This is a genomic window from Streptomyces sp. NPDC127108 (assembly GCF_042677545.1).
In the GTDB taxonomy this organism is placed as follows: Bacteria; Actinomycetota; Actinomycetes; order Streptomycetales; family Streptomycetaceae; genus Streptomyces.
The window spans coordinates 1-55,294 of record NZ_JBHXTE010000048.1 but is presented as its reverse complement, the minus strand read 5'-3'; the positions used below and the strand labels follow the sequence as shown (position 1 = coordinate 55,294).

The following is a 55,294-nucleotide window of genomic DNA, read 5'->3' as shown; positions in this document are numbered from 1 at the left end:
AGCCGACCACGTCACCCGCTGCCTCGCCGCCCTCGCGGGGCACGGACTCACCGACGGCGCCTTCCACGTCGAGGTCAAGTACTGGGAGTCGAGGAAGCGCTGGGAGATCATCGAGATCAACCCCCGGATGGGCGGCAGCCTCATCAACCCCAGCGTCCAGGCCGTCACCGGGCAGTCCCTCCTCGACCTGTGGACCGGGTCCCTGCTGCTGCCCGACGCCGAGCGGGACGCCTTCCACGACCGGCTCGCCCAGGCCTCTCAGGTGGAGGCCCTGCGCACCGGCGCGCCCACCCGGGCGACCGTGTTCCTCAGCAAGTACGGGGAGAAGGGGCGGACCGTCGACACGATCCGCTTCGAGCCGCCCACCCGCCCGCCCCGGATCCTGCGCGTCCACGTGGCGGCGGGAACCGAACTCGACGCGTCCGACCGGGGGATCTGCCTGATGGACGCCCTGTGGGACGTGGCGGCCGACCGCCTCGAAGCCGAGACCGACTTCCTCGACCGACACGCGACGGAGCACTTCCACGTCCGCTACCGCTGACCCCGCCACCGCCGACCCCGTAGGACCGATCGTCGACCTTGTGAAGGAGAACCCGATGAACCGCGTGCAGAACACCGGGATCACCCACCCGAAGCCGCTCTACAACGAGGAGCAGAGCCGTCTGAAGAAGGCCGAGCTCGACCGCTACCTGGACAAGAAGATGGCGGAGTGGAAGGCCACCGTCCCCTTCGCGTCCCACCTGAGCGAGCCCGAACTCCACCGGGCGTACTACCGCCGCACCCTCATCGAGCACGTGTGGCGGATCCGCCTCTCCCGGGTCAGCCAGTCCAAGGCCATCCACAAGATCGCCCAGGTCGCGCCCAGGGCCGCTCGCGACTACGCGCAGTACCAGGCCGACGAGATGCTCCACGACCGGCTGTACATCAGCGACGCCGCGGCCGCCGGCGTCACCGAGGAGGAGATCCTCGCCACCGAGCCCTACCTCTCCACCCGCCTCTTCGAGGGCTTCTTCTACTACGCCCTGGAACACGAGTCGGCCCTCGCCCCGGTCGTCTCCAACTACCTGGTGGAGTACACCCAGGTGAAGCTCCAGCCGGCCATCGTCGACAACCTCCAGAAGCGGCTCGGCAAGGAGAACGTGAAGGGGCAGGCCGCCCACCTCCACGTCGACACCTCCGAGGACCACTCCCAGGAGATGTGGGACATCCTCCACCAGCTGATCTTCAGCGAGGAGGACTACCAGAAGGTGTTCAAGTACATCGACGACGTGCAGGAGATCCTCGCGATGTTCTTCCGGGAGATCTACGAGGACACCGTCGCCAAGCACGCCGAGACCGCCGTGTGACCCACACGTCCCGGCCCACGCCACCCAGCAGAGAGGGAACCCCGCGCATGTCCGCACCCGACACGGCCGCGCTCGTCAAGGAGTACCGCGAGAACGGCTTCGCGGTCGTCGAGCGCCTCTTCGACCCGAGTGAAGTGGCCGAGCTCAACACCGCCATCACGGAGATCCTGGACGTCCCCGACATCGGCTCCGTCGCCGAGGTGGAGCCGGGCGACAACGGCATGGCCCGCCGGATCTGGTCGCCCACCAAGCAGCACTCCGCGTTCGAGCGGGCCGCCGCACACCCCGCGCTGCTCGACCACGTCGAGGCACTCATCGGCCCCGACATCCTGTTCCACTACAGCAAGCTCCACCTCAAGGCCCCGCACGTGGGCAGTGTCGTGGAGTGGCACCAGGACTTCGCCTACTACCCCCACACCAACACCGACCTGGTGACGGCCCTCGTCTACCTCGACGACACCACCACCGAGAACGCCGCCCTCCAGGCCGTCCCCGGTTCGCATCGGCGCGGCCTCGCCGACCACTACGTCGACGGCTACTTCCGCGGCAAGGTGGCGGGCGCCGACGCCCCCGGCCCGGAGCTCGCCGTGCCCATCGAGGCGCCCGCCGGCAGCGTGATCTTCATCCACTGCCTGCTCCTGCACTACTCGTCGCCGAACCGCTCCGACCGGTATCGCCGCGCCTACCTGCCCGCCTACCGGGCGGCCGACGCCTACCCGATCCACTTCGGTGCGCACGCCGGCCACAACGAGCCCGGGGTGAAGCTGCTGCGCGGCAGCGTGTCGGACACGGCACGTGTGGAGGCCGGGGTGTGGCGACTCCCGCTCGCGGAGCGCCCCTTCGGCTCGCTCTTCCAGCTCCAGGAGGGCGCCAACACCACCACGACCGCGGCGAGCACGGGGTACGCGACGCTGGAAGAGGCGAAGTGACAGCCCCATGAGCACGCCGAACGTGACGGTCGTCCGCGCCTGCCTGGTGGGGGGAACCGCACGGGTCCTGACGGAGCAAGACCAACGGATTGTGATCGATCGGAAGGTACGAACGTGGACGCCAGCGGCTTGCCAAGCCAACCACAGCCGGGCTCGAACGAGCTGAGAGTGCACTGGAACTCGCCGCTCAGCGGGCAACAGAAGGCGTCGGGGAAATACCGGATCGGCCAGCTCGACTTCGACGGGATCCTCGACTTCGCGCAGGAAGCCGACCGCCTGGGCGTCGACTCGCTCCTCATGGGGATCGGCTTCCACATGCCTGATCCGCTCCCGATGCTCGGCGCCCTGGTCCGCGGGACCGAGCGCGTGAAGTTCCTCCTCGCCTACCGTCCCGGACTGCTCCCACCGACGCTCTTCGCCCAGGTGGTCAACACGGTCTCGTGGATGTCGGACGGGCGGATATCCCTCAACGTGGTCGCCGGTACCTCCCCGGCGGAGCAGGCGTACTACGGAGACTTCCTCGCCCACGACGAGCGCTACGCACGCTCCAACGAGTTCCTGGAGATCCTCCACCGATTCTGGCGCGGCGAGACCCCGCTGTCCTACGAGGGCGAGCACTACCGCATCAAGGACGCGCAGATCGGCCTGGGATACAAGGGCGGAGGACGCCCCGAGATCTACATCAGCGGGGCGTCCGACGTGGCACAGCGGACCGCACTCGACCACGGCGACTGCTGGCTGCGATACGGCGACACCCCCGAGGGACTGGCCGCCGCGGCGAAGCTCGTCCTGACGGAGGGCGGCCGTGTGGGAACGCGCATGCACGTACTGGCGAGGGAAAGCCGTGCGGAGGCGTTGGCGGATCTCGCCGACATGATGCGCGATCCCGACGAAGAACACCGCAATCGGATCGCGGCCGCCGTGGCCTCCTCGGATTCCGTGGCGGTGAACACGTCCTTCCAGCTCGCCGAGTCCACGGAATCCGGCTGGCTCTCTCCGATGCTGTACTCCGGTGCCGTGGCCTATCGGGGCGGGCCGGCCCTGTGTGTGGTGGGCAGCTATGAGGAAGTCGCGGCGTATCTCCACCAGTACAAGGAGGCCGGGATCAGCGAGTTCATCTTCTCCGGCTGGCCGACCCGGGAGGAGATGCGGATCTTCTACACCCGGGTGCTGCCGCTGCTGCGCCAGTACGAACGCGCCGGGCCGCCCGCCGACCGCTCTCAGTGAGCGATCGAGTCGATCAGTTCGCGTGCCCCCTGACGCAGCAGCGTGACCGCCACCGACGTGCCGAGGGTGGCCGGGTCCAGCGGTCCGGCCCACTCGTGGGCGTTCAGGACCGTCTTGCCGTCGGGCGTGAACACCCGGGCGCGCAGGGACAGGTCGCCGCTCGGCTCGCTGCGGGCGTACCCGGCGATCGGCGAGTTGCAGTGCCCCTGGAGCACGTGCAGGAACATCCGCTCGGCGGTGGCCTCCCGCCAGGCGTCGCGGTCACCGAGCCCGCTCACCGCGTCGATCGTCGTCGTGTCGTCCTCACGGCACTGCAGGGCGAGGATCCCGGCGCCGATGGGCGGGCACATCGCCTCGACGGAGAGCACCTCGGAGATGTGCTCCGTCGCGCCGATGCGTTCAAGACCCGACACCGCGAGCAGCAGCGCGTCGGCGTCCCCGGCGGCGAGCTTCGCGAGGCGGCGGCCCGCGTTGCCGCGCATCGGTACGCAGTCCAGATGCGGGTGGGACGCGGAGAGCTGCGCGATGCGGCGCACCGAGGACGTGCCGATGCGGGTGCCGGGAGGCAGCTCGTCGAGCGTCAGGCCCTTGGGGTGGATGAGCGCGTCCCGGATGTCGTCGCGCCGCAGGAACGCCGCGAACGTCGTGCCCGCGGGCAGCGGCCGGTCCGCCGGTACGTCCTTGACGCAGTGCACCGCGAGGTCCGCCTCACCGGCGAGCAGCGCCGCGTCGACCTCCTTGGTGAACGCGCCCTTCCCGCCGAGCTGGGCCAGGTCGCCCATCCACCGGTCCCCGGAGGTGGTCACGGGCAGGACCTCGGTGCGGATGCCCGGGTGGCGGGCGGCGAGTTCGGTGCGTACCCGCTCGACCTGGGCGAGCGCCATGGGGGAGGAGCGGGAGACGATGCGGATCAGCTCGGGAGCGGACATGGCGTCCACCATAGGCCCTGAGCGGCGGCCGCCCCGCATCGGAGCCTGCGCCAACTGGGTTACGCGGCCGAGCTGTTGATGTGCCCGCTGGAGGCTGGGATACTCCGGCGCACGCGCGCCGGTACGGCCGCCGACCTCGGCGTTCGCCGTCGTCAGGCCCGGCCGCACTCACCCGGCTCCAGCGGCGGCGACGTCACCGACATGTTGGCCGTGCAGTGCGGGGTGTTGCCCTCGTCCTCGTGCCAGTCCGCGGGGCGCGGCCGGATGAACGCGAAGGCCGCGGCGGCCGCCAGGACGAACAGACCGGCACAGCCCCAGGCCGCCTTCCCGAACGCGGAGTCGAGGGCGTCGGGGTCGGTGTACGCCGTGCCGGTCAGGCCCACCGCGAGCGGCAGCGCGGCGACCACCAGGAGCTGGGCGATGCGGGCCGCCGTGTTGTTGACCCCGCTGGCGAGCCCGGCGCGGCTCGCGTCCACCGACGCGAGCACCGTCGCCGTGAGCGGGGCCACGAACACGCTCATGCCGAGGCCGAGCACGACCACGGCGGGCAGGACGTCGGCGGCGTAGGAGGCTCCGGGGCCGATCCGCAGCATCAGCAGGACGCCCGCGGCGGCGATCAGCGGGCCCGCGCACAGCGGCAGGCGCGGGCCGATCCGCCGGGCCAGGTCGCCCGCGGGGGCCGAGAGGAGCAGCATCAGGACGGTGATGGGCAGCGTCGCCGTACCGGCCTGGAGGGCGTCGTAGCCGAGCGTCGTCTGCAACTGCACGGGCAGCATGAACAGGATGCCGCCGATGGCCGCGTACAGGCACAGCGTCATGACGTTGGCCGCCGAGAACAGACCGGAGCGGAAGAGTTCCAGGGGCAGCATCGGATCCCGCCGCCGGTGTTCGACCAGCAGGAACGCCGCGCCCGCGGCAAGCCCCACCAGAGCAGGAAGCACCCCCGCCACGAACGAGGAGTCGCCGGACGCGCCGATGAGCGCGAAGCTCACGCCCGCGAGGAACAGCGCCGCGAGCACCGCGCCCGGCACGTCGAAGCGCTGCCCGGCGGCGCTCTCGTCGCGGCTCTCCGGCACGTGCCGCACCGCGAAGAGCACCAGCGCGGCCAGCGGCACATTGATCAGGAAGATCCACCGCCAGCCGGGACCGTCGATCAGCCAGCCGCCGAGGAACGGCCCGACCGCCCCCGCGACCCCGCCGAGCCCCGACCACGCGCCCACCGCCCTGGCCTGGTCCCGCGCCCGGAACGAGGAACGCACCAGCGCCAGCGAGCCCGGTGTGAGCAGCGCGCCGCCCACGCCCTGCAGGGCGCGCGCCGCGATGAGGGTGCCCGCGTCCTGCGCGAGGCCGCACAGCGCGGACGCGAGGGCGAACCACACCACGCCGATGACGAGCGTGCGCCGTCGGCCGATCCGGTCGCCGAGCGCCCCGCCGAGGAGCAGCAGCGCGGACAGCGTCAGCATGTAGGCGTTGACGACCCACTGGAGCGCGGAGATCGACGCGTCGAGGTCACGGCCGAGGGTGGGCAGCGCCACGTTCACGACGGTGCCGTCCAGCATCGCCATGCCGGAGGCGAGGACCGCGCTGGTCAGCACCCAGCGGCCGCGCGCCGACGCCAGGGCCACCCCGCCGTCGCCGGGGGAGGCGCCGGGAGCGTCCCGGGCCCCGGAGGACGATGCCATGGACCCACCGCCCTCCTGGCCGATCTACGCGGACTCCGTGCCGGGACGCGCGGCCTACATGTGGACGACGCCCTCGCCGAGGTGGCTGTCGGCGGGACGCCCCTTGCGGTACAGCACGAACGTAACGAGGAAGCCGACGGCGAAGAAGAGGGCCGACCACCAGTACGCCGTCTCGTAGCTCTGCACCTGGGCCTGGGCCTGCACCTCGGGCGTCGGCCGCTTGCCGACGAGGTAGTTGGTGGCGGCGCTCGTCGCGAGGGTGTTCAGGAGCGCCGTGCCGATCGAACCGCCCACCTGCTGGGTCGTGTTGACCATCGCGGAGGCCACACCCGCGTCGTGCGCGGCCACGCCCGAGGTGGCCATGCTCATCGCCGGGGCGAAGATGAGGCCGAGCCCGAGCCCGAAGACGAGCAGGGGCGGCAGCACGTGCAGGGCGTAGCCGCTGCTGGTGTCGAGCGTCGTCAGCCACACCATCCCGCCAGCCGAGAGCAGCATGCCGAGCGGCACGACGGGTTTCGGCCCGAAGCGCGGTACCAGGACGTTGGTGGTCAGCACGGAGATCACGACCATCACCACGACCATCGGGATGAAGGCGAGGCCCGTCTTGACGGGCGTGTAGCCGAGGATCTGCTGCATGTAGTACGTCAGGAACAGGAACACGCCGAACATGCCCGCGCCGGAGATGAACATCGCGAGGAACGACGCGCCCCGGTCCCGGTCGAGCACCACCCTGAGGGGAAGCAGCGGATGCGCGGCTCGTGTCTGCCACCAGGCGAAGGCCGCCACGAGCACGACGCCGATGACGAGGAACCCCCACGTCAGCGGGTCGCCCCAGTCGTGCGTCTCGGCGTTGGCGAAGCCGTAGACGATGCAGAACAGGCCGGCCGACACCAACAGCGTGCCCGGCACGTCGAGTCTGGGCCGGTCCTCCGGCGCCCCCGGGTGCAGCAGGCGCCAGCCGCCGATCATCGCGGCCACGGCGAAGGCGAGGTTCACGTACAGGCACCAGCGCCAGTCCAGGTACTCCGTGAGCACGCCGCCGAGCAGCAGCCCGACCGCCGCTCCCGAGCCCGCAACGGCGCCGTAGATGCCGAACGCCTTCGCGCGTTCGCGCGGGTCCGTGAACGTGGTGCTGAGCAGGGAGAGCGCGGCGGGCGCGAGGAGCGCGCCGAACAGGCCCTGGAGCGCGCGGGCGACCACCAGCATCCCGAAGCTGGTCGCGGCACCGCCGAGCGCGGAGGCGAGGGCGAACCCGGCGAGACCGGCCAGGAAGACCGCCTTGCGGCCCACCAGGTCCGCGATGCGCCCGCCGAGCAGCAGCAGACTGCCGAAGGCGAGCGCGTACGCGGTGACGACCCACTGCCGGTTGCCGTCGGTGAAACCCAGGTCCTGCTGCGCCGACGGCAGCGCGATGTTCACGATCGTCGCGTCCAGGACCACCATCAGCTGCGCGACGGCGATGACCGCGAGGATCAGCCAGCGGTGCTCGTGCTTGCCGCCGGTGTGGTGGGCCGCGGGCGGCGGAGCCGCAGCATCCGTGACCGGTTGTGACAACGGCTGTGGAATGCCTTCCGGTATGCCCTCGGGGCCGGAGCCGGGCGAGCGGTCCATCGTGACCTCCAGACCCCCCGCGTCAAGAGACACCCCTGTCACACGCTAAGCGCCCGGCCCAGGGCCCGCGACCCGGGCGATCACGGCCCCGCGGGATCGGTGCTCTCGGGGCCCGTCGGGTCGGTCGCGGTGGCGGGTACGGTCTCCAAGGGCTCCGGCACCTCGGACCCACCGGTGTCCCGGCCGGCGTCCTGGCCGGTGTCCCGGCTGGTATCCCGGCGACGGGACAAGCGCCCGGCCAGTGCCGCTGCGGGCTCCGCGTAGCGGGCGGTGAGAGGTCCCACCACGACCAGGATCAGTACGTACGCGGTGGCCAGCGGGCCGAGGCGGGGCTCGATGCCCGCCGTCACCGCGAGCCCCGCGATCACGATGGAGAACTCGCCGCGCGCCACGAGCGCGCCGCCCGCACGCCAGCGGCCCTTGACGGAGATGCCCGCGCGCCGCGCCGCCCAGTACCCGGTGGCGACCTTCGTGCACGCGGTGACCACGGCGAGGGCCAGCGCGGGCAGGAGCACCGGCGGGATGCTCGCCGGATCGGTGTGCAGGCCGAAGAAGACGAAGAACATGGCGGCGAACAGGTCCCGCAGCGGCGCCAGGAGACTGTGCGCGCCCTCCGCGGCCTCGCCCGACAGCGCGATGCCGACGAGGAACGCGCCGACGGCGGCCGACACTTGGAGCTGCTGGGCGATGCCCGCGACCAGGATCGTCAGGCCGAGGACCACGAGCAGGAGCTTCTCCGGGTCGTCGCTCGACACGAACCGGGAGATGATCCGCCCGTAGCGCACCGCGACGAACAGCACCGCGCCCGCCGCGCCGAGCGCGATCGCCAGCGTGAGACCGCCCGCGGCCCAGCCGACGCCCGCGAGGAGCGCGGTGATGATCGGCAGATAGACGGCCATCGCGAGGTCTTCGAGGACGAGGATGCTCAGGATGACCGGGGTCTCCCGGTTGCCGAGCCGTCCCAGGTCGCCGAGGACCTTCGCGATGACGCCGGACGAGGAGATCCAGGTGACGCCGGCGAGGACGACGGCGGCCACCGGACCCCACCCCATCAGGAGCGCGGCGGCCGCGCCCGGCAGCGCGTTGAGGGCGCAGTCCACGATCCCGGCCGGGTACTGGGTCTTGAGGTTGCTGACCAGGTCGCTGGCCGTGTACTCCAGGCCGAGCATGAGCAGCAGCAGGATGACGCCGATCTCGGCGCCGATGGCGACGAACTCCTCGCTGGTGCCGAGCGGCAGCAGCCCGCCGGTGCCGAAGGCGAGTCCGGCGAGGAGGTACAGCGGGATCGGGGAGAACTGGAGGCGGCCGGCGAGGCGGCCGAGCAGCCCGAGCGCGAGGATGATCGCGCCGAACTCGATGAGCAGGACGGCAGAGTGCACGCGATCACTCCCGGCCGAGTATCGCCGCGGCGCTCTCGACGCCTTCCCGGGTGCCGATCACGATGAGGGTGTCGCCGCCCGCGAGCCGGAAGTCCGGTGTGGGGGAGGGGATGGCGTCGGCCCGCCGCAGCACCGCCACGACGGAGGTGCCGGTCTCGGTGCGCAGCCGGGTGTCGCCGAGCACGCGCCCGTTCCAGTGCGAGGTCGCCGCGATCTCGATGCGCTCGGCGAGCAGGCCCAGGTCGGTGGTGTGCAGCAGGTTGGGGCTCTGGTGCGTCGGCAGCAGCGCGTCCACGAGTGCCGCCGCCTCGCCCGCGCTCAGCCGCAGCGAGAGCGCGCACGCGTCCGGGTCGTCGGAGCGGTAGGCGCTGAGCGTCCGGCCCCCGTCCCGGTGCGCCACGACGGACAAGCGCCGCTGTTCGCGGGTGGTGAGGTCGTAGCGCGTACCGATGCCTGGCAGTGGCGTTCGGCTCATACGTGGAGCGGACACAGCTCTCCCCTGGTGCTCATGGGTTACTTCGTGCTCATGCCACCCTATCGTCCAGATTTTACTGATCCTTGGTGGTGCGAACTCGGCGCCGCCGATATCGGTGCCGCAGGCGTTCGCGGAGCGGGACGGGGGGTGCTTCGGGCCGGTGGCGAACGGCTGACGTTGTAAGTGACTGGGCGTCACGGATGCCTGTGGCGGCGGCACTTGGCGCCCGGGCCGGACCGCTCGGTCGGGTTCGGACTGTGCGCGACGCCACAACCCCATCCGATGCCCTGACCGGTAACAATGCGCCCATGAATCTCCCTACACAGCTCTCTCCCGTGCCCGGCGCAGACGGCCTCTACCTGTGGGCTCCCGAGGGCACGGGTCTCTGGGGGTACGCGAACTGCCTGTGGATCATTTCAGGTGCCGACGCGGCGGTGATCGACACTCCTTACGACGGGCCGATGACCGAGGCGATGATCGCTGCCGCTGGACCCTGGCTCGGTGGACGCACCGTACGGACTGTGATCAACACGCATGCGAACGGGGACCACAGCTTCGGGAACCACCTGTTCCCCGGTGCGGAGATAGTCGCCACCGACATCGACCGTCACGATCATCACGAGCCGACTCCGCAGGAAATGCACGCGCTCGTGCACGACTCACCGCCCGACCTTCCGCTGGGCCGCTACCTGCGACGTCATTTCAGTGTCTTCGACTTCACAACGGCTCAGGTGACCGTGCCCACCCTGACGTTCTCCGGACAGCACACCGTCGTCGTGGGCGACAAGGAGGTGGAGCTGTACGAGGTGGGTCCCGCCCACCACGTGAGCGATCTGGTGGCTCGGATCGGGGACGTGGTCTGCACCGGCGACGTCTTCTTCCACGGCGATCACCCCCCGCACTGGGCGGGGCCACTGCAGAACATCATCAACGCGTGCGAACTCGTCCTCAGCTTCAACCCGCGGATCGTCATCCCCGGACACGGGCGGCCGACGGATCAAGCCGGGCTGAAGGACTACCTGGTCTACCTACGCACGGTGCAGCGTGAGGTCCACCGCTGCCACGAAGCCGGTCTGGCCGTGGAGGAGACCATGGAGAAGTTGCTCCAGCGGGACTTCTATCCTCAACTGGGCCTGCCGGAACGGCTGATGATCGTGATCGCGGTGGAGTACAGCCATCTGCGTGGCGGCTCCCCTTCCCCGAGCATCCTCGAGCTCTCCAGCAAGGCGGCTGCCTGGTCGTACCGATAGCGGGGCTCGGCGGGTCCGAGGGCCGCGGAGAAGCGATGGGGTGCCGCCCGCCACGATGGGGTCGGGTGCGGGCGGCACCGGGCCGAACGCGGGAGGGCCGGAGCGCGGCCGGTTCGGCTCCTGATCGCACACGCCCGGGGAAGGGCTCGGCGTGCAGGTGTGAGAAGCAAAGGGCAGCGGCGGTTCGCGGCGCAACGAATCGGAGTCCGGGACTCGTTCAGGTTTCATTGACCGGAATGGCGGCTGTGCCGATTCGGCTCAGTGAAACCCGCGGGCCCGGGTTTGAAGACCAGGAAGAAGAACCGGGCGCCGGGCGTGCCCAGGGGCATGGCCGCGCACATGGTGACATCACCCTCCTGGGAGCGTGCGTGCTCGTCGCAGCAGCGGTCCGGCCGGTCCTGCTCGCCCAGTGGCCCGTACCAGGGGTAACGCATGCGGCGCGTGTCGCCGTTCGGGTGGACGTACGCCACATGATTCGCCCGGTAGATGGGGCCGGACACCGGATCTGCGTCGACCTCCTGGTCGAGTCGTTGCAGATCCGCGTTCTCCGGGTGCTGGGCGACGGCGTTGCGCAACTGGGCGGTGAGCGGGACGGCCCAGTCCGACTCCCAGTTCACCAGGTGGTGTTCGCGGGCCACTTCGTTGAGCAGCATGTAGCGCATGAGATTGCGTTCCGGGACTGCCGGTTCCGCGTCCGGGGCGCGGGGGAACATGCGGACGAAGTCGTCGTTGTAGGCGAGGGCGTTCCAGGCGACGTCGTTGATGTAGCACGGTTGGCCGGTGACCCGGCGTATGGCCTCGTGCCAGGCGGAGTGCACGCTCCGGCCTGCCAGGGGGTCCTGCGGATGGGGTGGCTCATAGCCGAGGGAGTAGACGTAGAGAGCCGTGCGTTCCTGCTCCATCAGGTGCAGAACGCGGGAGACGTTGTCGAGGAAATCGGCTGTGGGGGTTGTCATTTCACCGCGCTCGAATTGCGCGTAGGTGCGCTCCGAGACGTGCAGGAGCTGGGCGACCTGCGCCTGTGACAGGCCCGGTGCGCGGCGGCCGCGACTGCTGCGGTGACGCCAGTTCAGGAGGCCGGGCTGGCTGGCGGGGTCGAGCTGCTGCCGCTTCCACCGTAAGAGTTGACGCAAGGCTGCCTTATTGTCCACCTTCCACCCTTTCGCCGACGGCTCTCTGTGCCGTGAACCCATTTACAGGAAGGCGAATTTCCTGAAATTCGCGCACCGGAAGAAACCGTTCCTGGTGGCGCGGGCGGCGGGGCGGCAACATGGGCTGCCCGGACCTGATCGTGTCGTGGCAGACGCGCGGGTCCTCGACCGCGAGGGGGAGTCCGCGATGTCGCAACATGCTGCCGTCATGACGCCCGGGCAGGCGGGCAGTGCTGTGGGGCGGACGCTCGCCGTGCTGCGCGCGCTCCGTCGGCTCGGGCCGGGTTCGCACCCGCTGGCAGCCATCGCGGCCCAAGCGGCCTTGCCCTCCCCGACCGCTCATCGCTACGTTCAAGCGCTGGTCGACGAGGGTGCGGTGGAGCGGCAAGGTCCCCGCGGCCACTACGCCTTTGTAGAGACACCGCATCTCTTCTCTGACTTCCCCTTAGGTATGTCCGGTCCGCCAACTGGCTTGGCCTCGGCTACTGTTCGCACTGAGCTGATCACTTTACAGTCACGGACCGGTCAAATTGCACTGGCATACGCGGCACTCCTGATCGGCAGGCCGATGCGGGTGCACGCCGAGATGGCGCTCGGGGCACATGCGCAGCAGCTGTACGCCGCTCCTCAAGCTTCGCTTCAGGCCCTGTGGCGGGCTCCGTTGGAGGCCGACGCGCCCGGCTGGGCCATCCTGGCGTGTCTGGGGGACATCGGCGCGGCGAGGCCTTCGCTCCACCGCATTCGTGAGGACGGCTACGCCATCGGCCCTTCTCCCCTGCACGACAAGGACATCATCGCGTCGCCGGTCTGGCGGGGATCGACCGTGGCGGGCGCGGTCAGCCTGCTCGCCTCACACCGGCAGGTGCGCAGCGACGCGGTCCGGAACCGGTTCGCCGTCGCTGTGATGGACGCGGCCGGCGCCATCAGCCGACAGCTCACGCGCACCGGCGCGCGGGCCCTGGCGAACTGATCGCCTCCTCGGCCCGACCCAGTCAATTCCATTGCGCCAAGAAGGGTTTTCCCGTGTCTCGTTCCGTTCTGATAACCGGCGGCAGCCGTGGCATCGGTCTCGCCACCGCGCGGGCTCTGCAAGCGGCAGGTGACCGCGTGGCTGTGACCTACCGCACCGCTGAGCCGCCCGCGGACGTTCTTGCGATCCGATGCGATGTCACCGACGCCGCCCAAGTGGATGCCGCCTTCAAAGAGGCGGAAGAAGCGCATGGCCCTGTCGAGGTCCTGGTGTGCTGTGCGGGCATCACGAAGGATCAGCTGCTCATGCGCATGAGCGAGGACGAGTTCACTTCCGTGCTCGACGCCAACCTCACCGGGACGTTCCGTGCGGTCAAGCGCGCCAGCAAAGGCATGCTCCGCGCCAGGACCGGCCGTGTGGTGCTGGTTTCCTCGGCGGTCGGCCTGCGCGGTGAGGCGGGTCAGTCCAACTATGCGGCGTCCAAGGCCGGGCTTGTCGGGTTCTGCCGGTCCATGGCCCGTGAACTCGGCTCCCGCAACATCACCTTCAACGTGGTCGCTCCCGGGCTCACTGACACCCAGATGGCCGACCAGCTGAACGAGGCGCAGCGGGAGCGTCTGGTCGACCAGATCCCCTTGGGCCGGCTGGGCCTGCCGGAGGAAATCGCGGCAACGATCGCATTCCTCGCGTCACCGCAGGCCGGCTACATCACCGGCGCGGTCGTCCCCGTCGACGGGGGCGTCGGCATGGGGCACTAGGCCTCACGCACGTCTGTCGCCTCGGGGGACCGGGCGCCCGCGGTCTGCCGCAATTCCGCCCTGGCCCCCCAAGGCCCGCACCTGCCGTTGCCTCCGAGTCCGGAGCGGTGAAGCAGGACCGGCTCCCCAGGCGCTGCTCTGCCGTAGATTTGCAGACCTCCCCCTGCGTCGAAGGAGCCCCTGTTCCATGGCCACCGCACTGATCGCGAGACCGCACGTCGAACTCGCCAAGCACGCCGTCTCGATGGACGATCTCACCGCGGACATGGCCCGGCGGCACGCCGACCTCCCCCGGCTCGGCGCCTATCTGAGGACCGCGCGGTCCACAGGGGTGGAGACGCGGTACTTCAGCAGGCCCCTGCGATCAGCGACCGTCTCGGGTGACGCGGCCTTCGAGGAGCGGAACCGGGCCGCCTACGACGACGCACTCGACATGGCCCTGCTCGCGGTGCCACGGGCCCTGGAGAACGCCGGGCTGACCCTCGCGGACATCGACTGCGTCGTCACCAGTCACACCACCTCCTGGACCGCCCCGAGTCTCGACACGGACCTCATCCAGCGCCTGGCGCCGCAAGGACTGCGGCGGGACATAGCGCGCATACCTCTCGGTTCGTACGGCTGTGCCGGGGGAGCCCAGGCCTTGGCCCTGGCGCACGACCACATCGCGGCCCACCCGGGCGCGCACGTCCTGGTCGTCGTCGCGGAATGCCTGAGCGCCGCGACCTACAACCCCGTCGACACCAGCCGCGAGAGCATGATCTACAAGGTTCTGTTCGGCGACAGCGCCGCGGCCTGCGTGGTCTCCGGCATGGACGGCGGTGGGGAGGGCCCTCGGTTCCACATCGACGACACCTGGCAATACGTCCTGCCCAGGAGCCAGAACTTCTACGCGGGCCGGTTCGACTCCTACGGCCTGCACTTCGATTCCACGCGGGAGGCCACCCGCGCCGTCGGCTTCGTCGCACCGGCCCTGTACGAGTGGGTGGACGACCAGGGCACCGCGTTCGTTCCCGACTTCTGCGTGGTGCACGCCGGGGGCCCGGCCATCCTGAGGAACGCGGAGTCGGTGCTCCGCGTCGGTACGGGAGACGGGGAAGCCGCCCGCACGGGCCCGCTGCGCCACTCCTGGGACAGCCTGGAGCAGTGCGGAAACCTCGGCGGCGCGTCCGTCCTGGACGTGCTGCGCCGCTCGTTCGACGAGCCCGCCCCCGGAGACACGGGCCTGCTGCTCGGATTCGGGCCCGGCTTCATCGTCGCCGGCTGCAGGCTGACCCGCGCCTGACAGCGGGACCCCGGCCGCGTCGACTGTGGCGCATCCCGGACACGGATGTCACGCCACCGCCACGACGGCCGGTCACGCTGGCCGCATGACCCACTCGACCACGCAGACTCCGGGCCCGGTGGTGAGCCGGGGCGTCAAGTTGTTCTGGCTGGCGGCGCTGCTCATCGTCGGCGGTTCGATCGTCGTCACGCTGTTCGGGTACAGCGGGCACTCGCGGGTGACCAGGCTGTACCAGAACGGGGTGACCGTCGAGGGCAGGGCCGTCGACGTCAGGACCGACGGGGACGGCCGGACCAGCGGCGTCACCGTGCGCTTCCGCCCGACGGGGAAGGCTCCCGTCACCGTCGACCTGCCCACCACGCCGCCGCTCCCGCGCACTGAGGAAGGGAGCCCCATCGAGGTGATCTACCACGCGGACGACACCTCCGACGTGCTGAGCACCGCGCAGATGCGCGCCCTGGAGCCGGACTGGAACCCGCTGACGGTCGCGGGCTTCACCTTGATGGTCGCCGGGGTGGGCGTGCTGTTCCCGGCGGGGCGCAAGCCCAGGAGCAGCGGAACGGCGCATCCGGCAGTGGCTGACGGTGCGCCGCGAAGCGGTTGACGGTGCGCCGTGAGGCGGCTGACGGTGCGCCCCGGGCCTGCTGACGCCGCACCCCGGTCCTGCTGACGGCCCGCGACGGACCGGCCGACGGGCCCCGGCACCCGCCGAGGGCAATCCCGTCCGTCCCCCCGGCTCTACCCCTCGTACCGCCCCAGCACCGTCTCCACCGTGTCCGCCTCCCGCGCCGTCTTGTCCTCCCGGTACCGCACCACCCGCGCGAACCGCAGCGTCACCCCCGCCGGATAGCGCGTGGAGCGCTGCAGCCCGTCGTAGGCGATCTCCACGACCAGCTCGGGGCGGACCCGGACCGTGAACCCGTCGTCCTCGACGGCCAGTTCGCGCAGGCGCTCGGTCTGCCAGGTCAGCATCACGTCGGTCATGCCCTTGAAGGTCTTGCCGAGCATCGCGTACGTGCCGTCGTCGCGGCGCGCTCCCAGGTGCAGGTTGGACAGCTTCCCGGTGCGTCTGCCGTGGCCCCACTCGGCGGCCAGGACCACGAGGTCAAGGGTGTGCACGGGCTTCACCTTGAGCCAGGCGGCGCCCCGGCGGCCCGCGCTGTAGGGGGTGTCGAGGCCTTTGAGGACGACGCCCTCGTGGCCGCGCTCCAGCGTCTTGGCGAAGAACGCGTCGGCGGCCCGGCGCGCCCCCTCGTCGGCGGGGTCCTCCACGACCGCGCGCCGCACCCGCATCGGCTCCGGCACCAGCCGCGCGAGCCGTGTGTGCCGCTCCCGCAGGGGCAGGTCGAGGAGGTCCTCGCCGTCGACGGACAGGACGTCGAAGAAGACGGCGGACAGGGGCAGCTCGGTGGCCGCGCCGGCCACGTCGAGGCGGGACCCGACCCGGCCCGCGATGTCCTGGAAGGACCGCGGCCGCCCGTCCTCGTCGAGCGCGATCACCTCGCCGTCGAGGATGAAGCTCTCGCCCTTCAACTGGCCCACGGCGGAAGTCAGTTCGGGCAGCCGGTCGGTGATGTCGTCGAGCGTGCGGGTGTACGCCCGGACGCGGGCGCCGTCGCGGTGCACCTGGACGCGGATGCCGTCCAGTTTCTCCTCGACCGCGCACGGGCCGAGCTTGTCGACGCCCTCGCCCACGGACCCCGCCGCGTGCGCCAGCATCGGCTGCACCGGCCGCCCCACGGTCAGCCGGAACTCCGCGAGCGCGTCCGGCCCCCGTGCCAGCAACTCCCGGGCCACGGGGGCCGTCGCCCCGGCCAGCATCACCGCCCGCCGGACCGGCGCGGCGGGCGTTCCCGTCGCCCTGGCGAGGCCCTCCACGGCCAGGGCGTCCAGCGCCCCCTGCCGTACTTCGCCGGTCAGCAGGCCGAAGAGGAAGTGCTGCTCGTCCGGGGTGGCCGCACCCATCAACTCCTGGACTAGCCGCCGCCGTTCGGCCTGCGAGCCCGCGCCCGACACCGCGGCGAGCGCGGTGAGGGCGGCGTCCACGTCCCGGACCGCGAGCGTCGGCTCGGCCGCCGGGGCGACGGGTTCCTTGAGGGCGTTCCAGCCCACCCCGATCCGCCCCTGCGGCAGCCGCCCGGCGAGGTACGGGATGACGAGCGGCACGTCGTCGGGCTCCGCCGCCCGGAACAGCTCGGCCAGCAGCTCGATCTTCCGCGACCGTGCCGATGTCGCGGCCACACCCTTGGACACCTCGGCGACCCGGACGAACAACATGCGGCCATCCTGCAACGCCCCACCCGATCCCGCACGGCACGGGACGCGGCGGCTGGGACACCCGTCCCTCCCGCACCCTCCGGCCGGGCCCGCCCTGGCGCCGCAGGTGGCGCCGTGCCCTGAGCGGCGTGGGTGGGGTGCGTGTGGAGTGTGCCTTGCGCCCGTGCCGCTTTTGGGTGGGTTTGCCTTGGGCTGGTGTGACGCTGCGGGTGGCGCTGTGCCCCGTGCGGCATGGGATGGGGCGCGTGCTGCATCCGCCTCGCCCCCGCACCCTCTCCCGCTCGGCCCGCCCTACGTCGGCACGACACCGCGGACGACGCCGAGCTCCACCAGGTCCTGGGGCCGCAACCGCAGCTCCCCGGCCAGTGCGGGCACGTCCTCGCGCGGGCGCTTGAGGATGGCCGCCGCGGCCTCCGGGGCGATCACCGAGAAGTAACTGTCCGGCGTGGCCCAGGTGTTGGCCGGTGCGGCGAGTGCCAGCGCGCCGCCCGAGCCGCCCTCGCCGACGACGAGGGACGTGAGCGGGACGCGGGCGGCGGCGACGGCCGCGAACACGTCGGCGATCGCCGCGCCCGCGCCCGCGCGCTCCGCCGCCGCGTCATTGGCGGCGCCGGGCGTGTCGATGAGCGTGAGGACGGGCAGCGCGAGGCGGTCGGCCAGGCGGATGAGGCGGGCCGCGGTGCGGTATCCGGCGGGGCGGGTGGGGGTGCCGGTCTGGGCCGCGTACGCGATGGCCCGCCCGGCGCGCAGGCCGACACCACACAGCGTCCCGTCGTCCGTGCCGCCGCAGCGGTCCCCGCTGAACGGCTCGCGGGAGTCGAAGTAGGCGTCCAAGTAGGCCTCGGCGCGCGGCCGTTCGGGGGAGCGGGCGCGGCGCACCGCGTCCCATCCGGTCGTGGGCGGCACCGCGTCCCCGAGGGCGCGCGGTGGCTCGGGCGCGCCGGTGGCGGGCGTGGTGAGCAGCCGCAGCCAGTGCCCGAGGCGCGCGGACAGCCGGTCCGGCGCCACGACGGCGTCGATCGCCCCCGCCGCGAGCTGGCCCTCCGCCGTGTACGCGGCCGGGTCCGCGTCCGGCGGCCGGACCCGCGACCCCGCGAACCCGATCTGCGCGCCCGGCAGCGCGAGCACCACGTCGGCACCCGCGCCGAGCGTCGCCCAGCCGCCACCCGTCGTCGGGTCACGCAGGACCGCGAGCTGCGCGAGCCCGGCCGCCCGGTTCAGCGCCGACTGGGCGGCCACGCGCTGGAGTTGGCGCAGCGCGACCATGCCTTCCTGCATGCGGCTGCCGCCGGTCGCGATCAGGGAGACGAGAGGAAGACGGCGCTCGCGGGCGGTCGCGTAGGCCGCCTCCAGACGGTCCCCGGTCCGCTCGCCGAGCGAGCCGCCCAGATAGTGGAACTCGAAGGAGACGAGCACCGCCGGGCGCCCCGCGACTGTCGCCGTCCCGCAGATCACGGATTCCGACTCGCCGGTACGTTCCGTGGCCGCGGCCCGCGCGCCGTCGTACCCCGCCCACGCCAGCGGGCCGTCGGGCCGCACGACCCCATGTGGGTAGGGCAGTTCGGCGAAGTCCGATGTCACGAGGGCGAGGGCCTCGCGCGCGGACAAGCGGACGGGGGCGCAGGGCGGGGTTCCCGGGCTGTTCGCGGCGTTCGACGCGGGTGAGGCGTGCGACGGGTTCGAGGAGTTCGGGACGTCCGACGGGTTCGGGGCGTTCGAGGAGGGATCAGGCACGCCTCGTACTCCTACCCGTTCGCTCCGGCTTCGTCGAGGACCCACTGGCCCCGGTAGCAGATGAGGATCGGCCCGACCCAGTGACAGACGGGGTTCGTGGTGGGTGGCGGATCGGTGGGGGTGGGAGTGGGAACGGGGGTCGGCGTGGGAGTCGGTGTCGGGGTGGGAGTAGGCGTCGGGTCGACGGGCGTAGGCGTGGGATCGACGGGGGTAGGAGTGGGGTCGACCGGAGTGGGGGTGGGGGTTGGAGTCGGGGTGGGCGTGGGGGTTGGACTCGGTGTCGGGGGCGGCGTGGGAGTAGGCGTCGGGGTGGGAGTCGGCGTGGGGTCGACCGGAGTGGGGGTGGGAGTGGGGTCGACCGGAGTGGGGGTTGGAGTCGGTGTCGGCGTCGGTGTCGGCGTGGGGGTCGGTTCCGGCTCGGGGGGTTCCGTCGGCCGGGTGGGCTCGGGAGCCGGGGCGACGGGGTCGGGCTGGACGGGCGCGGGGGCCTGCGCGGGCGCTTCGGGCGCGCCCGGCGGAACGGGTGCCACGGGTGCTACAGGCGCCGGTGGGGCCGCCTGCTCCGGCGCGGGCGGCGCCACCGCCGGGGGCCGCGGAGCCGCCGCGTCGGGAGGCGTCACGTCGGGGGCTGCCGCGTCCGGGGCGGGGGCCGCCGGTTGCGCCTCGCTCCTGGGCTGCGGCACGGCCCCGCCGCCGTCCCCGGGGGCCGACGCCTCGCCGGGCGCGGCGGACGGCCGGGGCGCGTGGGCGCTGCCGCTCTCCGCCGCCGTGGCCCGCGCGGGTGCCGAGCCGGTGCCGACGCCGCTGAGGACGAGGCCCGCCGCGACGGCGGCCGCGGTCGCCGTCGTGCCTATCGCCCCCGCCACGGCGACGGGCAGCTTCCCGCCACCGGTGAGGACATGACGTACGCCGTGCAGCAGGCCCGAATGCCCCGCCGAACCGGACCCGGCGGCGGACGCCGCGACACCGGCCCCCGCTGTGGCCCCGGCCGCGAGCGGCACCAGGAACTTGCCCGCGCCGCCGAGCGCGAAGATCAGCAGCGCCGGTCCCACCAGGGCGGGCAGCCGGTTGTTGGCGCGGGTCAGGAGGGTGAGCCGGGCCCGGCAGTCGGCGCAGCCGCCGAGGTGGTCGACGAGGGTCTCGGACTGGCGCGGGGACGCCTCGCCGCGGATGTGCGCGGGCATCCGGTCCCAGTGGGTCTCGCACGCCGGGTTCTCGGGCGTACCGGGGTGGGCGCGCAGGAACGCCTGCCGCATGCCCTCGCGCGCCCGGTGCAGGAGCACCGCCGTGGCCCCGCTCCCGGCGCCGATGCCGCGCCCGACCGCCTCCAGCGGCTGGCCCTCGGCCTCCGCGAGCCACAGCGCCTTCACCCAGCGCTCGGGCAACTGGCCGAGCACGCGCGTGAGCAGGTCGACGGAGGAGACGCGGGCCGCCGGGTCGCCGCCGCCGTCGGGGACGGTGGTGACGTCGAGGGTCTCCGCCTGGCCCGTGTCCTGCGGGTCGCGCGGAGTCTCGCGCGCGGCGGCGCGCCCCGCGGACGACGCGAGGTGCCGCACGGTCGTCATCAGGTACGCCGGTACGTTCTCGATCTCGTGCCCGGCGGCGAGGCGCCGCCAGACGCGGAAGTGCGCCTCGGCGACCAGGTCGTCGGCGATCCAGGCGTTGCCGGTCAGGGACCGGGCGTACGCGACGAGCCGCGGGTGTTCGGCCTCGTACACGCGCGCATAGGCGGCGGTCGCGGCGCCGGACGCCTGCGCGGGAACACCGGGCGCGGTGTCCGCGGGAACGTCGGGCGGGACGTCTGCGGGGACGTCTGACATGGCAGGACACACTCCTGTCCCACTGCGGGGATGGGGACGAGTTCGGAAGCCTAGGCCAGAAATGTCCGACTTATCATGGGGGAGTGGCGCAGGTCACAGAGATCTCTCTGTGCACTCCCGTAATGCGGGCACCCGCTGTGGGGTCGAAAGAGCAAGGAAGCAGGAGCACAGGAGAAGTGGGGATCGACCATGGCCGTCACGCTCGAGCAGTCCGCCCGCGCCCGTCTGATCACTCCCGAGGGCCGCGAGCGGCCGATTCCCGTGTCGCTGCGCTATGCCGCGTCCGACCCCCTCGCCGTGCAGGTCACCTTCCCGCCCGAGGTGTCCCTCGACGGCGCCGAGGTCACCTGGGTCTTCGCCCGCGGCCTGCTGGAGGAGGGGCTCGGCGCCCCGGCCGGTACGGGCGACGTGCACATCTGGCCGTGCGGGCGCGAGCGGACCGTCCTGGAGTTCCACGCGCCGCACGGCCTGGCCCTGGTGCAGTTCGACCGGGCCGCGCTGCGCCGCTTCCTGATGCGCTCGTACGCCGTCGTCGGCTCGGGCCGCGAGGAGGCGGGGCGGGATCTGGACCAGGGGCTCACCAGGCTGCTCGGCGGAGTGTGAACGGCGCGAACGCGGTGGGTCGCACCGTCGCCGGATAGGTTAGGCTGCCCTAACTCGATCAAGTATGGTCGAGTGTTCCTAGGGAGGGGACCAGGGTGGGCCACGGCTGGGAAGGCGTTGTCCTCAAGCTGCTGCGCGGCAAGGACTTCCGTTTCACGGTGACCGGCGCCGACGAGGTGACCGAGCACTATCGCCGCCTTCACCTCACCGACGGCGGCATGCTCGCGGCGACCGGCGTGCACCCCACGATGTGGGTGCGGCTGTGGTTCGAGAACGCGGGCAAGCCGCATCAGCGCGCCTACACGCTGGTCGACCCCGACGCGGAGGCCGGCACGTTCAGCCTGGAGTTCGCGCTGCACGACGGCCCCGCCAGCGAATGGGCGCGCAAGGCGGAGGCGGGCGACACCATCGACGCGACCGTCCAGGGCACCGGCTTCGAGGTCCCGACCCCTACGCCGTCACGGCTGCTCGTGGTCGGCGACGCGGCGGCGCTGCCCGCGATCAACTCGCTCCTCGGCGCGATGCCGCACACCCCCGCGACGATCTGGTTCGAGACCCAGCACGCCGACGACCGCGACCTGGACCTGCGCGTCGACCCCGAACGCCACGACGTCCACTGGGTCGAGCGCGGCACCGGCGTCGACCGGGAGGCCAGGGCCGGGCTCGCGGCCGCCGTCGAGGAGGAGCCCGACGCATACGTGTGGATCACCTGCGACACGACGACGACCCGGTCCCTGTCCGCGTACGCCCGCAAGGAACTCGCCGTGCCGCGGCACCGCCTGCACGCGCTCGGATACTGGCGCCCCGGCCCGGCCTGACGCCGCCTCAGCGGTAGAGCGCGGGCCGCTCCGCCAGGTCGACCGCGACCCGCGCGCCGTCGGCGAGCGCCCGCACCCCGGCCTCGGCGACGGCGGCGGCCGCGTACCCGTCCCACGCGCTCGGACCCGCGACGCGCCCCTCGCGGACCCCGGCGACCCACTCCCGCACCTCGCGGTCGTAGGCGTCGGCGAACCGCGCCACGTAGTCCTGCGCGATGTCCTGCCGGGCGCGGCCCGCCGACCGCACCACCATGGCGGGCGCGTCGCCGATGCGGGCGCTGCCGCGCTCGCCGACCGCCTCGCACATGACCTCGTAGCCGAACCCGCAGTTGACGAAGATCTCCACGTCCACGAGGGCGCCGCCCTCGGTCTCGAAGAGCACGAGCTGCGGGTCCTGGAGCCCGGCCGGAGCGCTCGCCGACGGCCGTGGCCGGAGCACGGTCACCGCGGTGACCTCCTGGCCGAGCAGCCAGCGCGCCGCGTCGATCTCGTGCGAGACGGAGCTGCTGATGAGCATCGCGGAGGTGAAGTGCGGGGGCGAGGACACATTGCGGTGGCGGCAGTGCAGCATCAGCGGCCGGCCGATGCTCCCGCTGTCGAGGAGTGCCTTCAGCTCGCGGTACTCGGTGTCGTACCGGCGCATGAACCCCACCTGGATCAGCCGCCGCCCGCCGCGCGCCTCCGCCTCGACCACGCGCAGCGCGGCCCGGGCGTCGGCGGCGAGCGGCTTCTCGCACAGCACCGGCAGGCCGCGCGCGAGGGCCGCGAGCAGCGCCTCCTCGTGCGCGTGGTCGGGGGAGGCCACCAGGACGGCCCGCACCCCGGGCTCGGCGAGGGCCGCGAGCGCGTCGGCGTGCACGCGCACGCCCTCGATCCCGGCGGCCGCCGCCTCGCCCCGCGCCCGGTCCGGGTCCGCCACGGCCACCACGCGGGCCCCGGCCACCGACCGCGCCAGGCGCCGCACATGGTCGGCGCCCATGTGACCGGCGCCGAGGACGGCCACCCCCAACGGTTCGCTCACGGCACGAACTCCCCTCCCAGTGCTCTGCGTCGGGCCACCGTAGCCGCCCGCCGCCGCACGATCACCACGCACCCGGCGATCAGCGCGGTCGAGCCGACACCGACCAGGACGAGGGCGGTCCAGTCGGAGCCGTCGTCGGTCGCGGCGGGCGGCACGATCGCGGCGGCCGCGGTCTGGCGCACCCGGTCCGGGGCCTTGCGGGGCTTGGCGGGAACCAGCGAGCCCACCGGCCGTGCCCGGCCGGACGCCGCGAAGCCCCAGTCGAGCAGCGACCTGGCCTCCTCGTACACGGAGTGGCCGCCCCGCTGCGGGTTCATCACTGTCACCAGGACCGTGCGCGCGCCCCGGTGCGCGGCGGCGATCAGCGTGTTCCCGGCGCCGCTGGTGTAGCCGTTCTTGACGCCGATCAGGCCGGGGTAGCGGGCCACGCCGTCGGCGCCGGTGAGGAGCCGGTTGGTGTTCTGGATGGGGTAGGACCAGTTGCCGTGGGGGAAGCGCGCGACGGCCGTCGAGCAGTAGCGGGCGAACTGCGGGTCGGCGAGCCCGGCCCGGCCGAACACCGCCAGGTCGAACGCGGACGACACCTGCCCCGGCGCGTCGTAGCCGTCGGGTGAGACCACGTGGGTGTCGCGGGCGCCGAGCGAGCGGGCCTTGTCGCGCATCTGCCGCACGGTGCGGTCCCAGCCGCCGTTCATCCCGGCGAGCACGTGCACGGCGTCGTTGCCTGAGCTGAGGAACACCCCCCGCCACAGGTCGGAGACCCGGTAGCTGCGCCCTGCGGCGACCCCCACCAGGCTGCTGCCGCCGCCGACGCGGGACAGCTCGCGGTCGGTGACGGTGTGCCGCGTGTCGGGGTGCAGCCGGGGCAGCGCGGTCAGCGCGAACAGGGACTTGAGCGTGGAGGCGGGCGGCAGTCGGCGGTGCGCGTTGTGCGCGGCGAGCACGTCGCCCGTCCGGGCGTCGGACACCACCCAGGACAGGGCGGTGAGGCCGCGGGGCAGAGCGGGTGTGCGGGGTCCCGGACGCACCTGCGTTCCGGGCCGGTCGAGCAGGGACGAGGAGTACGCGGGCGGCGGCTTCGGAGGCGTGGGTTCGGCGCCGACGGCCGGTCCCGCGAGGCAGACCAGGGCCCCGGTGGCGAGGGCTGTGGCACGCACCGCGGTGGCGCGCCGGGCCGGGCGTGAAAGGTACCTGATGACCATTCAGCCACCGTAGGAGCGGGCTCCCAACTGCGCAGATCGGCTTGGCCCGGGTGGATGTACGCCGCCGTCGGGCTGCTCCGCCCGGGCGGTCCGCACGGCCCGCGCGAGGACGGCGAGCCCGGGTCGGCCGCGGCCGGGGAGCCGTGGGTCGCGCCGGGTCGGTGCGGCCCACGGCTGCGTCGGACGGCTACGGCCGGGCGAAGTCCTCGGCCACGGCGCGGAACCGGGCCGTGGTCGCGTCCGAGCTCAGGCGCCGCAGTCCGGCCTTCTCCAGGACGCGTACGGAGGCCGGGTTGGACAGCTCCACGTTCGCGTACACGGCGTCCACGCCGGGCGCCGTCAGGGCGAACCCTGCCAGTGCACGGGTGGCTTCGGAGGCGTAGCCGCGGCCCCGGCGCGAGCCGACGATGCCGTACCCGATCTCGATCGCGCCGTCGCTGGGCGGCCAGAAGAGCCCGATCGAGCCGACCACCAGGCCGCTGTCGCGCTCGGCCACGAGCCGGTGGCCGTAGGGGCTGAGGCCCTCGGGGTGCTCGGTGAGGAAACCGGCGATGACGCGGTCGCCCTCGGCGGGGAAGTCCGGCGCCCAGTCGGCGCGGCGGGAGTCGCCGACGACGGCGGCCAGTTCGTCCGGCGTCCAGGGGCGCAGCACGAGCCGGTCCGTGGTCAGGCCCGTGGCCGGGTCGGAGGAGTGGTCAGGGGAAGAGGGGGGAGTGGGGGAAGTGGGAGAAGACATGCGGAACTCCTGGTCGGTTCAGACGACCGGGCCGCGACTCACTGTCCCTGCGCGGCCCGGACAAGGGCAAGCTGACGAAGGGCCTGGCGGGCCATATTCATCAACCTCCCTCGTCGGAGCGGCAGTCCTGGGCGGGCGCGGAAGGCGCACGCGTCGACGGATCGTAGCAAGGCGTCGCGGGCTCGCGCAGCGGGCGCAGCAGGAGCCAGCCCACGGCGGGCAGGGCGATCAGCGGGGCGAGGGCGACCTGGAGTGACGTGGTGTCGGCGAGGGCGCCGATGAGGGGGCTGGCGAGGCCGCCGACGCTGACGGTCAGGCCGAGCGTGACGCCGCTGGCCGTGCCCATGTGCCGGGGCAGGTAGTCCTGGCCGAGCGTGATGTGCAGCGAGAAGGGCACGTACAGGCACGCGGACGTGAGCGCGACGAAGAGGTACAGGGCAGGGCCGGGGACGAGGACGACCCCGGCGACCGCGAGGACGCTCAGCGCGTACGACCACCGCACGACCGGCACGCGGCTGTAGCGGGTGGCGAGCCGTCCCCCGGCCACCGTGCCCACCGCCCCGCCGACGTAGAGCACGAACAGGGCCGCCGTGCCCGCGAACTCCCCGCCGAAGGCGCGCTCGCGCACGTACAGCGCGATGAACGCGCTCAGCCCGACGAACACGATGGAGCGGCACACCACGGCACCGGACAGTCGGAGGAAGGACGGCCAGTCGTCGCTGCCGTCGGCGTCCCCGCCGCGTCCTTGGGCTGTCGGCGCCCCGGGTGCCCGCAGGGCCCGCAGTGCCGCCACGCACAGCGCCGCGCCCGCGACGGCGGGGACGACGAGCAGCGGGGACGCCCCCAGGCCGCCGGTGGCGACGACGGCGGCGACCAGCAACGGGGCCGTGGCGAAGCCGATGTTGCCGCCCAGGGAGAACCACCCCATCGCGGTGTGGCTGCCCCGGCTGGCGAGGCGCGCCACCCGGGCGGCCTCGGGGTGGTACGCGGCGACCCCGATCCCGGAGACCGCGACGACCGCCAGGGTGAGGGCGTACGAGCCGCCGACGCCGCTGAGCGCGACACCGGCGCCGCCGACCAGCGTGCTCACCGGCAGCAGCCACGGCATCGCCCACTTGTCGGTGAGCGCCCCGAACAGCGGCTGCACCACCGACGAGAGGAGCGAGGCGGCGAGGACGATGCCGGAGGCGGCGGCGTAGGAGTAGGCCCGCTCGGCCACGAAGTACGGCACCAGCGCGGCGACCGACCCTTGGTAGACGTCCACGCAGGCGTGGCCGAGGGCCATGAGGGTGAGGGGTCTGTCGCGGGCGCGTCGTCCCGGCGCGGAACCGGGGCCGGTGCGGGGGCGGCGGCGGGGTGGGACCGTGGTCCTGTCTGTGGGCACGCTTCGATCGTTGCGAGGATTCCCGCTGTCGGGCTTCCGATAAAGTGCCAGTTTGTATCGATGATCCGCCAGGGTGGCGGCGACCCGCCCCGGCCGGGCCGAGAGCCCGCCGGAGGCCATGTCGACCGCCCGCCGCAGACCGCCCCGGAGGTGGCACCGCCCGTGCCGGAAGCCGTCCGCCACACCCCCAAGGCACCCACCCACGTCCGGACCCTGGCGGCCGGTCAGCGCATCGACGCCCACCATCACGACGACCACCAGATCGTCCTGCCGGGAAACGGGGTCGTCGCCGTCACCACCGAGGCGGGCACGTGGTTCGCGCCCGGGACCCGCGCCATCTGGGTGCCCGCGGGCACCGTCCACGCCCATCGCGCCCACGGCCGCCTGAACGCGTACTTCGTCGGCTTCCCCGAGGGCGAGAACCCGCTCGGCCTGGACGCGCCCACCGTCCTGTCCGTGAGCCCGCTGCTGCGCGAGCTGATCATCGAGTACACCCGCGTCCCCACCGACACCGGCCCCGAACGCCGCCGTCTGCGCGCGGTCCTGCTGGACCAGCTGTGCGCGTCGCCCCAAGCGCCGATGCAGCTCCCCACCCCGTCCGACCCCCGCCTCGCGGCGGTCTGCGCCCTCGTCCACGACCACCCCGAGGACCCCCGCACGCTGGCCGCGCTCGGCGCCGCGACCGGTGTCGGCGAGCGCACCCTCAGCCGCCTCTTCCGCGCCGAACTGGGCATGACCTTCCCGCAGTGGCGCACCCAGTCGCGCCTCTACCACGCCCTGCGGATGCTCGCGGACGACACGCCCGTCACCACCGTGGCGCGGCGCTGCGGCTGGTCGTCGCCGAGCGCGTTCATCGACGTCTTCCGCAGGTCCTTCGGGTACACGCCGGGCACCCACAACCGCCGCCCCTGACCACGGCCCCGGACCGGGAGGGCGCCCCGGGTGCTTAGGATGCCGTCATGGCTGCTCCGGACCCCTCGCCCCGTCCCTCCGTGCGGGATCCGGAGCTGGGCTTTCCGCCCCCCGGCGAGGTGCTGCACCGGCTGCGCACCCAGCGGGGCATGTCACTGCGTCAGGTCGCCGCCGAGTGCGGCCTCTCCGTGTCCTTCCTCGCGTCCCTGGAGCGCGGCGAGACCGACATCGCCCTGGAGCGGCTCGGCCGTCTCGCGAAGGTCTTCGGCCATGACGTCGGCTCGTTCCTCGGGTTCTCCCGGGGCCGGTCCGCCCCCTCCGTCTTCCCCAGGGAGGACCAGGAGACTCTGGACCGGGCGCCGGGCGTCGTCTACCGCGTGCTGCGCTCGCCGGAGCTCGGATACCAGGTCGTCACCGGCGACTTCGCCCCCGGCTGCGGCCTCACCGAGGACCTCCGGCACGAGGGCACCGACCTCGTGATGGTCACCCGCGGCACCCTCGTGGCCCGCTACAACGGCGTGGACCACACGCTGCGCGCCGGGGACCGCATCCAGTGGTCGGCCGGTCATCCGCACACGTTCCGCAACGACGGCGACGAACCGGCGCAGATGGTGGTCGTGCTGTTCTCCAGCCTCTACTGACGCCGCGCCCCTCACGCCTGCCGAGGCCCAACTGCCCCACGGACGCTCGTCCGTGGGGCTTTCCGCTGTCCGCGCCCAGGGGATGGGCCGACGGGCCGCCTCTCACTCGCTGTGGACAGTATTCTGGACTACAGTCCAATTTATCGCACACGGCTTTTCGCACACGGCTTTATCGCAGACGGCGAGATTCGAGATGGGCGGTGCCCATCCTGGGAGGGGACTCATGGTCGCGGAACTGGTCAGGACCTGGGTGGCGGGTTGGGCCCTGTCACGTCGGACGCCCCGGCCGACGGAGCTGCCCTGGGGGCTGTACGTGGAAGTGGCGGTGGCCGACCCCAAGGAGGTCGGCCGTCTCGTGCTGCCCGAGCCGAGCGCGGCCACGGTGCGCGCGGCGGCCGCCTCGGTCGAGGCGCCGTACACCTGGCTCAAGTTTCCCGGGGAGCCGCGCGACGCGCAGCCGTGGCTCCCCGAGGGCTGGGTGGTCGACGAGGAGGAGTCGGGGTATCTGATGACGGTCGGGCTCCGGCGCACGGAGCCGGTGGCGCCCGACGGCTACACCACGTCGGTCGAGACGGACGACGGCGTCACCTTCGTGCGCGTGCACGACGCCGTCGGGGGACTCGCGGCCCAGGGGCAGATGGCCGTCCTCGGGCAGGCGGGCGTCGTGGACCGCGTCGTGACCCAGGAGGCCCACCGCCGCCGCGGCCTCGGTGGCTTCGTCATGCGGACGCTCGCCGACGAGGCTCTGGCGCGCGGGGCGAGGGTGGGCGTCCTGGGCGCGACCGACGACGGGCGCGCGTTGTACGAAACGCTGGGCTGGCGGCTCAGCACGCCGCTGACGGAGTGCGTGTACCGGCCCTGATCAGGCGCGGGCGCGTCAGGCGGGGAGGTTCGCCTCGATCGCGGAGACGACCTCCGCGGCGTCCGGCTCCGTCTGCGGGGAGAAGCGGGCGACGACCTTGCCCGAGCCGTCCACCAGGAACTTCTCGAAGTTCCAGCGCACGTCCCCGGTGTGGCCCTCCGCGTCCGCCGTCGGCACCAGACGCTCGTACAGCGCGTGCCGTGCGTCGCCGTTGACGTCGACCTTCTCCGTCATGGGGAAGGTCACGCCGTACGTCGCCGAGCAGAACTCGGCGATCTCCTCGGACGTGCCGGGCTCCTGGCCGAGGAACTGGTTGCAGGGCACGCCGAGGACGGTGAAGCCGCGCGCGGCGTACGTCTCGTGGAGGCGCTCCAGAGCCGCGTACTGGGGGGTCAGCCCGCACTTGGAGGCGACGTTGACGATGAGGACGGCCTTGCCCAGGTACTGGGACAGGTTCGCCGGGCCGCCCTGGAGGGTGTCGATCTCTACTGCGTCGTAAACAGACATGAGGCGGAGCCTACGCGTCGGCGGCACGGCCGGACCCGGCGGCACCGGGCGTCCCGGTGGCGTCCTGGGGCTCGTCGCGGTGCAGCTTCCCGTACGCGACCAGCTCGACGGTCAGAGCCACGGCCAGGGCCTGCACGGCCATCAGGGCGATCAGGACGAAGAGCTGCACGGCGCCCGCCTGCACCGGCGAGGCGCCGCCGAGCAGCATGCCGACGAACGCCCCGGGCAGCGTGACGAGGCCGACGGTGCGGGTCTGGTCCAGGCCCGGCAGGAGGGCGTCGGACGCGGCGGGGCGGATCACTTCGAGGCGGGCGTCGCGCTCCGGCAGGCCGATGGCGAGGCCCGCCTCGAACTCGCCGGTCCGGGTGCGCAGTTCGTCCAGGGCGCGTCGGCCGCCGAGGACGGTCGCCGTGAGCGCGCCGCCGATGAGGATGCCGGTCACGGGGATCATCGCGATGCCGCGAACGGGCACGAGTCCCGCGAGGGTGAGGGCGGCGACGACCGGGACGACGGGCGTGGCGATGGGCACGGCCGCCCACCACCAGGTGCCGTTCGGGGTGATGCGCCGTCCGGCCGTGCGGGTGGCCACGGCGAACATCAGCAGCAGGAAGGCGAACAGCGCCGCCGTGTGGTGGACCACCCAGCCGATCACGAGCGACACCGCGGCGAGTTGGGCCGTCGCCCGCACCCCGGCCACGGCGATCTCCCGCGCCCGGCCCCGCGACCCGTCCGGCGAGAGCCGGAACACGGCGGCAACCGCCGCCGCGGCGAACAGCAGCACGACCAGCACGACGGCGAGCGTGACGTTGACGGGCAGCAGGCTCTGAGCAGCGATTTCACGCACGTCCTCACCCTAGGCGCGGGGGGCCTTAGGCTCCTCGTACCGGCGCGTTTCGGGCCCCTGGGGCCGCGGCGCCGGACGGAGTGACGCAGGCGAGAGAAGGGCGAGATTCATGGCGCAGCAAGTGCGGGGCGTGGTCGCACGCGCGAAGGGCGAGCCGGTACGGATCGAGACAGTCGTCGTGCCGGATCCGGGGCCGGGCGAAGCCGTGGTGAAGGTCCAGGCGTGCGGGGTCTGTCACACCGACCTGCACTACCGCGAAGGCGGCATCAACGACGAGTTCCCGTTCCTGCTCGGGCACGAGGCGGCGGGCGTCGTGGAGTCGGTGGGGGAGGGCGTCACCGAGGTCGCGCCCGGCGACTACGTGATCCTCAACTGGCGTGCCGTGTGCGGCCAGTGTCGCGCCTGCAAGCGCGGCCGCCCCCAGTACTGCTTCGACACGCACAACGCGAAGCAGAAGATGACCCTGACCGACGGCACCGAGCTCTCGCCCGCGCTCGGCATCGGCGCGTTCGCGGAGAAGACGCTGGTCGCCGCCGGGCAGTGCACGAAGGTGGACCCGGCCGCGTCCCCGGCCGCGGCGGGCCTGCTCGGCTGCGGCGTGATGGCCGGGCTCGGCGCCGCGATCAACACCGGCGGGGTGGGGCGCGGCGACTCGGTGGCCGTCATCGGCTGCGGCGGCGTCGGCAACGCCGCCGTCGTCGGTGCCCGGCTCGCGGGGGCCGCGAAGATCATCGCCGTGGACATCGACGACCGGAAGCTGGAGACCGCCCGCGGCCTCGGCGCCACCGACACCGTCAACTCCCGCACCAGCGACCCCATCGAGGCCGTCCGCGAGCTGACCGGCGGCTTCGGCGCCGACGTCGTCATCGAGGCGGTCGGCCGCCCCGAGACGTACGAGCAGGCCTTCTACGCCCGCGACCTCGCGGGCACGGTCGTCCTGGTCGGCGTGCCCACGCCGGAGATGCGGATCGACCTGCCGCTGCTCGACGTCTTCGGGCGCGGCGGCGCGCTCAAGTCCAGCTGGTACGGGGACTGCCTGCCCTCGCGCGACTTCCCGATGCTCATCGACCTGTACCGGCAGGGGCGGCTCGACCTGGACGCGTTCGTCACCGAGACGATCGCGCTCGACGAGGTCGAGAAGGCCTTCGAGCGGATGCACCACGGGGACGTCCTCCGCTCGGTGGTGGTCTTCTGATGGCCGCGTCCGAAGGTTCCGCGGCGGCGGGCGGCGCGCGCGTCGACCACCTCGTCACCTCCGGCACGTTCTCGCTGGACGGTGGCACCTGGGACGTCGACAACAACGTCTGGATCGTCGGCGACGACCACGAGGCCGTCGTCATCGACGCCGCCCACGACGCGGAGGCCATCGCGGCCGCCGTGGGCGAGCGGCGCCTGGTGGCGATCGTGTGCACGCACGCCCACGACGACCACGTCGACGCGGCGCCCGCGCTCGCCGACCGCACCGGCGCACCGGTCCTGCTGCACCCGGACGACCTGGACCTGTGGAAGCTCACCCACCCCGACCGCGCGCCGGACGGCGAGCTGGCCGACGGGCAGGAGCTGACCGTCGCCGGGACGGTGCTGCGGGTCCTGCACACCCCGGGCCACTGCCGGGGCGCGGTGAGTCTGTACGCCCCCTCGCTCGGCACGGTCTTCACCGGGGACACGCTCTTCGCGGGCGGCCCGGGCGCGACGGGCCGGTCCTTCAGCGACTTCCCGACGATCGTGGACTCCATCCGCGACCGGCTCCTGACGCTGCCGCCGGAGACGGTGGTGCGCACCGGGCACGGCGACAGCACGACGGTCGGGGCGGAGGCGCCGCACCTGGAGGAGTGGATCGCGCGCGGCCACTGACCCGCCACGGGTCTCCGGCGGGCCGGACCGTTCGGTTCCGGCCCGCCCACCACGGCGTACGGGCCACCCCTGAGCACGGCTCGGGGGTGGCCTTCGTCGTACGCGCGTCACATCCCGGACGCGTTCACGACACCCCGCACGCGTGCTGGCAGCGCGACACGATCTCCGATAAGTTAGGCAAGGCTTACCTAATGGAGGTTGAGGATGGGTGTCCGACACGTCAGCACGACCATGCCCAACGCAGCGGCGCGCGCCCGTTCCGTGCTCGCCACCGCCTGGTCCTGCGCGGTGACCACGGAGATCGGCAGAGACGACCTGGTCGGCGCCCACACCGTCAGCGAGCGGGGCACGGTGCTGCTGCACCCGCCGGAGGACAGCGCCCTCGCCGCCGCGCTGATCTGCGCCCCGCGCGGCGAACCGTCCACGCTCGTGGAGTTCGCGGACGTCGCGCCGGTGCCGGTCAGGGACCGGGTGCGCTCCCGGCTCTGGCTGTCGGGGACCCTCACGGCGACCCGCGACCACCTCGTCTTCGAGCCCGCCTGCGCGGTGCTGCACGACGCGAACGGCCGCACCGGCATCGACCTCGAGGAGTTCGCGCTCGCCGACGCCGACCCGCTGGCGCACGCGGAGGCCCGGCTCCTCACGCACCTGGCCGACTCCCACCCCGAGGCCGTCGAGCAGCTCACCCGGCTCGTCGCCGCCGACAGCCTCGCCGGAGTGGTCGACGTCAAACCCCTCGCCATCGACCGGCACGGCCTGACCCTGCGTCTGGAACGCGTCAGCAGCCAGGCCGACGTGCGGCTGCCGTTCCACGAACCGGTCGAGGACCTCGGCCAGGTCACCGAACGCATGCACACCCTGCTCACCAAGGCCCGGCTGCTGCGCCGACCCGTGCTGCGCCCGGCGCCGCCCGAGTCCTGAGGCCCGCCCCGGACCGGCGGGCACAGGACTCGCACGCGTGAGCGGACCCCGGTGTCGGGTGCCCGCAACGCGCGGGGATGATGGGCCACATGAGTCCCGCCTCCGCAGAATTCGAACCCGTCGAGCCTGTTCAGGCCCTGATCATCATCGACACCCAGTCGGGCTTCGTCACCGGTGACGAAGCCGTGCCCGGCGCGCGCCACCTGCTGTCGCGCGTCGAGCAACTCCTCGCCAAGGCGCGGGCCGCCGACGCGCTCGTCATCCAGTTGCAGAACGACGGCCCGGACGACTCCCTGGACGAACCGGGCACGCCCACGTGGGAGCTGCACTTCCCGGTGGACTCCGAGCGCGGTGAACTGCTCTTCCGCAAGACCGTCGACGACGGCTTCGAGGAGACCGAACTGGAGGACGTGCTGCGGGAGGAGGGCGTCACCTCGCTCACCGTCTGCGGTGTCATGTCGGAGATGTGCGTGAGCGCCACCGCGCGCACCGCCCTGGACCTGGACTTCCGCCTCGTCATCGCCCATGACGCGCACGGGACGTACGACATTCCCGCGGCGCCGGGCATCAGCGACGCCGTCCCGGCGGCGACGGTGTCGCGGGTCGCGGAGTGGGCGCTCGGTGACGAGGTCGAGATCGTGCCGAGCGTGGACGACGTGAGCTTCGTCGCGCCGTAGGGCGACGGCCCTCGTGGTCCGGCGTCGGCCTCGGCGCCGGACCACGGGAGTGCTGGGCCGTGGGAGTGCTCGGTCCCGGGAGCGGTGGCCGTCAGCCCGCGCTGCCCCCGCCCGGCTCCCCGGCCCGGGCCGCCAGCACGCTCGCCACCTCGTACAGGTAGCCGTTGACGGGGGTCGGCGTCCCCGTGCGACCGCCCAGGCGCACCACCGAGCCGTTCCACGCGTCCAGTTCGGACGGGCGGCCGGAGCGGATGTCGCGGTGGAGCGACGAGGTGCCCTCGGCGGGCTGCTGGTCGACGAAGTCCAGGGTGCGCGTCACGATGTCGTCCGGGAGGCGGACGTCCATGGCCCGTGCCACCCGCTCGATCTCCGTCATGCCCTCGACGAGGAGGCGCCGGGTGCCCGGGCGGGAGCGCAGCACCCCGAACGGGGCGTCCGTCACCGTGCCGAGGCCGCCGAAGGGCACCACGAACAGGAACTTGGACCACAGTTCGGCCCAGATGTCGTCGGGCACGGTGACGTTCACGCCCGCTCCGGCGAGCGCCGCGCGCAGCCGCTCGACGCGGGGCGTGGCGCGGTTGTCCCACTCCGTGAAGGCCAGGGCGCCCGGGCCGCCCATGTGCCGCACCCGGCCGGGGCCGTCCAACTGCGCCAGGATCTTCGCGGTGCCGGGCAGGACCGCCTCCCGGCCGACCTCCTTGGCCACCTGCTCCGGCGCCTCGACGCCGTTCTGCAGGGTCACCACCGCCGTGTCCGGGCCGACCAGGGGCTTCAACGCGGCGATGGCGGGCGGCAGTTGCCAGGTCTTGACGCACAGCAGGACCACGTCGGCCTCGCCGATGTCGCGGGGGTCGTCGCTCGCGCGCGCCGGTGCGACGGTGAAGCCGCCCGCCGGGCTCTCGACGGTCAGGCCCTCGCGCCGCAGCGCCTCCAGATGGGCGCCGCGCGCGACGAACCCGACGTCGTGCCCGGCCTCCGCGAGCCGCCCGCCGAAGTAGCCGCCCACGCCGCCGGTGCCGACCACCGCGACCCTCAGCGCCCCGCCCGTGTCCCGCGCCGTCTCCGCCATGAAGAACCTCCCCGTGTGCCGACGCCGGGCCACCGCGCGGCACCCGGCCGGGCCGCGCGCTCGGCGACCCGGCCGCCCACCCTAGCGAGTTACTCCTTGATGGGGTAACGCTGCTAGCGTGCGGCCATGACGAAGGCGCGCACCGCCCCCGCGGCAGCGGACAGTGAACCGTCGGCCGCCGACCGGGAGTTCCGCTGGCGCGGCGGCCGGACGTCGCTGAACCTGACCGCGACCGTCGGCAGGCGTGGGCAGGACGGCATCGAACGGCTGCGTGACCCGTCGGACCTGTCCCGCTGGTTTCGCGAGGCAGGTCTGACAGAGCGTCACATGACGGTCTCGCGGTCCGAGTTGGCGCAGGCGCGAGCGCTTCGTGAGGCCGTGCACCGGATCGCGGCGGCGGCACGCGAGGCCACCGCGCCCGAGGCGAAGGACCTGGACCTGCTCAACCAGTGGACGGCACGGCCGCTCCCCGGCACGGGCCTCACCCTCGACGGGAACGGCACCCCCCGGCCGCTGCCGCCCGCACTCGACACCCGCGGCCTGCTCGGCCTGCTGGCCCGCGACGCGGCGGATCTGCTCGGCGGCCCGCTGTCCGGGCGGATCCGCGAGTGTGCCGCGGCCGACTGCACCCTTCTGTTCGTCGACGAGAGCCGGGCGGGAGCGCGGCGCTGGTGCTCGATGGACGCCTGCGGGGCGCGGGCGAAGATGGCGGAGTACCGGGCCCGCAGGCGCGGCGGGACGACGACGCGCTCGCGCGGTGGTACGCGGGCCGACTGACCCGGACGGCAGGAGCAACGGCGACCGGCCCGGCCGCCCGGCCGCGAAGGGCATCACGTCAGAGCGGGGCCCCGCCGAACCCGATCTCGTTCCCGTCGGGATCCCGGTACAGGGCCTTGCGCACACCGTTGCCGTACGTCTCCCGCCACACGGGTTCGACGCCCCGGGCGGCCATCCCCGTGACCCGGGCGTCGAAGTCGTCGACGAAGACGGTGTGCAGGGCGTGCCCCGCGTGCTCCGGCCGCTCCTCGACGGCGATCGACCGGTGCTCCGCGAGCTCCCACACCGCCTCGGTGTCGCTCGCGACATACGTCGGCGGGGTGCCGAGCAGCCGCTCGTACCAGGCGAGGGCCGCCGCGAAGTCGCTGACGGGGATTCCTGCGAAGAGATCAAGGGCCATGCGGCCATGCTAGAAGCCCCGAGTCGCCCCGGATCGCAACGAAAACGCCTCGCCCCGCCTCACGACGGAGACGCGCCGCTCCGCCTCACAACGGCAACGCGCACACGGCCATCGGCGCCCCGAACGGCGTCCCGGCGAGGGCGAGTTCACCGGTGCGCCCGTCCACGCGGAAGACGCTCACCGACCCCGACCGCTGGTTCGCGGCGAACAGCAGCCGTCCCGAAGGGGCGAGGGCGATGTGCCGAGGGAAGTCCCCGCCCACCGGCACCGTGCCGAGCAGCCGCAGGCCGGCCCCGTCGCGCTCGACGGCGTACCGGGTGAGGCTGTTGTCGCCGCGGTTGGCGAGGAAGGCGAAGGCGCCGTCGCCGGTCACGACGGGCTGCGCCGGGTAGCTGGTGACGCCGGGGCGGGTCCCCGTGGACTGCGGCTCGCCCGGCGAGAGCCGCCCGGTCGCGGGGTCGTAGCCGCAGACCACGACCGTGTTGTCGAGTTCGTTGGCGACGTACGCGAACCGCCCCGACGGATGGAAGGCGAGGTGCCGAGGCCCCGCGCCCGGCCGCACCGTGGCGTACGAGACGCGGCTCAGCCTTCCGGCCTTCGTGTCCAGCCGGTACGTGTACACCGTGTCGGTGCCCAGATCGACGGCGAGCACGTACCGGCCGTCCGGCGCGGTGACGATCTGGTGCGCGTGCGGGCCCTGTTGCCCCGGCCCGGGCGGGGGCGTGGAGTGCGTGACGAGGTCGGTGCGTTCGCCGAGCGCGCCGGACGCGTCGACGGGGTGCACGGCCACGCTGCCGGACGTGTAGTTGGCGCTGAGCAGCCACCGGCCACCGGGGTGCACGGAGAGATGGCAGGGTCCGGCGCCGCCGGTGCCGCGCGTGCCGAGGACGCGGTGGTCGCCGTCGGGGGAGAGCGCGATCGCGGTCACCCCGCCCTGCTCCCGCTCATTGACGGCGTACAGCGTCCGCCCCGACGGATGGGCCGCCAGATACGACGGATCCGGTACGCCACCGAGTGTGCCGACGCCGGTGACACCGCCCGTCTCCTCGTCGTACGTCGCGAGCCCGATGCCCTTGCCGCCGCCGGACTGCGAGGTGTACGTGCCGAGGAACAGGGGCCGTCGGCCGCGCGGGCCGGGCGCGGCCGCGGCGACGCCGGTCGTCACCGCCGTGGCCGCGGCCAGGCTCGTACCGAGGAACCGCCTTCTGTTCATGACTCCACTCATGACTCCACCTCGCGGGTCAGTGATGACGGATGTGGCAGGCGTGGCAGACACAGTGGCCCCGAACCCCGTCAACAGGCAAGAGGTGCAACTTGAGTTGCAACATGCGCAACGCCATTCTCCGCGTTCTCCTCCACTTCCCTCCGCGTCCCCGCGCTTTCCCGCGCCTTCTTCCGCCGTGCGGGGGAGGAGGGTGGTCCATGGGAGCGATGTGCGGGCCGCGGCCGGACGGCAGGGTCTCAGGCACAGGCCCCCGGTGTGGCCTGGCCGCTTCCCGTCGAGCCGCATTCCGGAGGACCTCGTGGCGCTCCCCACCCGCACCACCCGCACCGACACCGTGCCCGCCCCGCCGCCACCCCGCTCGTCCTCCGCTTCCGCCACGCCCCCACCCGCGCCGGGCCCCGCGCCATGGTGGCGACGCTGGCCCGCCTGGGCGCCACGCGCCACCGCGGCCTGGGGCGTCGCGTACGCCATGGTCCAGACCCTGTGGGCCGCCACCGGCACCGTCGTACCGATCGCCGGGGACAGACACACCCCGGCCGCACTCCAACTCCTCCTGGCCGCCCTCGCCCTGCTCGCCGCCGGTGTCGCCCCTGCCACGACCAGGCCTCTCGCCCGCCGGGCCCGCCGCGCCGTGGGCATCGCGCTCGCCGTGCTGATCCCCGCGCTCGGCTGGGGCGTGATCGGCCTCCCTCTCTACGTCGTCGTCCTCCTGTCGGGCTCGGGCCTGGAGAGCGCCACAGGACTCGCCAACCTCCTGCTGCTCACGCCCGGGACGGTCCTGCTCGGCATGGTCGCCGTCTCGTACGGCCGTCGGCTGCGCGGGCGCTGCCCCCGCTGCGGCGACGCGCACGCGGGCGACGGCGAGGGGCCGCTGAGCCACCCCGAAGCGTCCACCGCGCCCCGCAGGACGCGCGTGACGGCGCATCTCCTGCTGTGCGGACTGCTGCCGTGGTCCGTCGTGAAGACCGTCTGGCTCTTCGGCGGCGACGCGATCGGGGTGAGCGGGGAGGCCTGGCAGCACGAGATGGAGGCGGACGCGACCGGCGGCGCGCGGGCGCTCGCCTCGGTGGGCGTGGACGTGACGGTGCTCGCCGCGCTGCTCGGGGTGTTCCTGACACTCGGCCTCACGCACCGCTGGGGCCAGGTGTTTCCGCGCTGGACCCTGCCGCTGGCCGGTCGGCGCGTGCCCCGGCTGCTGCCGCTGGTCCCGGCCTGGCTCACGGGGTTCGCTCTCGCCCTGTACGGGACGCTGCTCACGTTCGGATCCCTGCTCATGGCCGTCGGGCTGCTGCCGGAGCCGGAGCCGGAAGGCGTGTTCACGACCGGCTCCGGGCTCGTCTGGATGGTGGCGTTCGGAGGCCTCGCCTTCGGCGGGCTCGGCTGGGGGCTGCTGGTCGCGGCCCGCTCGTACGCCGGACGCACCCGCCCCCACTGCGGCCCCGCCCCGACCGCCGCGCAGCGGCCACGCCCGCAAGGGAGGTGACCGCCGTGCGTCGGCCGGTGTGTCAGTACGCGATGAGGCCGCTCGTGTTGCGGTCGAACTTCAGGTAGAACTTCTTGCCGTTCGGCACGTCGGTCACGGCGGTGTCCCACACGCCCTGTGAGAGCCACCGCTTGGCGTAGCACTTGTGCGGCTGGCCCGGGCCCCTGTCGAAGCAGGCCTTCACGTACGCGCCGACCCGGGCCTTCACGTTGACGTCGGCGCAATGGGCGGTGGTCCTGGCCCAGTTCGGATAGGCCGGCCACACCTTGTTCGTCGTGCTGAAGTTCTTCGCGCTGCCGTAGCAGGACATCGGGGCGACGTCCGCCGAGGCCGTGAGGGCGCCCCCGGTGAGCAGTCCTGCGGTCATGGTCCCCGCGGCGAGGGCCGTGGCGATCTTCCTGCGAGTGCGCATGCTTCTCCTTCTGCCTGTGAGGGTCTGACGAGTTCTGTTGGTTCGCCATCGACCTCATCAGGGCGGGAGTTGTTGCGCTGCCGGGTCCCGGACGTGAATCAAAGCAGCTCACAAGCCCGGGTTGGCCAGATGGGGGCTTTCCCGGTGGCGGGGGGCGTGCTGGGATGAGCCGCCGCCGCTCACGCGGACGGCACGGGGGAAGGACAGCGACATGGGGCGTCCGGAGACCGACATCGATCCGGGACAGGGACCAACGCAGCAGTTCGCTTCCGAGCTGCGCAAGCTGCGCCGGGAAGCGGGCGGGATCACCTATCGGAGGATGGCGCGGCAGGCGGAGTTCTCCGCCGCCACGCTGTCGCGGGCCGCCGCGGGGGAGCAACTGCCCTCGCTGCCGGTGATGTTGGCGTACGTCGGCGCGTGCGGCGGTGACCCACAGCAGTGGGAACAGCGCTGGCGTGAGGCGGCCGCGGCGGAAGCCCGGCAGAAACACGTCCCGTCGGACGACGGAGAGGAGCCGCCTCCCTATCGGGGGCTGGCCCGTTTCGACGTGGGCGACGCCGATGTCTTCTTCGGCCGCGACGAGCTGACCGAGGAACTGCTGCGCGAGGTGGGGGAGCACCGTGTCGTGGTGGTGTTCGGCCCGTCGGGCAGCGGCAAGTCGTCCCTGCTGCGAGCGGGACTGATTCCGCGTCTGCGAGACCTCGAAGGATCCCTCCGGCCCGCGGCGGTGCGGATCCTCACCCCGGGGGAGTGTCCGTCGCGCACCCACGGGCGCGCACTCGCCCCCGCGCCCGGCGAGGGAGACACCTGGCTGGTGGTGGACCAGTTCGAGGAGGTCTTCACCCTCTGCCACGAGCCCGGTGAACGCGCCGATTTCATCGCCCAGTTGCTCGCCGCGCACGATCCCGCAACGCGGCTGCGCGTGGTGCTGGGGGTGCGGGCCGACTTCTACCCGCACTGTCTGGCCGATCCGGGCCTGGAAGACGCGGTGCGGCGGAGCAGCCTGCCGGTGGGCACGATGGACCGCGAAGGGCTGCGGGCGGCGATCGTGAAGCCCGCCCAGGCGGCGGGCGTGAGCGTCGAGCGGGCCCTGACCGCCCGGCTCGTCGACGAGGTGGAAGGGGAGCCGGGCGGCCTGCCCCTGCTGTCCCACGTGCTCCGGGAGACATGGCGCCGCCGCCGGGCGCGCCTGCTGACCGTGGGAGCCTACGAGGCGAGCGGTGGTCTGCGGGGCGCGGTCGCGCAGACCGCCGAGGAGATCTACACCGGCTTGTCGGGGAGCCGCCAGGAGGTGGCCCGGCAGCTGTTCCTGCGTCTGATCTCGCCGGGGGAAGGCTCGCCCGACACACGACGCCCGGTGCGGCGCGACGAGTGGGACTTCCATGACGAGGGGGCCGTCGCGGCGGTCCTGGCCGAACTGGTCCGCGCCCGGCTCGTCACCGTCGACGACGACACCGTCGACCTCGCACACGAGGCCCTGATCACCGCCTGGCCGCGCCTGCACGCGTGGATCGAGGAGGATCGTCAACGCCTCATCACCCATCGCCGGCTGACCGATGCCGCCCGCGCCTGGGACGAACTCGCCCGGGACGCGGGGGCCCTGTACCGGGGCACCCGCCTGGCCACCGCCGAAGAGCAACTGGGCAGCCCGTCGCACGGGGACGAACTCAACGAACTGGAGAGGTGCTTCCTCGCCGCGAGTTCGGCCGAGCGGGATCGTGAACGCGCGCGGGCCGCGCGCACGACGCGCAGGTTGCGGGGACTGACGGTCGGTCTGTCGCTGCTGCTGGTCCTTGCCTTGACCGCCGGCCTGATGGCGTGGCGGCAGAGCGAGACCAACGACCGCCAGCGCCTGCGCGCCGAGGCGCAGCGGCTTGCCTCCTTCGCGGAAACCCTGCGCTTCAGCGATCCCCGGCTCGCCATGCGGCTGAGCGTGGCCGCCTGGCGGATCGCCGAGACGCCCGAGACGCGGTCGGCCGTGGTGAGCTCCCTGGGCCAGAGGGAGCGGGACGTGTTCTCCGTGCCCACCGCCGAGCGGACCGGCGTCATCAGGCTGAGCGAAGACGGCCATGTCGTGATCAACCGGCAGGACGACCGGGTCACCGCATGGAAGGTGAGCACGCGTCGCGCCCGCACGGTCAGGGTGGCCCCGAACACGGATGACGACGTGATCCCCAGCCCCGACGGAAAGATGATCGCGCGGCTGGCCACGGGCGCGGAGGCGGACTCGATCCAGGTGTGGGACATGCGCAGCGGCAAGCCCTTGGCCAAGCGCAGGGCAGGGAGCTCGATCGGGGAGCTGAGTTTCGGCAGGGGCGGCAGGACGTTGCTGACCAGCGGCTTCCCTGGGACGTCGGATGAGAACGCCGACATCGATGAAGAGGGCGCCCTCCACGAACTGTGGGACGTCCGGCTGCGGAAGCGTCTCTTCAAGCGGGTCGTGGGGCTCAACGATCGGATGGTGGCAAGTGACCGCCTCGTGGCGTGGTGTCCCGAGCGCGGCGGCGCGCTCAAGGCGTGGGACGTCCGCGCCGACGCCGCACGCACGCTGCACGGCAAGGGAGTCGACACGGCCTGCCGACGTGGCGGTGCCCCTGTCTTCGGTACCCGCACGGTCGCGGTCGCCGACGACACCGGAGTACGCCGCTGGGACACCGACTCGGGCCGTGAACTGCCCCGGCTCCACCTCGAGCCACCCATCGAGGGCCGGGATCCCGCCGACGAGCCACGCGCACCGCTCGACCACATCGTGTTCAGCGACGACAACCGTTTCGTGGCCGGTGCCAGCGACGAGCAGATCGTGCTCTGGCGCGCGGACCGGCCGAAGCAACCGGTGTGGCGCCACCCGCTCGACCACGACCAGGTCGAACAGCTCGCCCTCGATGTGAAGGGCGGAGCGGTGCGATATCTCGGCACGGGCGGCCCGACCGGGGACGTCGTGCGGACACTCGACATCGGGCCGGCCGTGGTCTCCCCCTGGCGACCCCAGCAGGACCTATGGCCACTGCTGAGCGCGAACAGCAACGTGCTCGTCGCAGTCGAACGCCACAGGAAGACGGTGGACGTCGGGATAGCGGACAGGAGTACGGCCAGAAGGCCCCGCCACGTCGTCACGCTCCCCAAGTTCCACGACGAAAGCCTCTATGGCATCACCACCGAGGACCTGGTCTCCCTCAGCGCCGACGGCCGACTGCTGGCCTTCGCGCGACACGACCGGGTGAGCGTGTGGGACGCGCGGGAGCAGCGAGTCGTCCGCACGCTCAAGGCGCCCGGGACGGTGTGGAGCGTCGCCCTCTCGCCTGACGGCACGCGCCTTGCCGCCACCAGGGACAAGGGCGGGGAGATCTGGGACGTGGACAGCGGCAGGAGGCTGGGGGCGCTGGCAGGCAAGGAGTTGACCAAGGCGGTGTTCCGCGCGGACAACAAGCTGGTCGCAGCCCTGGAAGGAGGGGAGGAACCGATCCTTTTCCCGGCGCCTTCGGGCAGGGCGCGCCGCATGCCCTCCGCCATGTCCCCAGGGGCACTGGTCTTCAGCAAGGACAGCCGATTCCTCGCTCTGGGCAGCCTCATGGGGGACGTGTACCTGTGGGACGCGCGGGGCGAGAAGCGGCTTCGTACGCTGCCAGGGGTGTCCGGCGGCGACCTTTCGTGGCAGTCCGTGGCCGCGCTGGCCTTCTCGCCGGACGGGAGCCGGCTCGCCGTCGCCGGGGTGCAGGGCGCGCTCCAGGTGTGGGACACCGAGACGGGACGACAGATCGGCGGTGACCTGCTCACGTCCGGCGACTGGATCACCTCCGTCGCGTTCGGCCCGGACGGAACCGCCGTCGACGTGGCCGGTCGGCACACCCTCGTCCGGCGCTACACGGTCACGGCGGACAACGGCGTCCCCGAGGTCTGCCGTCGAGCCGCCGGTGGCCCGACCCGCGCCCAGTGGGCGCGGCACATTCCAGGCGTGCCCTACCAGGAGACGTGCTGAACGACCTCCTGCGGGCTGCGGCTCGGTGCCCGGGGAGCCGTCAGCCCTCGGGGGTGATGAGGCCGCGCTCGTACGCCTTGATCAGGCGCTGCGGTACGAGATGCGTGACGCCGTCGACCGTCACGGGCGCCAGCTGCGGGGTGGTGGCCTTCCACTGGGCGCGGCGGTGCCGTGTGTTGCTGCGGGACATCTTCCGCTTGGGTACGGCCATGGGGTCCTCCGGGGTGGTGCGTGCGGGCGGGAAAGCTGGTCAGAGGCTACATGAAAATGGATCCCATTAACAAAAGCGGGCCCCGCCCTCCTGGCCGCACGACCGGAGCCCGCGCCGTCACCGGCGCCCGTTGACCCTCACGTCACGTCAGGCTGCACGCTGTACGGCGACGAAAGGGTGACGATCATGAGCTATACCGTCGGGCAGGTCGCGGGTTTCGCCGGGGTCACGGTCCGTACGCTGCACCACTACGACCGGACCGGCCTGCTGGCGCCGAGCGAGCGCAGCGCAGGCGGCTACCGGCTGTACGGCGAGACCGACCTCGCCCGGCTCCAGCAGATCCTCTTCTACCGCGAACTCGGCTTCGCGCTCGACGAGATCGCCGAGATCCTCTCGGACCCCCAGGCCAACGCGCCCGACCTGCTCCGGGCCCGGCGCCGCACCCTGCGCGAGCAGATCGACAGGCTCGAACGGCTCGTCGAGGTCGCCGACCGCGCCATGGAGGTCCAGGAGACGGGGGTGAGGCTGACCCCGCGGGAACGCTTCGAGGTCTTCGGCGAGATCACCTTCGACCTGAGCTACGCCACCGAGGCCGAGATCAAATGGGCGGACAGCGCAGGACACCAGGAGGCCATGGCCCGCGCCGCCGCCCACTCCCAGGAGGACTGGGCCTGCCTCATGGGCGAGGCGGCGGCCTGGCGCGAGCGGCTCCTCGCGGCCTTCGACGCCCACGAGCCCGCCGACGGTCAGCAGGCCAGGGCCCTCGCCGACGAGCACCGGCGGCACATCGGCCGCTGGTTCACCGACTGCCCGCCCGCCATGCACCTGCGCATCGCCGACGACTTCGTCACCGACGCCCGGGCGTTCGCGCTGGTCGTGCCGCCGTCCCAGCAGCGCCCCGGGCTCGCCCGGTACTTATGGGAGGCCGTCCGCGCCAACGCCGATGTGCGTGCCGACGCTGATGCGCTCGCCGAAGCCGGTGGTGGCGGTGGTGGTGGCCGTAGCGGTCGCGGTCACGGCGACGCCGAGGGTAAAGCTAAAGCTGAGGGTGAGACTCACGGGGGTGTGCGATGCGAGTGCTGATCACCGCCGCCGGTTCCCACGGCGACGTCGCCCCGTACACCGGCCTGGGCGCCCGCCTGCGTGCGGCCGGGCACGAGGTCGCGCTCGCCACGCACGAGAGTTTCGCGCCGCTGGTGCGCGGCGCCGGACTGGGGTTCCGGCCGCTGCCCGCCGACACGCGTGCCTCAGGGGCGGTGGCGGGGCGCCGCGAGCTGATGCGGGCGGCCGGTGCCTTCGTACGTGACCTCGGTGCCGGACTCGCGGACGCCGTCGACGACGGCGACGAACTGCTCGTCCTGTCCACGACGACGGCCCCGCCGGGCTGGCAGCTCGCGGAGGCCCTCGACGTGCCGACGATCGGCGCCTACCTCCAGCCCGCCCATCCGACAGGGGAGTTCGCCCCGGTCGTGAGCGGCGCGCGGTCCCTGGGGCGCTGGGGCAACCGCGCCCTGGGGCGCTTCTCCCTGCGCATGGTCGACCGCGTGTACGCCGACGCGGTGCGGGACCTGCGGACCCGCCTCGGGCTTCCGGCCGCCCCTCTGGCAGACGTGCGCGCACGTCAGGAAAGGGCGGCCTGGCCGGTGCTCCACGGCTTCAGCCCGGCGGTCGTACCGCGTCCGGCCGACTGGCGCGCCGGGCTCGACGTCGTCGGCAACTGGTGGCCGTACCACGACCCGGACGAGCGACTGCCGCCCCGGGTCGAGGACTTCCTGACGTCCGGTCCGCCACCCGTCTTCGTCGGCTTCGGCAGCATGGCGGCGGGCGAGGGCGAATGCCTCGGCGAACTCGCCGTGGCGGCGCTGCGGCGGGCCGGACTCCGGGGCGTCCTGCAGTCCGGGCGGGCGGGCCTGGCGGCGTCCGGCGACGACGTCCTCGCGGTCGGCGAGCTGCCGCACACCCTGCTCTTCCCCCGTATGGCGGCCGTGGTGCACCACGCGGGCGCGGGCACCACGGCGGCGGGGCTGCGCGCCGGAGTCCCGGCCGTGCCCGTGCCCGTGACCGCCGACCAGCCCTTCTGGGCGGCGCGCCTGACGGCGCTCGGTGCCGCCCCCGCCCCTCTCCCGTTCCGCGCGCTCACGGCGGAGCGCCTGGCCGACGCGCTCATCCACGCGGTGCACGAACCGGCCTGCGCCTCCGCCGCCATGGCCGTCTCCCGGTCGATGGCGGCGGAGGACGGGGCGGGCCGGGTCCTCAAGGCCGTGGAGCGGCTCGGGCGTGCATGAGGCACCGGTGCCCGCCGACGCGCCTCACGGCCGCCCGGCCTCCGGCACCTCCTCGCCCTCCGGGACCGGCCCCGGCGCCGTGCCCTTCCCGAACGGGCTGCCGCCGAGCTCCTCGCGGTGATGCGGTGTCAGCCAGCCGCCGAGGTCCGGGCCGAGCGGCACGATGGCGGTCGGGTTGATGCCCGTGTGCACTTCGTAGTAGTGCCGCTTGATGTGGTCGAAGTCGACCGTGTCGCCGAAGCCCGGTGTCTGGTACAGATCGCGGGCGTACGCCCAGAGGACCGGGTCCTCGGTCAGCTTCCAGCGGTTGCACTTGAAGTGGCCGTGGTAGACGGCGTCGAAGCGCACCAGCGTCGTGAACAGGCGGATGTCCGCCTCCGTGATGCTGTCGCCGACCAGATAGCGGCGGTCGGCGAGGCGCCGCGACGTCTCCTCCAGGCGCCGGAACACGTCCCGGCACGCGCTCTCGTACTCGCTCTGGGAGGACGCGAAACCCGATCTGTACACGCCGTTGTTGACGTCGCGGTAGATGCCGTCCATGACGGTGTCGATCTCGTCGCGCAGCGCTTCGGGGTACAGATCGGGTGCTCCGGGGCGGTGCAGGGCCGTCCACTCGGTGGCGAGGTCCAGGGTCAGCTGCTGGTAGTCGTTCGTGACCAGCCTGCCGCTCGGGACGTCCACGATCGCCGGGACGCTCACCCCGCCCGGATAGCCCGTCTCCCGCGCGTCGTACGCCTCGCTGAGATGGCGGATCCCGAGGACCGGGTCGCGGCCGCCCGGGTCCAGCGTGAAGCGCCAGCTGCGGTCGTCCTGGATCGGGTCGGCGACCGCCAGCGAGAGCACGCCCTCCAGGCCGAGGAGCCTGCGGGAGATCAGGGCGCGGCTCGCCCAGGGGCAGGCCCGGCTCACCACCAGGCGATACCGCCCGGCCTCCACCGGCCAGCCGTCGCGGCCGTCGGCCGTGACGCGGTCGGCGAAGTGACTGCGCGAGCGCTTGAACGGCTTCTTGCCGTACGTGTCGTTGCCGCCCGCCTTCTCGCTGCCCGCCGACTCCCGCTCCGCGCCGCTCACCGCAGGCTGCCTTCGGGGCGAGGGGCGGGGGCAGGCACGGGGCCGGGTGCGGGTGGTGACAGGTCGTAGATCCTGTTCAGGAGCGCGGCCTCGTTGCCCGCGAGGCCCGCCCGGCGCAGCGCCTCGTCGGCTTCCGCGATCGGCACGGCGAGCAGCGCGGCGGTCTGCGCCGTCGCGGGTCCGGACAGGGCGGCGCGTGCGGTGTGGAGGAGGCGCAAGCACGCCTGTGCCGCGGCCAGTTCGGGGTGTGTCGTGCCGGTCATGTCGGTGGGCTCCTTTGCGCGCGGTCACCAGGGTCGAAGGTGCAACCCCCACTCTTGCGCACGGGTCTGACAATTGCCCTTCAACCACCACGCGCGCGTGCCCCACGAGCCGCCCCGGACGAAGCCGCCCTCAGCCGGTTCGCCGTACGAGCCGCAGCCGCAGCCCCTCCGGCATGAGCGTGAGCCGCTCGGCGACCCGCAGCCGGTAGCCCGCCTCCGGCACCAGGTCGTAGCGCCGCAGCAGCAGCCCGAGCACCAACGTCGCCTCGTGCAGGGCGAACTGACGGCCGATGCAGGCCCGCGCGCCCGTGCCGAACGGCTTGAAGACGTGCGGCGGCCGGGCGCGCACCGCGGCGGGCGTGAACCGGTCGGGGTCGAACGCCTCCGGCCGGTCGCCCCACGCCTCCTCGTCCCGGTGCAGCAGCATCGTCAGGACCAGCGCCCACGCGCCCCGCCGCATCGGGTGCGCCCCGTCGAGCACCGTGTCGTGCAGGGCCTCGCGCGCGAACGCCGGGGCGGTCGGCCACAGCCGCAGCGACTCGTCGAGCACCCGGCGTACGTAACGGAGCTTGGCCACCTGCTCGTACGCGGGCACCTCCGTCCGCCCCCACACCTGCTCGACCTCCTCCCGCGCGCGGGCGCACACCTCGGGATGCCCCGCCAGATAGTGCAGCGCGAACGACAGGGCGCCCGACGTCGTCTCGTGCCCCGCGACCAGGAAGGTGATGACCTGGCGCCGGATGTTCTCCGCCGAAAGCCGCTCACCGGTGTCGGGGTGGGCTACGTCGAGCATCCGGTCGAGCAGGTCGCCCGGGGCGCCCGAGGCGTCCGCGGCGCGGCGGGTCGCGACGACCTTGTCGACGGTCCGGTTCAGATACGCCATGTCGGCGGCGTTGCGCCGCTCGGACCGGCGCAGGAGCAGTGGCGCGAGCGCGGGCGGCAGGACGTTGCGCCGCTGGGCGTGGGTGAGCGTGCCGACCATCGCGGTCACGAAGGGATGCGGCCGGGACCGCTCGAAGGAACCGAAGTCGTGCCCGAAACCCGTGCGGGCGATGGTCTCCAGGGTCAGCTTCGTCATGTCGCCCGGCACGTCCACGGGTCGTCCCGCGGCGGCCGCGCCGTCCCAGCGAGCCGTCAGCTGCCCGGCCACGTCCAGCATCAGCGGGTGATAGCCCGCCATCGCCTCACGGCTGAACCCGGGCGCGAGGATGTCGTGCGCGAGCTGCCAGTTCGGTTCGTGGTTGTACGCCGTGAACAGGCCGTCGCCCGCGACCGGACGCAGATTGGCCACCCCGAGCCCCACGTGCTTGGCGAACCGCGCCTCGTCGGCCAGGTCCGCCGCGAGCCGCGCGCCCCAGACGAACACGATCTCCTTGCCGAAGGCCTTGCGCCGGAAGATCGGCCCCAGGGCGCGGCCGATGCGCATCGAGTCCTGTACGGGCGTGCGGACGTTCGCCCCGAGCACGTCGCCGACCAGCGGCACCCGGCGTGGCGGGTGCGGTATGCGGCGCAGCTCGGGCCAGCCGGCCTCCGCGTCGCGGAATCCCTTCGGCAGGTCCCCGGGCAGCGGCTCGGCACTTCCCGTCGGCTGCGTCGTCTGCGCCATGACCGCCATCTCCTCTGTGCACAGGGCTCGTTCGAGCCTGTTGTACGTGGATTCAATAGGAGGCCGAGTCTGGTCCTGTTGTTGAACCGACGTCAAGTAAGGTGCTCGCATGGTCGCGAATCCGCAGGAGCGCACGCGCCGCAGACTGAGCACCGAGGAGCGCAGGGAGCAACTCCTGACCGTGGGCGCGCGACTGTTCGCGCAGAACCCCTACGACGACGTCTGGATCGAGCAGGTCGCCGAGATCGCGGGCGTCTCCCGCGGGCTCCTCTACCACTACTTCCCGACCAAACGGGACTTCTTCGCCGCCGTCGTGCAGCGCGAGAGCGAGCGCATGCTGCGCCTGACGGCCGCCGAACCCGGACGGCCCGTGCGCGAGCAGCTCGGCGCCGGTCTCGACGCCTTCCTCGGGTACGTCGAGGGCCACGCCCAGGGCTTCCGCGCCTTCCACGGCGCGAAGGCGGCGGGCGACCCCACGGTCCGCGAGGTCTACCGCGAGGGCCTCGCCGCCCAGGAACGCCAGATCCTCGCCGCCCTCGCCGCGGACCCCGAGACGGCCCCCCTGGCCGCCGAACTGCCCGCGGTGCGCCTCGCCGTGCGCGGCTGGCTGGCCTTCATGGTCGCGGTGTGTCTGGAGTGGCTGGAGGAGCCGGAGCTGACGCGCGCACAGGTGCGGGACCTGTGCGCGCGGGCGCTGCTCGGCGCGATCCTGCCCTAACCGGGACGGCCCGGCCGTACGCGCGCCCGGGGCGCGTGTGAGGGCGGCGCGTCCGGGTGGCGTGGGGGTGCCACCGTGAGGAGCGCGAAGCACAGTGCGGCGAGGAGCTCGAAGGCCGCGGCGACGAGGAGCGAGCCGGAGAGCGACCAGGTGGCGATCGGGCCGCCGATGCCCGCGCCGATCGCGAACCCGGTGATCTTGAGGCTGGCGCCGGTGGTGAAGATCTGGCCGCGCAGCCGCTCGGGGGCCTCCCGGTGACGCACCGCGAACAGCGCGGTCAACTGCGGTCCGGCACCCGCCCCGGCCACCGCCATCGCCGCGAACAGCGCGAGGGGCGACAGGGCCGCGGCGAGGAGCAGCGCGAGAGCGAGGGCGAGGACGCTGCCCAGGATCGTGGCGTCGGGCCGCAGCAGGTCGGGTCGCCGGGCGAGGAGCGCGTTCGCGAGGAGGGACGCGGCGGCGAGGGCCGCGAGCAGGAACGTGCCCGAACCGGTCGTGCCCAGGGCCCGTTCGCCGAGCAGGGGAGTGCAGGTCACCAGCATGCCGACGCCGACGTAGGAGACGACGGAGGTGAGGGTGGCGCGGGCGAGGGGCCGGGTGCGGCCGATGGCGGCGAAGCCCGCGGCGAGGTCGGCGACGAGTCCGGCGACCGACGAGGACGGCTCGGCGCGGACCGCCGGGGCGCGCCTCGGGAGCGTCCACGCGGCCGGGAGCGCGAGGGCGATCAGCGCCAGGGACACGACGACGCCCGCTGCCGCACCCGCCGCCATCGCGACCGCACCGGCCAGGGCGGGGCCCGCGAGGCTCGCCGTGTTGAACGTCAGCGCGTCCAGAGCGTTGGCGCGCGGCAGGCCCTCCGGGGCGGCCACCCGCGGGAGTTGCGAGGTCCACCCACCGGCGAGCGCGGGCCCAAGCAGCCCGCCGCACACGGCGGTGGCGAGGACGACCGGCAGCGGCAGCCGCCCGAGGCTCAGCAGGATGACGAGCAGCGCCGCGCAGTACGCGGCCAGCGCCCCCGCGAGGAGCCGCCCGGGACGAGCCGCCCTGTCCAGCATCGCGCCGAAGACGGGCCCGCCCACGGCCGCCGACACGGTGATCCCCGACAGGAGCGCCGAAGCCGCCGACGCCGACCCGGTCACCGAGAGGCCCACCAGGAGCAGCGCCGGGCCCGACATCTCGTCCCCGGTGCGGGCGGCCGTGGCGCCGACGAGATAGAGCGGCATGCTGTAACGCTTTGGCATTTACAGCACGTTACAAGGTAACGGAGAGTCCAGGGAAGGGCGTTACGCTGACGTGTGTGAAGAGGCCGAACGACGCAGAAACCGCCGACCCGTTGCAGCACGAGCCGAAGCACGGTTCGACGAGTGAGCCCAAGCGCGGGTCGGCGAGCGAGTGGTCCACCCGCCATTCCGTGCTGCGGTCCGCGCAGCGCGCCGCCGCGCTCGTCAACGTCCTCAGCGTCGACGGGGCCGCTGCGCCCACGACCGGCTCGCTCGAGGCGATCGACATGCCTGAAGCGGTCGAAGCGATCGAAGCGGTCCTGCGCGAGTACGGCGAGGCCGATCCGCTGGGCGTGACCGCCGCGGACGTGGCGGACATGAGCGCCGTCGCCGAGCGGCTGAGAGAGGTCTTCGCCGCCCCCGATGTCGACGCGGCGGCGACGCGACTGAACCGGCTCCTCGCCGAGGGCTGCGGCCCGGTCCGGCTCACCGCGCACGGCGGCGGCTCGCCGTGGCACATCCACCTCGACAGCGACGACTCCGCACCCTGGGCCGAGTGGTTCCTCGCCTCGTCCTGCATGGCCCTCGCCGTCCTCGTCTGGGACCGCCAGCGGCCCCCGGGCGGCCTGTGCGCGTCAACGCGCTGCGGCAACGTGTACGCCACCGGCGGCAGCGGGGCCGAACGCCGCTACTGCTCACCGCGGTGCGCGACCCGCGAACGAGTGGCGGACCACCGGCGCGCCAAGGAGGGCCGTCCGCCCCGGAGGGGCCGGGGACACCAGGGGCCCGAGGAGAACCGGTGAACTCCAGAAGGCGTACACGTGCGCGAACCCTTCCTATGCTGACCCCATGAGGCGGACCTCCTTTGCGAATTGGCCCTGTTCCATCGCGCGCACCATGGACCTGCTCGGCGACTGGTGGACGCCGCTGGTGCTGCGCGAGGCCTTCTACGGAGTCACACGGTTCGACGCGTTCCAGCAGGCACTCGGCATCGCCCGCAACACCCTCGCCGACCGGCTGCGACGCCTGGTCGACGAGGGGCTGCTGGAGAAGCGCCCGTACCAGAGCGATCCGGTGCGCCACGACTACGTACTCACCGAGAAGGGCCGCGACTTCTTCGGGGTGCTCGCCGCGATGAACAGCTGGGGCAACCGCTGGCTCAGCGGCGACGACGGCGCGCCGGTCGTCTTCCGGCACGAGCCCTGCGGCCACGACAGCGCCGCCGAGGTCGTGTGCGGGCACTGCAAGGAGCCCATGACGGCCGCGGACACCCGGCCCCGGATGGGCCCGGGCTTCCCGGACCGCCTGGCCGAACGAGCCGAGGTGCGCCGACGTTTCGCCCAGTGAGATCCCCGGACGTCAGCTCGTGAGCACGACGAGCTGCTGCGTCGCCCGGGTCATCGCGACATAGCGGTCCACCGCCCCCTCGACGCCCTCGCCGTACGACCCCGGGTCGATGAGGACGACCAGGTCGAACTCAAGTCCCTTGGACAGCTCCGGGGTCAGGGAACGGACGCGGGGCGTCGCCGGCAGCGCGTCGACCTCGGTGGTCCGCGTGGCGATGACGCAGGCTGTTCCGTCGGCGTGCGTGGCCAGCCAGTCGTCGAGGACCGAGGCCAGGTCCGTGACGGAGCCGTGGACGACGGGCAGGCCGTTGCTGCGGATGGACGTCGGCACGTTGGCGTCCGGGATCACGGCCCGGACGACCGGCTCGGCCTCCGTCATGATCTCTTCCGGGGTGCGGTAGTTGACGGTCAGGGAGGCCTCCCGGATCCGGTCGAGCCCGGCCCGCTCCAGGCGCTCCGCCCACGACTCCGTGAACCCGTGCCTGGCCTGGGCGCGGTCGCCGACGATGGTGAAGCTCCGGGACGGGCAGCGAAGCAGCAGCATCTGCCACTGGGCGTCGGTCAGTTCCTGCGCCTCGTCGACGACGATGTGCGCGAACGGCCCCGCGAGCCGGTCCCGGTCGGCGGTGGGCAGGGCGTCCTCGTCGATCAGGCTGTCCTGGAGGTCCTTTCCGCGCAGGATCCGCACCGCGCCCTCGCTCTCGTCCCCCGCCGAGTCGATGTCGGCGGTCGTGATGATCTCGTCGATGACGCGGGCCATGCGCTCGCGCTCGGCGGCGACGGCGGCGGCCCGGCGGCGCTTCAGACGGGCCGCCTCCGGGTCGCCGAGGCGCTGGCGTGCCGCGTCCAGGAGCGGCAGGTCGGACACCGTCCAGGCCTGGGGCGCGTCCTTGCGCTGGAGCCTTCGCACCTCGTCGCGGTCGAGCCAGGGCGCGCACATCCGCAGGTAGGCGGGGACCGTCCACAGGTCGGAGACGAGGTCGGCGGCCTCGATCAGCGGCCACGCGCGGTCGAGGGCCGCGACCAGTTCACGGTCCTGGCGCAGCGAGCGCAGGAACAGCTCGGGCGAGATGCCGCCCTCCTCCTCGTCCATCCCCAGCTTGTCCATCAGGAGCGTGGCCAGTTCCTCCCAGATCTGCTCCCGCGCCTCGTTGTGCGGGGTGCCGGGGCCCGGCGCCCTGAACGCCTCGGCCCAGTCGTCGGCGCCCACCAGGACCTCGGTCCAGGGCGTCGAGACGCTCATGGCCTCGGTGGGCGGCTCCTCGTAGAACGCGACGGCCTTCTCGATCGCCCGCACCATGTCCGCGGACGACTTCAGACGGGCCACGTCCGGGTCGGTCTCAGGGGCCGCCGTCGCGCCCTCGGCGACCAGGTCCCGCAGGGTGCAGGTCTGCACACCGTCCTCACCGAGGCTCGGCAGGACGTCGGCGACGTAGCCCAGATAGGGCTCGTGCGGGCCGACGAACAGGATGCCGCCGCCGCGCCGATGGTGGCCGAGGCGGGGGTCGGAGTACAGGAGGTACGCGGAGCGGTGCAGCGCGACGACGGTCTTGCCCGTGCCGGGGCCGCCGTCGACGACGAGGGCACCGCGGGAACCCGCGCGGATGATGGCGTCCTGGTCGGCCTGGATGGTGCCGAGCACGTCCCGCATCCGCTCCGACCGGTTGCTGCCCAGGCTGGCGATGAACGCGGACTGGTCGTCGAGCGCGGCGTGGTGCTCGAGGCCGTCGGCGGTGAACACCTCGTCCCAGTAGTCGCTGATCCGCCCGCCGGTCCAGCGGTACCTGCGACGGCTCGCCAGGCCCATCGGCTCGGCGTGCGTCGCCGCGAAGAACGGCTCGGCCGCGGGGGAGCGCCAGTCGATCAGGAGCCGGCGCCCCGAGCTGTCGGTGAGGCCGAGCCGCCCGACGTGCAGCGGCTCCGGGTCGTCCGCGCCGACCACGCGTCCCAGACACAGGTCCAGGCCGAAGCGGCGCAGGGCGCGCAGCCGTGCGGTGAGCCGGTGGACCTCCGCGTCCCGGTCGAGGCCCTGGCGGCCGATGCCGCCGGGCGCCCTGAGCACGGTGTCCAGGCGGTCCGACAGCTCGGCGATGGTCTGCGCGAGGGTCTCCGCGATGGCCGCGAAGTGCTGTTCGTCGTCGGCGATCAGCGCCGGATCGGCCTTGGCGTCGAGTCGGTCGGGCAGGTTGAACGCACTGGTGGTCACGGAGGTCATGCTGGGTGAATCTCCCATTTCCGCAGGTCCGGCTGGCTGAGGTCAGCGATTCTGCGGTACGACGGGGGCCTTGCCGCAAGCCCCCCGGTGCGCTATAAGTTAAGAGTGGCAAGGAGAGGTAGTTCTCCTTGCTTTCTTTTTTGCCCGATTTCTACGGGCGCCCGACTCCCACGCGTCCTACGGCAGCCGGAAGGCCAGGCACACCACGAGGGTGCCGTCCGTGACCGACGCCCCCTGCCGCGCCCAGTAGCGAAGGTGCCCCGAGCGCCAGTCGGCGAGGTCGGCGAATCCCTCGCCCTCGGCGTCGGCGTGCGCCCACGTCACCTCGGCGAAGGGCAGCACCTGAACGCCGGTGATCTCGACCGTGGCCACGCACCCGCCGTCGTCGTCCAGGACGGCCAGACGCTCGCCGGGATACTCCAGGCCCTCGGTCTCCGTCGCGTAGTCGGCGAGGAGACCGGTCGTGCTGGTCTTCGCCCCCGCGAGGACGAGGCTGTTCAGCTCGGCCCGCAGCGCCCCCGGGGTGCCGAGCTCGAGGGAGCGCATTCCATTGACTCGCGGCCACATCGTCCTCGCCTCGCCCGCCTCGCCTCGTTCGCCCCGCTCAAGGGATCCGACGGCACCAGTGTGCCCGAACCGACCACGGCCGGATCCCGTTTTCCGGGTGCGCGGGCGGCGCGCGAACTCCTTGACAGGTCAGTCCTGTTGAGCAACTCTGCTGGCCATGGAGTGGACTGGCGTACGTTACGTGGACCAGCCGACCGTCGAGGTGCGCACCTGGATCGACGCGCCGCCCCACCGGGTGTGGGACCTCGCCACCGACATCACGCTGATGCCGGGCCGCAGCGGCGAACTGCGGGCCGTGGAGTGGCTGGACGGCGCCGCCGCCCCGGCCCGGGGCGCGCGCTTCGCCGGACACAACGAACACGAGGCCTTCGGAGCGTGGACGACCACGTCCCACGTCGTCGAGTGCGAGGCGCCCCGCGTCTTCGGCTGGGCGGTCACCGACCCCGAACACCCCAGCGCCTCCTGGCGGTTCAGCCTCCAGGGCCGCGACGGCGGCACTGAGCTGACGCACTGGATGCGGATGGGACCAGGGCCTTCCGGCCTCTCGCTCGCCATCGAGCGGGCGCCGGAGAAGGAGCAGAAGATCGTCTTCGTGCGGATGCGGGAACTGGAGCGCGGGATGAACGCCACCCTGGACACCATCAAGGC

Annotated in this window: 53 protein-coding genes (1 of these 53 cut by a window edge); 27 read left to right on the top strand and 26 right to left on the bottom strand. The window is 72.9% G+C overall.

What is annotated here, in order from left to right; genetic code table 11:
• The 4 genes from ACFVHO_RS32700 to ACFVHO_RS32685 all read left to right on the top strand — a co-directional run.
• A protein-coding gene (locus tag ACFVHO_RS32700) for an acetyl-CoA carboxylase biotin carboxylase subunit family protein (RefSeq protein ID WP_385722646.1) crosses the window boundary here: on the top strand, positions 1-541 show its 3' portion. 776 nt of this gene lie to the left of the window's left edge; the window shows 541 of its 1,317 coding nt (coding positions 777-1,317); the start codon falls outside the window, past its left edge; it ends in the stop codon at positions 539-541.
• A 55-nt stretch (positions 542-596) separates the two neighbouring features.
• The gene (locus ACFVHO_RS32695) at positions 597-1,346 is read left to right on the top strand and encodes an iron-containing redox enzyme family protein (RefSeq protein ID WP_385722643.1); all 750 of its coding nucleotides are present in this window, start codon (positions 597-599) and stop codon (positions 1,344-1,346) included.
• Positions 1,347-1,393: 47 nt separating this feature from the next.
• Entirely contained in the window at positions 1,394-2,275 is an 882-nt protein-coding gene (locus ACFVHO_RS32690; RefSeq protein ID WP_385722640.1) for a phytanoyl-CoA dioxygenase family protein, read from the top strand.
• Positions 2,276-2,404: 129 nt separating this feature from the next.
• On the top strand, positions 2,405-3,502 hold the full coding sequence (locus ACFVHO_RS32685) for an LLM class flavin-dependent oxidoreductase (protein WP_385722638.1): 1,098 nt from the start codon (positions 2,405-2,407) through the stop codon (positions 3,500-3,502).
• On the opposite strand, the gene hemC is transcribed toward ACFVHO_RS32685, so the two are convergent.
• From hemC to ACFVHO_RS32660, 5 genes are all read right to left on the bottom strand, one after another.
• Entirely contained in the window at positions 3,496-4,431 is a 936-nt protein-coding gene (hemC, locus tag ACFVHO_RS32680) for a hydroxymethylbilane synthase (RefSeq protein WP_385722635.1), read from the bottom strand. The two genes, ACFVHO_RS32685 and hemC, sit on opposite strands and share 7 nt — an antisense overlap.
• A gap of 152 nt (positions 4,432-4,583) precedes the next feature.
• Positions 4,584-6,113 carry an MFS transporter gene (locus ACFVHO_RS32675; RefSeq protein WP_385722632.1) on the bottom strand — a complete coding sequence of 510 codons (1,530 nt, stop codon included), beginning with the start codon at positions 6,111-6,113 and terminating at the stop codon, positions 4,584-4,586.
• Positions 6,114-6,167: 54 nt separating this feature from the next.
• The gene (locus ACFVHO_RS32670) at positions 6,168-7,724 is read right to left on the bottom strand and encodes an MFS transporter (RefSeq protein WP_385722630.1); all 1,557 of its coding nucleotides are present in this window, start codon (positions 7,722-7,724) and stop codon (positions 6,168-6,170) included.
• A gap of 80 nt (positions 7,725-7,804) precedes the next feature.
• On the bottom strand, positions 7,805-9,103 hold the full coding sequence (locus ACFVHO_RS32665) for a cation:proton antiporter (protein WP_385722627.1): 1,299 nt from the start codon (positions 9,101-9,103) through the stop codon (positions 7,805-7,807).
• 4 nt (positions 9,104-9,107) lie between these two features.
• Positions 9,108-9,578, bottom strand: coding sequence for a cation:proton antiporter regulatory subunit (locus ACFVHO_RS32660; RefSeq protein WP_030357382.1), 471 nt, complete (start codon positions 9,576-9,578; stop codon positions 9,108-9,110).
• A gap of 308 nt (positions 9,579-9,886) precedes the next feature.
• On the opposite strand from ACFVHO_RS32660, the gene ACFVHO_RS32655 reads away from it, so the two are divergent.
• On the top strand, positions 9,887-10,828 hold the full coding sequence (locus ACFVHO_RS32655; RefSeq protein ID WP_385722624.1) for an MBL fold metallo-hydrolase: 942 nt from the start codon (positions 9,887-9,889) through the stop codon (positions 10,826-10,828).
• 224 nt (positions 10,829-11,052) lie between these two features.
• Here the strand turns inward: ACFVHO_RS32655 and ACFVHO_RS32650 are convergent, their stop codons facing one another.
• Positions 11,053-11,979, bottom strand: coding sequence for a helix-turn-helix domain-containing protein (locus ACFVHO_RS32650; protein WP_385722621.1), 927 nt, complete (start codon positions 11,977-11,979; stop codon positions 11,053-11,055).
• Between ACFVHO_RS32650 and ACFVHO_RS32645 the strand changes: the two genes are divergently transcribed.
• The 4 genes from ACFVHO_RS32645 (at position 11,972) to ACFVHO_RS32630 (ending at position 15,593) form a co-directional block, all read left to right on the top strand.
• Entirely contained in the window at positions 11,972-12,949 is a 978-nt protein-coding gene (locus ACFVHO_RS32645; protein WP_385722619.1) for a helix-turn-helix domain-containing protein, read from the top strand. The genes ACFVHO_RS32650 and ACFVHO_RS32645 overlap by 8 nt on opposite strands.
• Before the next feature lie 53 nt (positions 12,950-13,002).
• Positions 13,003-13,707: a 3-oxoacyl-ACP reductase FabG gene (gene fabG, locus ACFVHO_RS32640; protein ID WP_385722616.1), complete on the top strand. Its 705-nt coding sequence runs from the start codon at positions 13,003-13,005 to the stop codon at positions 13,705-13,707.
• A gap of 187 nt (positions 13,708-13,894) precedes the next feature.
• Complete coding sequence (locus ACFVHO_RS32635; protein ID WP_385722614.1) at positions 13,895-14,989, top strand: PhlD; 1,095 nt, start codon at positions 13,895-13,897, stop codon at positions 14,987-14,989.
• Between the two features lie 85 nt (positions 14,990-15,074).
• Entirely contained in the window at positions 15,075-15,593 is a 519-nt protein-coding gene (locus ACFVHO_RS32630) for a DUF3592 domain-containing protein (protein WP_385722611.1), read from the top strand.
• Between the two features lie 134 nt (positions 15,594-15,727).
• On the opposite strand, the gene ACFVHO_RS32625 is transcribed toward ACFVHO_RS32630, so the two are convergent.
• The 3 genes from ACFVHO_RS32625 to ACFVHO_RS32615 form a co-directional block, all read right to left on the bottom strand.
• Positions 15,728-17,266 carry an ATP-dependent DNA ligase gene (locus ACFVHO_RS32625; protein ID WP_385722608.1) on the bottom strand — a complete coding sequence of 513 codons (1,539 nt, stop codon included), beginning with the start codon at positions 17,264-17,266 and terminating at the stop codon, positions 15,728-15,730.
• 291 nt (positions 17,267-17,557) lie between these two features.
• Positions 17,558-18,874 (bottom strand): carboxyl transferase domain-containing protein, encoded by a 1,317-nt coding sequence (locus tag ACFVHO_RS32620; RefSeq protein WP_385722692.1) that lies wholly within the window; start codon positions 18,872-18,874, stop codon positions 17,558-17,560.
• A 137-nt stretch (positions 18,875-19,011) separates the two neighbouring features.
• Complete coding sequence (locus ACFVHO_RS32615) at positions 19,012-20,820, bottom strand: sigma factor (RefSeq protein ID WP_385722605.1); 1,809 nt, start codon at positions 20,818-20,820, stop codon at positions 19,012-19,014.
• A 189-nt stretch (positions 20,821-21,009) separates the two neighbouring features.
• On the opposite strand from ACFVHO_RS32615, the gene ACFVHO_RS32610 reads away from it, so the two are divergent.
• Positions 21,010-21,423 carry an SsgA family sporulation/cell division regulator gene (locus ACFVHO_RS32610; RefSeq protein ID WP_385722603.1) on the top strand — a complete coding sequence of 138 codons (414 nt, stop codon included), beginning with the start codon at positions 21,010-21,012 and terminating at the stop codon, positions 21,421-21,423.
• A gap of 95 nt (positions 21,424-21,518) precedes the next feature.
• Entirely contained in the window at positions 21,519-22,241 is a 723-nt protein-coding gene (locus ACFVHO_RS32605; RefSeq protein ID WP_385722600.1) for a siderophore-interacting protein, read from the top strand.
• A 7-nt stretch (positions 22,242-22,248) separates the two neighbouring features.
• Here ACFVHO_RS32605 and ACFVHO_RS32600 read toward each other — a convergent pair whose 3' ends face one another.
• The 4 genes from ACFVHO_RS32600 to ACFVHO_RS32585 form a co-directional block, all read right to left on the bottom strand.
• Positions 22,249-23,262: a Gfo/Idh/MocA family protein gene (locus ACFVHO_RS32600; protein WP_385722597.1), complete on the bottom strand. Its 1,014-nt coding sequence runs from the start codon at positions 23,260-23,262 to the stop codon at positions 22,249-22,251.
• Positions 23,259-24,464 carry a D-alanyl-D-alanine carboxypeptidase family protein gene (locus ACFVHO_RS32595; protein ID WP_385722594.1) on the bottom strand — a complete coding sequence of 402 codons (1,206 nt, stop codon included), beginning with the start codon at positions 24,462-24,464 and terminating at the stop codon, positions 23,259-23,261. The genes ACFVHO_RS32600 and ACFVHO_RS32595 overlap by 4 nt, the downstream gene beginning before the upstream one ends.
• A gap of 187 nt (positions 24,465-24,651) precedes the next feature.
• On the bottom strand, positions 24,652-25,200 hold the full coding sequence (locus ACFVHO_RS32590) for a GNAT family N-acetyltransferase (RefSeq protein WP_385722591.1): 549 nt from the start codon (positions 25,198-25,200) through the stop codon (positions 24,652-24,654).
• Between the two features lie 100 nt (positions 25,201-25,300).
• Positions 25,301-26,485: an MFS transporter gene (locus ACFVHO_RS32585; protein ID WP_385722689.1), complete on the bottom strand. Its 1,185-nt coding sequence runs from the start codon at positions 26,483-26,485 to the stop codon at positions 25,301-25,303.
• Between the two features lie 261 nt (positions 26,486-26,746).
• On the opposite strand from ACFVHO_RS32585, the gene ACFVHO_RS32580 reads away from it, so the two are divergent.
• The 3 genes from ACFVHO_RS32580 (at position 26,747) to ACFVHO_RS32570 (ending at position 28,999) form a co-directional block, all read left to right on the top strand.
• Entirely contained in the window at positions 26,747-27,496 is a 750-nt protein-coding gene (locus ACFVHO_RS32580) for an AraC family transcriptional regulator (RefSeq protein WP_385722687.1), read from the top strand.
• A 47-nt stretch (positions 27,497-27,543) separates the two neighbouring features.
• Positions 27,544-28,137 carry a cupin domain-containing protein gene (locus tag ACFVHO_RS32575; RefSeq protein ID WP_385722588.1) on the top strand — a complete coding sequence of 198 codons (594 nt, stop codon included), beginning with the start codon at positions 27,544-27,546 and terminating at the stop codon, positions 28,135-28,137.
• A gap of 223 nt (positions 28,138-28,360) precedes the next feature.
• Entirely contained in the window at positions 28,361-28,999 is a 639-nt protein-coding gene (locus ACFVHO_RS32570) for a GNAT family N-acetyltransferase (protein ID WP_385722585.1), read from the top strand.
• A 15-nt stretch (positions 29,000-29,014) separates the two neighbouring features.
• Here ACFVHO_RS32570 and ACFVHO_RS32565 read toward each other — a convergent pair whose 3' ends face one another.
• Positions 29,015-29,506, bottom strand: a complete 492-nt coding sequence (locus ACFVHO_RS32565) for a glutathione peroxidase (RefSeq protein ID WP_385722582.1) — start codon at positions 29,504-29,506, stop codon at positions 29,015-29,017.
• A 10-nt stretch (positions 29,507-29,516) separates the two neighbouring features.
• Complete coding sequence (locus tag ACFVHO_RS32560) at positions 29,517-30,350, bottom strand: ABC transporter permease (RefSeq protein WP_385722579.1); 834 nt, start codon at positions 30,348-30,350, stop codon at positions 29,517-29,519.
• Between the two features lie 109 nt (positions 30,351-30,459).
• Here ACFVHO_RS32560 and ACFVHO_RS32555 point away from each other — a divergent pair, with 109 nt between their 5' ends.
• The 4 genes from ACFVHO_RS32555 to ACFVHO_RS32540 all read left to right on the top strand — a co-directional run bounded on the left by ACFVHO_RS32555 (position 30,460) and on the right by ACFVHO_RS32540 (position 33,802).
• Complete coding sequence (locus ACFVHO_RS32555; protein WP_385722576.1) at positions 30,460-31,545, top strand: S-(hydroxymethyl)mycothiol dehydrogenase; 1,086 nt, start codon at positions 30,460-30,462, stop codon at positions 31,543-31,545.
• Positions 31,545-32,204: an MBL fold metallo-hydrolase gene (locus ACFVHO_RS32550; protein WP_385722573.1), complete on the top strand. Its 660-nt coding sequence runs from the start codon at positions 31,545-31,547 to the stop codon at positions 32,202-32,204. The genes ACFVHO_RS32555 and ACFVHO_RS32550 overlap by 1 nt, the downstream gene beginning before the upstream one ends.
• 204 nt (positions 32,205-32,408) lie before the next feature.
• Positions 32,409-33,125: a DUF2470 domain-containing protein gene (locus tag ACFVHO_RS32545; RefSeq protein ID WP_385722571.1), complete on the top strand. Its 717-nt coding sequence runs from the start codon at positions 32,409-32,411 to the stop codon at positions 33,123-33,125.
• A gap of 89 nt (positions 33,126-33,214) precedes the next feature.
• Complete coding sequence (locus ACFVHO_RS32540; RefSeq protein WP_385722568.1) at positions 33,215-33,802, top strand: isochorismatase family protein; 588 nt, start codon at positions 33,215-33,217, stop codon at positions 33,800-33,802.
• 91 nt (positions 33,803-33,893) lie between these two features.
• On the opposite strand, the gene ACFVHO_RS32535 is transcribed toward ACFVHO_RS32540, so the two are convergent.
• On the bottom strand, positions 33,894-34,871 hold the full coding sequence (locus tag ACFVHO_RS32535) for a 2-dehydropantoate 2-reductase (RefSeq protein WP_385722565.1): 978 nt from the start codon (positions 34,869-34,871) through the stop codon (positions 33,894-33,896).
• A 126-nt stretch (positions 34,872-34,997) separates the two neighbouring features.
• Between ACFVHO_RS32535 and ACFVHO_RS32530 the strand changes: the two genes are divergently transcribed.
• A complete protein-coding gene (locus ACFVHO_RS32530; RefSeq protein WP_385722563.1) occupies positions 34,998-35,648 on the top strand; it encodes a CGNR zinc finger domain-containing protein in 651 nt (216 codons plus the stop codon).
• Between the two features lie 58 nt (positions 35,649-35,706).
• Here ACFVHO_RS32530 and ACFVHO_RS32525 read toward each other — a convergent pair whose 3' ends face one another.
• Both ACFVHO_RS32525 and ACFVHO_RS32520 read right to left on the bottom strand, forming a co-directional pair.
• The gene (locus ACFVHO_RS32525) at positions 35,707-36,048 is read right to left on the bottom strand and encodes a VOC family protein (RefSeq protein WP_385722560.1); all 342 of its coding nucleotides are present in this window, start codon (positions 36,046-36,048) and stop codon (positions 35,707-35,709) included.
• A gap of 85 nt (positions 36,049-36,133) precedes the next feature.
• Entirely contained in the window at positions 36,134-37,261 is a 1,128-nt protein-coding gene (locus ACFVHO_RS32520; RefSeq protein WP_385722557.1) for a lactonase family protein, read from the bottom strand.
• Positions 37,262-37,571: 310 nt separating this feature from the next.
• On the opposite strand from ACFVHO_RS32520, the gene ACFVHO_RS32515 reads away from it, so the two are divergent.
• Complete coding sequence (locus ACFVHO_RS32515) at positions 37,572-38,756, top strand: hypothetical protein (protein WP_385722555.1); 1,185 nt, start codon at positions 37,572-37,574, stop codon at positions 38,754-38,756.
• A gap of 22 nt (positions 38,757-38,778) precedes the next feature.
• Here the strand turns inward: ACFVHO_RS32515 and ACFVHO_RS32510 are convergent, their stop codons facing one another.
• Positions 38,779-39,168, bottom strand: a complete 390-nt coding sequence (locus tag ACFVHO_RS32510) for a hypothetical protein (protein WP_385722552.1) — start codon at positions 39,166-39,168, stop codon at positions 38,779-38,781.
• Between the two features lie 211 nt (positions 39,169-39,379).
• Here ACFVHO_RS32510 and ACFVHO_RS32505 point away from each other — a divergent pair, with 211 nt between their 5' ends.
• On the top strand, positions 39,380-43,144 hold the full coding sequence (locus tag ACFVHO_RS32505; RefSeq protein ID WP_385722550.1) for a helix-turn-helix domain-containing protein: 3,765 nt from the start codon (positions 39,380-39,382) through the stop codon (positions 43,142-43,144).
• A gap of 40 nt (positions 43,145-43,184) precedes the next feature.
• Here the strand turns inward: ACFVHO_RS32505 and rpmF are convergent, their stop codons facing one another.
• Positions 43,185-43,355 (bottom strand): 50S ribosomal protein L32, encoded by a 171-nt coding sequence (gene rpmF / locus ACFVHO_RS32500; protein ID WP_380853219.1) that lies wholly within the window; start codon positions 43,353-43,355, stop codon positions 43,185-43,187.
• A gap of 186 nt (positions 43,356-43,541) precedes the next feature.
• On the opposite strand from rpmF, the gene ACFVHO_RS32495 reads away from it, so the two are divergent.
• Both ACFVHO_RS32495 and ACFVHO_RS32490 read left to right on the top strand, forming a co-directional pair.
• The gene (locus ACFVHO_RS32495) at positions 43,542-44,438 is read left to right on the top strand and encodes a MerR family transcriptional regulator (protein WP_385722547.1); all 897 of its coding nucleotides are present in this window, start codon (positions 43,542-43,544) and stop codon (positions 44,436-44,438) included.
• On the top strand, positions 44,426-45,640 hold the full coding sequence (locus ACFVHO_RS32490) for a glycosyltransferase (RefSeq protein ID WP_385722544.1): 1,215 nt from the start codon (positions 44,426-44,428) through the stop codon (positions 45,638-45,640). Before ACFVHO_RS32495 ends, ACFVHO_RS32490 begins: the two co-directional genes overlap by 13 nt.
• Before the next feature lie 24 nt (positions 45,641-45,664).
• Here ACFVHO_RS32490 and ACFVHO_RS32485 read toward each other — a convergent pair whose 3' ends face one another.
• The 3 genes from ACFVHO_RS32485 to ACFVHO_RS32475 form a co-directional block, all read right to left on the bottom strand.
• Complete coding sequence (locus ACFVHO_RS32485; RefSeq protein WP_385722542.1) at positions 45,665-46,711, bottom strand: glutathione S-transferase family protein; 1,047 nt, start codon at positions 46,709-46,711, stop codon at positions 45,665-45,667.
• Positions 46,708-46,974, bottom strand: coding sequence for a hypothetical protein (locus ACFVHO_RS32480; protein ID WP_385722539.1), 267 nt, complete (start codon positions 46,972-46,974; stop codon positions 46,708-46,710). Before ACFVHO_RS32480 ends, ACFVHO_RS32485 begins: the two co-directional genes overlap by 4 nt.
• A 130-nt stretch (positions 46,975-47,104) precedes the next feature.
• Complete coding sequence (locus ACFVHO_RS32475; protein WP_385722537.1) at positions 47,105-48,580, bottom strand: cytochrome P450; 1,476 nt, start codon at positions 48,578-48,580, stop codon at positions 47,105-47,107.
• Positions 48,581-48,689: 109 nt separating this feature from the next.
• On the opposite strand from ACFVHO_RS32475, the gene ACFVHO_RS32470 reads away from it, so the two are divergent.
• Positions 48,690-49,298 (top strand): TetR/AcrR family transcriptional regulator, encoded by a 609-nt coding sequence (locus ACFVHO_RS32470; RefSeq protein ID WP_385722535.1) that lies wholly within the window; start codon positions 48,690-48,692, stop codon positions 49,296-49,298.
• Here the strand turns inward: ACFVHO_RS32470 and ACFVHO_RS32465 are convergent.
• Positions 49,295-50,539 carry an MFS transporter gene (locus ACFVHO_RS32465; protein ID WP_385722532.1) on the bottom strand — a complete coding sequence of 415 codons (1,245 nt, stop codon included), beginning with the start codon at positions 50,537-50,539 and terminating at the stop codon, positions 49,295-49,297. The two genes, ACFVHO_RS32470 and ACFVHO_RS32465, sit on opposite strands and share 4 nt — an antisense overlap.
• Before the next feature lie 92 nt (positions 50,540-50,631).
• On the opposite strand from ACFVHO_RS32465, the gene ACFVHO_RS32460 reads away from it, so the two are divergent.
• Together ACFVHO_RS32460 and ACFVHO_RS32455 are read left to right on the top strand one after the other, a co-directional pair.
• Positions 50,632-51,321, top strand: coding sequence for a CGNR zinc finger domain-containing protein (locus ACFVHO_RS32460; protein WP_385722684.1), 690 nt, complete (start codon positions 50,632-50,634; stop codon positions 51,319-51,321).
• Positions 51,322-51,367: 46 nt separating this feature from the next.
• Complete coding sequence (locus tag ACFVHO_RS32455; protein WP_385722530.1) at positions 51,368-51,865, top strand: winged helix-turn-helix transcriptional regulator; 498 nt, start codon at positions 51,368-51,370, stop codon at positions 51,863-51,865.
• A gap of 12 nt (positions 51,866-51,877) precedes the next feature.
• Here the strand turns inward: ACFVHO_RS32455 and helR are convergent, their stop codons facing one another.
• Together helR and ACFVHO_RS32445 are read right to left on the bottom strand one after the other, a co-directional pair.
• The gene (gene helR, locus ACFVHO_RS32450) at positions 51,878-54,079 is read right to left on the bottom strand and encodes an RNA polymerase recycling motor ATPase HelR (RefSeq protein ID WP_385722527.1); all 2,202 of its coding nucleotides are present in this window, start codon (positions 54,077-54,079) and stop codon (positions 51,878-51,880) included.
• Between the two features lie 177 nt (positions 54,080-54,256).
• Positions 54,257-54,625, bottom strand: a complete 369-nt coding sequence (locus tag ACFVHO_RS32445; protein WP_385722524.1) for an ASCH domain-containing protein — start codon at positions 54,623-54,625, stop codon at positions 54,257-54,259.
• A 178-nt stretch (positions 54,626-54,803) separates the two neighbouring features.
• Here ACFVHO_RS32445 and ACFVHO_RS32440 point away from each other — a divergent pair.
• Positions 54,804-55,294: SRPBCC family protein (locus ACFVHO_RS32440; protein ID WP_385722521.1), on the top strand; the 491-nt coding region annotated here is incomplete at its 3' end.

Excerpts from the sequence above, each read along its gene's own strand:
- ACFVHO_RS32585 (WP_385722689.1), bottom strand. The coding sequence starts at position 26,485 with ATGGCCCTCGGCCACGCCTGCGTGGACGTCTACCAAGGGTCGGTCGCC.
- ACFVHO_RS32565 (WP_385722582.1), bottom strand. The coding sequence starts at position 29,506 with ATGTCTGTTTACGACGCAGTAGAGATCGACACCCTCCAGGGCGGCCCG.
- ACFVHO_RS32655 (WP_385722624.1), top strand. The coding sequence starts at position 9,887 with ATGAATCTCCCTACACAGCTCTCTCCCGTGCCCGGCGCAGACGGCCTC.
- ACFVHO_RS32540 (WP_385722568.1), top strand. The coding sequence starts at position 33,215 with ATGAGTCCCGCCTCCGCAGAATTCGAACCCGTCGAGCCTGTTCAGGCC.
- helR (WP_385722527.1), bottom strand. The coding sequence starts at position 54,079 with ATGACCTCCGTGACCACCAGTGCGTTCAACCTGCCCGACCGACTCGAC.
- ACFVHO_RS32670 (WP_385722630.1), bottom strand. The coding sequence starts at position 7,724 with ATGGACCGCTCGCCCGGCTCCGGCCCCGAGGGCATACCGGAAGGCATT.
- ACFVHO_RS32555 (WP_385722576.1), top strand. The coding sequence starts at position 30,460 with ATGGCGCAGCAAGTGCGGGGCGTGGTCGCACGCGCGAAGGGCGAGCCG.
- ACFVHO_RS32695 (WP_385722643.1), top strand. The coding sequence starts at position 597 with ATGAACCGCGTGCAGAACACCGGGATCACCCACCCGAAGCCGCTCTAC.
- ACFVHO_RS32690 (WP_385722640.1), top strand. The coding sequence starts at position 1,394 with ATGTCCGCACCCGACACGGCCGCGCTCGTCAAGGAGTACCGCGAGAAC.
- ACFVHO_RS32635 (WP_385722614.1), top strand. The coding sequence starts at position 13,895 with ATGGCCACCGCACTGATCGCGAGACCGCACGTCGAACTCGCCAAGCAC.
- rpmF (WP_380853219.1), bottom strand. The coding sequence starts at position 43,355 with ATGGCCGTACCCAAGCGGAAGATGTCCCGCAGCAACACACGGCACCGC.
- ACFVHO_RS32495 (WP_385722547.1), top strand. The coding sequence starts at position 43,542 with ATGAGCTATACCGTCGGGCAGGTCGCGGGTTTCGCCGGGGTCACGGTC.
- ACFVHO_RS32660 (WP_030357382.1), bottom strand. The coding sequence starts at position 9,578 with ATGAGCCGAACGCCACTGCCAGGCATCGGTACGCGCTACGACCTCACC.
- ACFVHO_RS32590 (WP_385722591.1), bottom strand. The coding sequence starts at position 25,200 with ATGTCTTCTCCCACTTCCCCCACTCCCCCCTCTTCCCCTGACCACTCC.
- ACFVHO_RS32490 (WP_385722544.1), top strand. The coding sequence starts at position 44,426 with ATGCGAGTGCTGATCACCGCCGCCGGTTCCCACGGCGACGTCGCCCCG.
- ACFVHO_RS32510 (WP_385722552.1), bottom strand. The coding sequence starts at position 39,168 with ATGCGCACTCGCAGGAAGATCGCCACGGCCCTCGCCGCGGGGACCATG.
- ACFVHO_RS32595 (WP_385722594.1), bottom strand. The coding sequence starts at position 24,464 with ATGGTCATCAGGTACCTTTCACGCCCGGCCCGGCGCGCCACCGCGGTG.
- ACFVHO_RS32630 (WP_385722611.1), top strand. The coding sequence starts at position 15,075 with ATGACCCACTCGACCACGCAGACTCCGGGCCCGGTGGTGAGCCGGGGC.
- ACFVHO_RS32535 (WP_385722565.1), bottom strand. The coding sequence starts at position 34,871 with ATGGCGGAGACGGCGCGGGACACGGGCGGGGCGCTGAGGGTCGCGGTG.
- ACFVHO_RS32465 (WP_385722532.1), bottom strand. The coding sequence starts at position 50,539 with ATGCCAAAGCGTTACAGCATGCCGCTCTATCTCGTCGGCGCCACGGCC.
- ACFVHO_RS32525 (WP_385722560.1), bottom strand. The coding sequence starts at position 36,048 with ATGGCCCTTGATCTCTTCGCAGGAATCCCCGTCAGCGACTTCGCGGCG.
- ACFVHO_RS32455 (WP_385722530.1), top strand. The coding sequence starts at position 51,368 with ATGAGGCGGACCTCCTTTGCGAATTGGCCCTGTTCCATCGCGCGCACC.
- ACFVHO_RS32545 (WP_385722571.1), top strand. The coding sequence starts at position 32,409 with ATGGGTGTCCGACACGTCAGCACGACCATGCCCAACGCAGCGGCGCGC.
- ACFVHO_RS32615 (WP_385722605.1), bottom strand. The coding sequence starts at position 20,820 with ATGTCAGACGTCCCCGCAGACGTCCCGCCCGACGTTCCCGCGGACACC.
- ACFVHO_RS32610 (WP_385722603.1), top strand. The coding sequence starts at position 21,010 with ATGGCCGTCACGCTCGAGCAGTCCGCCCGCGCCCGTCTGATCACTCCC.
- ACFVHO_RS32675 (WP_385722632.1), bottom strand. The coding sequence starts at position 6,113 with ATGGCATCGTCCTCCGGGGCCCGGGACGCTCCCGGCGCCTCCCCCGGC.
- ACFVHO_RS32520 (WP_385722557.1), bottom strand. The coding sequence starts at position 37,261 with ATGAACAGAAGGCGGTTCCTCGGTACGAGCCTGGCCGCGGCCACGGCG.
- ACFVHO_RS32530 (WP_385722563.1), top strand. The coding sequence starts at position 34,998 with ATGACGAAGGCGCGCACCGCCCCCGCGGCAGCGGACAGTGAACCGTCG.
- ACFVHO_RS32505 (WP_385722550.1), top strand. The coding sequence starts at position 39,380 with ATGGGGCGTCCGGAGACCGACATCGATCCGGGACAGGGACCAACGCAG.
- ACFVHO_RS32470 (WP_385722535.1), top strand. The coding sequence starts at position 48,690 with ATGGTCGCGAATCCGCAGGAGCGCACGCGCCGCAGACTGAGCACCGAG.
- ACFVHO_RS32445 (WP_385722524.1), bottom strand. The coding sequence starts at position 54,625 with ATGCGCTCCCTCGAGCTCGGCACCCCGGGGGCGCTGCGGGCCGAGCTG.
- ACFVHO_RS32625 (WP_385722608.1), bottom strand. The coding sequence starts at position 17,266 with ATGTTGTTCGTCCGGGTCGCCGAGGTGTCCAAGGGTGTGGCCGCGACA.
- ACFVHO_RS32550 (WP_385722573.1), top strand. The coding sequence starts at position 31,545 with ATGGCCGCGTCCGAAGGTTCCGCGGCGGCGGGCGGCGCGCGCGTCGAC.
- ACFVHO_RS32475 (WP_385722537.1), bottom strand. The coding sequence starts at position 48,580 with ATGGCGCAGACGACGCAGCCGACGGGAAGTGCCGAGCCGCTGCCCGGG.
- ACFVHO_RS32575 (WP_385722588.1), top strand. The coding sequence starts at position 27,544 with ATGGCTGCTCCGGACCCCTCGCCCCGTCCCTCCGTGCGGGATCCGGAG.
- ACFVHO_RS32480 (WP_385722539.1), bottom strand. The coding sequence starts at position 46,974 with ATGACCGGCACGACACACCCCGAACTGGCCGCGGCACAGGCGTGCTTG.
- ACFVHO_RS32570 (WP_385722585.1), top strand. The coding sequence starts at position 28,361 with ATGGTCGCGGAACTGGTCAGGACCTGGGTGGCGGGTTGGGCCCTGTCA.
- hemC (WP_385722635.1), bottom strand. The coding sequence starts at position 4,431 with ATGTCCGCTCCCGAGCTGATCCGCATCGTCTCCCGCTCCTCCCCCATG.